The organism is Lacticaseibacillus daqingensis, from assembly GCF_003946115.1.
In the GTDB taxonomy this organism is placed as follows: Bacteria; Bacillota; Bacilli; order Lactobacillales; family Lactobacillaceae; genus Lacticaseibacillus; species Lacticaseibacillus daqingensis.
In genome coordinates, this window is sequence record NZ_RHOH01000008.1 from 1 (window position 1) to 57,671 (window position 57,671).

Annotated in this window: 52 protein-coding genes and 1 riboswitch; of the genes, 42 read left to right on the top strand and 10 right to left on the bottom strand. The window is 59.2% G+C overall.

What is annotated here, in order from left to right:
* Positions 1 to 177: 177 nt before the first annotated feature.
* Positions 178 to 360 (bottom strand): TetR/AcrR family transcriptional regulator, encoded by a 183-nt coding sequence (locus tag EKM88_RS09810; protein ID WP_125705693.1) that lies wholly within the window; start codon positions 358 to 360, stop codon positions 178 to 180.
* A 404-nt stretch (positions 361 to 764) separates the two neighbouring features.
* Between EKM88_RS09810 and EKM88_RS09815 the strand changes: the two genes are divergently transcribed.
* The 8 genes from EKM88_RS09815 (at position 765) to EKM88_RS09850 (ending at position 6,869) form a co-directional block, all read left to right on the top strand.
* The gene (locus EKM88_RS09815) at positions 765 to 1,706 is read left to right on the top strand and encodes a HEPN/Toprim-associated domain-containing protein (RefSeq protein WP_125705695.1); all 942 of its coding nucleotides are present in this window, start codon (positions 765 to 767) and stop codon (positions 1,704 to 1,706) included.
* Between the two features lie 121 nt (positions 1,707 to 1,827).
* Positions 1,828 to 2,292, top strand: coding sequence for an HIT family protein (locus EKM88_RS09820; RefSeq protein WP_125705697.1), 465 nt, complete (start codon positions 1,828 to 1,830; stop codon positions 2,290 to 2,292).
* 208 nt (positions 2,293 to 2,500) lie between these two features.
* Positions 2,501 to 3,010: a D-glycero-alpha-D-manno-heptose-1,7-bisphosphate 7-phosphatase gene (locus EKM88_RS09825; RefSeq protein ID WP_125705817.1), complete on the top strand. Its 510-nt coding sequence runs from the start codon at positions 2,501 to 2,503 to the stop codon at positions 3,008 to 3,010.
* 189 nt (positions 3,011 to 3,199) lie between these two features.
* Positions 3,200 to 4,021, top strand: coding sequence for a DUF2785 domain-containing protein (locus tag EKM88_RS09830; protein WP_125705699.1), 822 nt, complete (start codon positions 3,200 to 3,202; stop codon positions 4,019 to 4,021).
* A gap of 48 nt (positions 4,022 to 4,069) precedes the next feature.
* Positions 4,070 to 4,549, top strand: a complete 480-nt coding sequence (locus EKM88_RS09835) for a GNAT family N-acetyltransferase (RefSeq protein ID WP_125705702.1) — start codon at positions 4,070 to 4,072, stop codon at positions 4,547 to 4,549.
* A gap of 115 nt (positions 4,550 to 4,664) precedes the next feature.
* A complete protein-coding gene (locus EKM88_RS09840) occupies positions 4,665 to 5,000 on the top strand; it encodes an ArsR/SmtB family transcription factor (protein ID WP_125705819.1) in 336 nt (111 codons plus the stop codon).
* Complete coding sequence (locus EKM88_RS09845; RefSeq protein WP_125705704.1) at positions 4,997 to 5,674, top strand: type 1 glutamine amidotransferase domain-containing protein; 678 nt, start codon at positions 4,997 to 4,999, stop codon at positions 5,672 to 5,674. Before EKM88_RS09840 ends, EKM88_RS09845 begins: the two co-directional genes overlap by 4 nt.
* A gap of 166 nt (positions 5,675 to 5,840) precedes the next feature.
* Complete coding sequence (locus EKM88_RS09850; protein ID WP_191988717.1) at positions 5,841 to 6,869, top strand: NADP-dependent oxidoreductase; 1,029 nt, start codon at positions 5,841 to 5,843, stop codon at positions 6,867 to 6,869.
* Between the two features lie 70 nt (positions 6,870 to 6,939).
* Here the strand turns inward: EKM88_RS09850 and EKM88_RS09855 are convergent, their stop codons facing one another.
* Positions 6,940 to 7,974, bottom strand: a complete 1,035-nt coding sequence (locus EKM88_RS09855) for an SDR family NAD(P)-dependent oxidoreductase (protein ID WP_125705709.1) — start codon at positions 7,972 to 7,974, stop codon at positions 6,940 to 6,942.
* Between the two features lie 115 nt (positions 7,975 to 8,089).
* Here EKM88_RS09855 and EKM88_RS09860 point away from each other — a divergent pair, with 115 nt between their 5' ends.
* The 12 genes from EKM88_RS09860 (at position 8,090) to cls (ending at position 19,085) form a co-directional block, all read left to right on the top strand.
* Complete coding sequence (locus EKM88_RS09860) at positions 8,090 to 8,293, top strand: hypothetical protein (RefSeq protein ID WP_125705711.1); 204 nt, start codon at positions 8,090 to 8,092, stop codon at positions 8,291 to 8,293.
* A 286-nt stretch (positions 8,294 to 8,579) separates the two neighbouring features.
* Positions 8,580 to 9,380, top strand: a complete 801-nt coding sequence (locus EKM88_RS09865) for a GNAT family N-acetyltransferase (protein ID WP_125705713.1) — start codon at positions 8,580 to 8,582, stop codon at positions 9,378 to 9,380.
* A gap of 18 nt (positions 9,381 to 9,398) precedes the next feature.
* Complete coding sequence (locus EKM88_RS09870) at positions 9,399 to 9,872, top strand: GNAT family N-acetyltransferase (RefSeq protein WP_125705715.1); 474 nt, start codon at positions 9,399 to 9,401, stop codon at positions 9,870 to 9,872.
* Positions 9,873 to 9,937: 65 nt separating this feature from the next.
* Positions 9,938 to 10,399: a GNAT family N-acetyltransferase gene (locus tag EKM88_RS09875; RefSeq protein WP_125705717.1), complete on the top strand. Its 462-nt coding sequence runs from the start codon at positions 9,938 to 9,940 to the stop codon at positions 10,397 to 10,399.
* A gap of 55 nt (positions 10,400 to 10,454) precedes the next feature.
* Positions 10,455 to 10,946, top strand: coding sequence for a hypothetical protein (locus tag EKM88_RS09880; protein WP_125705719.1), 492 nt, complete (start codon positions 10,455 to 10,457; stop codon positions 10,944 to 10,946).
* Positions 10,947 to 11,033: 87 nt separating this feature from the next.
* Positions 11,034 to 11,702 (top strand): hypothetical protein, encoded by a 669-nt coding sequence (locus tag EKM88_RS09885; protein WP_125705721.1) that lies wholly within the window; start codon positions 11,034 to 11,036, stop codon positions 11,700 to 11,702.
* A gap of 269 nt (positions 11,703 to 11,971) precedes the next feature.
* On the top strand, positions 11,972 to 12,577 hold the full coding sequence (locus EKM88_RS09890; protein ID WP_164512072.1) for a helix-turn-helix domain-containing protein: 606 nt from the start codon (positions 11,972 to 11,974) through the stop codon (positions 12,575 to 12,577).
* 237 nt (positions 12,578 to 12,814) lie between these two features.
* Positions 12,815 to 13,672 (top strand): AAA family ATPase, encoded by an 858-nt coding sequence (locus tag EKM88_RS09895; protein WP_125705725.1) that lies wholly within the window; start codon positions 12,815 to 12,817, stop codon positions 13,670 to 13,672.
* 76 nt (positions 13,673 to 13,748) lie between these two features.
* The gene (locus EKM88_RS09900; RefSeq protein WP_125705727.1) at positions 13,749 to 14,162 is read left to right on the top strand and encodes a hypothetical protein; all 414 of its coding nucleotides are present in this window, start codon (positions 13,749 to 13,751) and stop codon (positions 14,160 to 14,162) included.
* A 225-nt stretch (positions 14,163 to 14,387) separates the two neighbouring features.
* Positions 14,388 to 16,316: an elongation factor G gene (locus EKM88_RS09905; protein ID WP_125705729.1), complete on the top strand. Its 1,929-nt coding sequence runs from the start codon at positions 14,388 to 14,390 to the stop codon at positions 16,314 to 16,316.
* Positions 16,317 to 16,374: 58 nt separating this feature from the next.
* Positions 16,375 to 17,253: a proline iminopeptidase gene (gene pepI, locus EKM88_RS09910; RefSeq protein WP_125705731.1), complete on the top strand. Its 879-nt coding sequence runs from the start codon at positions 16,375 to 16,377 to the stop codon at positions 17,251 to 17,253.
* 380 nt (positions 17,254 to 17,633) lie between these two features.
* Positions 17,634 to 19,085 carry a cardiolipin synthase gene (gene cls, locus EKM88_RS09915; RefSeq protein WP_125705733.1) on the top strand — a complete coding sequence of 484 codons (1,452 nt, stop codon included), beginning with the start codon at positions 17,634 to 17,636 and terminating at the stop codon, positions 19,083 to 19,085.
* Positions 19,086 to 19,279: 194 nt separating this feature from the next.
* Here the strand turns inward: cls and EKM88_RS09920 are convergent, their stop codons facing one another.
* Positions 19,280 to 20,545 (bottom strand): MFS transporter, encoded by a 1,266-nt coding sequence (locus EKM88_RS09920; RefSeq protein WP_125705736.1) that lies wholly within the window; start codon positions 20,543 to 20,545, stop codon positions 19,280 to 19,282.
* Between the two features lie 101 nt (positions 20,546 to 20,646).
* Here EKM88_RS09920 and EKM88_RS09925 point away from each other — a divergent pair, with 101 nt between their 5' ends.
* The 3 genes from EKM88_RS09925 (at position 20,647) to EKM88_RS09935 (ending at position 24,468) form a co-directional block, all read left to right on the top strand.
* The gene (locus EKM88_RS09925; protein ID WP_125705738.1) at positions 20,647 to 21,645 is read left to right on the top strand and encodes a helix-turn-helix domain-containing protein; all 999 of its coding nucleotides are present in this window, start codon (positions 20,647 to 20,649) and stop codon (positions 21,643 to 21,645) included.
* A 94-nt stretch (positions 21,646 to 21,739) separates the two neighbouring features.
* Positions 21,740 to 22,393 (top strand): MIP/aquaporin family protein, encoded by a 654-nt coding sequence (locus tag EKM88_RS09930; protein WP_125705740.1) that lies wholly within the window; start codon positions 21,740 to 21,742, stop codon positions 22,391 to 22,393.
* Between the two features lie 359 nt (positions 22,394 to 22,752).
* On the top strand, positions 22,753 to 24,468 hold the full coding sequence (locus EKM88_RS09935; protein ID WP_125705742.1) for a family 20 glycosylhydrolase: 1,716 nt from the start codon (positions 22,753 to 22,755) through the stop codon (positions 24,466 to 24,468).
* 70 nt (positions 24,469 to 24,538) lie between these two features.
* On the opposite strand, the gene EKM88_RS09940 is transcribed toward EKM88_RS09935, so the two are convergent.
* Complete coding sequence (locus EKM88_RS09940; RefSeq protein WP_125705744.1) at positions 24,539 to 25,456, bottom strand: aldo/keto reductase; 918 nt, start codon at positions 25,454 to 25,456, stop codon at positions 24,539 to 24,541.
* Positions 25,457 to 25,632: 176 nt separating this feature from the next.
* Between EKM88_RS09940 and EKM88_RS09945 the strand changes: the two genes are divergently transcribed.
* The 4 genes from EKM88_RS09945 to EKM88_RS09960 all read left to right on the top strand — a co-directional run bounded on the left by EKM88_RS09945 (position 25,633) and on the right by EKM88_RS09960 (position 31,368).
* Positions 25,633 to 27,162 (top strand): Ppx/GppA phosphatase family protein, encoded by a 1,530-nt coding sequence (locus EKM88_RS09945; RefSeq protein ID WP_125705746.1) that lies wholly within the window; start codon positions 25,633 to 25,635, stop codon positions 27,160 to 27,162.
* Positions 27,162 to 29,336 (top strand): RNA degradosome polyphosphate kinase, encoded by a 2,175-nt coding sequence (locus EKM88_RS09950; RefSeq protein ID WP_125705748.1) that lies wholly within the window; start codon positions 27,162 to 27,164, stop codon positions 29,334 to 29,336. The genes EKM88_RS09945 and EKM88_RS09950 overlap by 1 nt, the downstream gene beginning before the upstream one ends.
* Positions 29,336 to 30,259, top strand: a complete 924-nt coding sequence (locus EKM88_RS09955; RefSeq protein ID WP_125705750.1) for a Ppx/GppA family phosphatase — start codon at positions 29,336 to 29,338, stop codon at positions 30,257 to 30,259. Before EKM88_RS09950 ends, EKM88_RS09955 begins: the two co-directional genes overlap by 1 nt.
* A 140-nt stretch (positions 30,260 to 30,399) precedes the next feature.
* Positions 30,400 to 31,368: a DUF1002 domain-containing protein gene (locus EKM88_RS09960; RefSeq protein ID WP_125705752.1), complete on the top strand. Its 969-nt coding sequence runs from the start codon at positions 30,400 to 30,402 to the stop codon at positions 31,366 to 31,368.
* Positions 31,369 to 31,536: 168 nt separating this feature from the next.
* Here EKM88_RS09960 and EKM88_RS09965 read toward each other — a convergent pair whose 3' ends face one another.
* Complete coding sequence (locus tag EKM88_RS09965; RefSeq protein ID WP_125705754.1) at positions 31,537 to 32,520, bottom strand: LacI family DNA-binding transcriptional regulator; 984 nt, start codon at positions 32,518 to 32,520, stop codon at positions 31,537 to 31,539.
* A gap of 343 nt (positions 32,521 to 32,863) precedes the next feature.
* Here EKM88_RS09965 and EKM88_RS09970 point away from each other — a divergent pair, with 343 nt between their 5' ends.
* From EKM88_RS09970 to EKM88_RS09990, 5 genes are all read left to right on the top strand, one after another.
* Positions 32,864 to 33,670 carry a PTS mannose/fructose/sorbose/N-acetylgalactosamine transporter subunit IIC gene (locus EKM88_RS09970; protein WP_125705756.1) on the top strand — a complete coding sequence of 269 codons (807 nt, stop codon included), beginning with the start codon at positions 32,864 to 32,866 and terminating at the stop codon, positions 33,668 to 33,670.
* A complete protein-coding gene (locus EKM88_RS09975; RefSeq protein WP_125705758.1) occupies positions 33,657 to 34,481 on the top strand; it encodes a PTS system mannose/fructose/sorbose family transporter subunit IID in 825 nt (274 codons plus the stop codon). Before EKM88_RS09970 ends, EKM88_RS09975 begins: the two co-directional genes overlap by 14 nt.
* 87 nt (positions 34,482 to 34,568) lie before the next feature.
* A complete protein-coding gene (locus EKM88_RS09980; protein ID WP_125705760.1) occupies positions 34,569 to 36,041 on the top strand; it encodes an arylsulfatase in 1,473 nt (490 codons plus the stop codon).
* 8 nt (positions 36,042 to 36,049) lie between these two features.
* Entirely contained in the window at positions 36,050 to 36,826 is a 777-nt protein-coding gene (locus tag EKM88_RS09985) for a sulfite exporter TauE/SafE family protein (RefSeq protein WP_125705821.1), read from the top strand.
* 15 nt (positions 36,827 to 36,841) lie between these two features.
* Complete coding sequence (locus EKM88_RS09990) at positions 36,842 to 37,978, top strand: radical SAM/SPASM domain-containing protein (RefSeq protein ID WP_125705762.1); 1,137 nt, start codon at positions 36,842 to 36,844, stop codon at positions 37,976 to 37,978.
* Between the two features lie 237 nt (positions 37,979 to 38,215).
* On the opposite strand, the gene EKM88_RS09995 is transcribed toward EKM88_RS09990, so the two are convergent.
* Positions 38,216 to 38,746, bottom strand: a complete 531-nt coding sequence (locus EKM88_RS09995) for a dihydrofolate reductase family protein (RefSeq protein ID WP_125705764.1) — start codon at positions 38,744 to 38,746, stop codon at positions 38,216 to 38,218.
* 412 nt (positions 38,747 to 39,158) lie between these two features.
* Between EKM88_RS09995 and EKM88_RS10000 the strand changes: the two genes are divergently transcribed.
* Positions 39,159 to 39,818 (top strand): hypothetical protein, encoded by a 660-nt coding sequence (locus EKM88_RS10000; RefSeq protein ID WP_404819975.1) that lies wholly within the window; start codon positions 39,159 to 39,161, stop codon positions 39,816 to 39,818.
* Between the two features lie 256 nt (positions 39,819 to 40,074).
* Here EKM88_RS10000 and EKM88_RS10005 read toward each other — a convergent pair whose 3' ends face one another.
* Positions 40,075 to 40,707: an SMI1/KNR4 family protein gene (locus tag EKM88_RS10005; protein WP_125705768.1), complete on the bottom strand. Its 633-nt coding sequence runs from the start codon at positions 40,705 to 40,707 to the stop codon at positions 40,075 to 40,077.
* Between the two features lie 105 nt (positions 40,708 to 40,812).
* Here EKM88_RS10005 and EKM88_RS10010 point away from each other — a divergent pair, with 105 nt between their 5' ends.
* The 8 genes from EKM88_RS10010 (at position 40,813) to EKM88_RS10045 (ending at position 52,712) form a co-directional block, all read left to right on the top strand.
* Positions 40,813 to 41,595 carry a hypothetical protein gene (locus EKM88_RS10010; RefSeq protein ID WP_125705770.1) on the top strand — a complete coding sequence of 261 codons (783 nt, stop codon included), beginning with the start codon at positions 40,813 to 40,815 and terminating at the stop codon, positions 41,593 to 41,595.
* On the top strand, positions 41,592 to 42,980 hold the full coding sequence (locus EKM88_RS10015; RefSeq protein ID WP_125705772.1) for a UDP-N-acetylmuramoyl-tripeptide--D-alanyl-D-alanine ligase: 1,389 nt from the start codon (positions 41,592 to 41,594) through the stop codon (positions 42,978 to 42,980). The genes EKM88_RS10010 and EKM88_RS10015 overlap by 4 nt, the downstream gene beginning before the upstream one ends.
* A 211-nt stretch (positions 42,981 to 43,191) precedes the next feature.
* Entirely contained in the window at positions 43,192 to 44,703 is a 1,512-nt protein-coding gene (locus EKM88_RS10020) for a DEAD/DEAH box helicase (protein WP_125705774.1), read from the top strand.
* A gap of 765 nt (positions 44,704 to 45,468) precedes the next feature.
* Positions 45,469 to 45,828, top strand: a complete 360-nt coding sequence (gene acpS, locus EKM88_RS10025; RefSeq protein ID WP_125705776.1) for a holo-ACP synthase — start codon at positions 45,469 to 45,471, stop codon at positions 45,826 to 45,828.
* Positions 45,829 to 45,830: 2 nt separating this feature from the next.
* The gene (gene alr / locus EKM88_RS10030) at positions 45,831 to 46,964 is read left to right on the top strand and encodes an alanine racemase (protein ID WP_125705823.1); all 1,134 of its coding nucleotides are present in this window, start codon (positions 45,831 to 45,833) and stop codon (positions 46,962 to 46,964) included.
* Between the two features lie 384 nt (positions 46,965 to 47,348).
* Positions 47,349 to 51,980, top strand: a complete 4,632-nt coding sequence (locus EKM88_RS10035) for a mucin-binding protein (RefSeq protein WP_164512073.1) — start codon at positions 47,349 to 47,351, stop codon at positions 51,978 to 51,980.
* A gap of 113 nt (positions 51,981 to 52,093) precedes the next feature.
* The gene (locus EKM88_RS10040; RefSeq protein ID WP_125705780.1) at positions 52,094 to 52,345 is read left to right on the top strand and encodes an antitoxin; all 252 of its coding nucleotides are present in this window, start codon (positions 52,094 to 52,096) and stop codon (positions 52,343 to 52,345) included.
* A gap of 10 nt (positions 52,346 to 52,355) precedes the next feature.
* The gene (locus EKM88_RS10045; protein ID WP_125705782.1) at positions 52,356 to 52,712 is read left to right on the top strand and encodes a type II toxin-antitoxin system PemK/MazF family toxin; all 357 of its coding nucleotides are present in this window, start codon (positions 52,356 to 52,358) and stop codon (positions 52,710 to 52,712) included.
* A 63-nt stretch (positions 52,713 to 52,775) separates the two neighbouring features.
* On the opposite strand, the gene EKM88_RS10050 is transcribed toward EKM88_RS10045, so the two are convergent.
* On the bottom strand, positions 52,776 to 55,085 hold the full coding sequence (locus tag EKM88_RS10050; RefSeq protein WP_125705784.1) for a helix-turn-helix domain-containing protein: 2,310 nt from the start codon (positions 55,083 to 55,085) through the stop codon (positions 52,776 to 52,778).
* 118 nt (positions 55,086 to 55,203) lie between these two features.
* A riboswitch (PreQ1 riboswitch) is annotated at positions 55,204 to 55,249 on the top strand.
* A 6-nt stretch (positions 55,250 to 55,255) separates the two neighbouring features.
* Here EKM88_RS10050 and EKM88_RS10055 point away from each other — a divergent pair.
* A complete protein-coding gene (locus EKM88_RS10055; protein ID WP_125705786.1) occupies positions 55,256 to 55,765 on the top strand; it encodes a QueT transporter family protein in 510 nt (169 codons plus the stop codon).
* A gap of 71 nt (positions 55,766 to 55,836) precedes the next feature.
* On the opposite strand, the gene cbpA is transcribed toward EKM88_RS10055, so the two are convergent.
* Positions 55,837 to 56,502, bottom strand: a complete 666-nt coding sequence (cbpA, locus tag EKM88_RS10060) for a cyclic di-AMP binding protein CbpA (RefSeq protein ID WP_125705788.1) — start codon at positions 56,500 to 56,502, stop codon at positions 55,837 to 55,839.
* Positions 56,503 to 56,688: 186 nt separating this feature from the next.
* On the bottom strand, positions 56,689 to 57,666 hold the full coding sequence (locus EKM88_RS10065) for an L-lactate dehydrogenase (RefSeq protein WP_125705789.1): 978 nt from the start codon (positions 57,664 to 57,666) through the stop codon (positions 56,689 to 56,691).
* Positions 57,667 to 57,671 lie beyond the last annotated feature (5 nt).

Here is a 57,671-nt window from a genome sequence, read left to right on the forward strand (position 1 = left end):
CGCCGAGTGGTGTCAATTTTAGCACCGAATGGGGTAAAAAAGATCGCCGAGTTGGGCAATTCGCTTCGCCGCCTTCAGTTTTGCCACTTGTGTAGGATCAGACCTGAGTGAGTCATGGAAAAATACGTTCGAAGGCAAGGTCTTTGAGTGCTCCAGTATTCCGTTAAGCAAGTTTACTTATAGTGTCTGCAAGAGATCAGCTTTGTCCTGGTAATGCGCATAAAATGTTGTACGATTAATCTGTGCTTTATTGATGAGCTGCATGACTGTAATTTTGTCGTAGCCATCAGTGCCCATAAGCTGAATGAAGGCTTGTTGCAGTAGCTGTTCTGTGCGCTGAAATCTTGGATCGTTTGTCATAGCCGATTCACCTCGCAAGCTAATGTTGTTATCCTCAACATGTGCTTGATTAAAACAAATGGCAAGCAAGTGTTTGGTGAATGTGTCCCACAGCAATGAAGGTGAATGCACACCTCATCGAACAAATTCGGTCGCAATCGATTCCCAAATATATGATTGTAACAATGAATTAGACACGTTCGGTTCACCAAGTTGCAGGGGCGTTTTTGGCGTATCTTACGGTGTGTTATTAGGCGAAGGAAAAAGAGAGATGACTAGCTAGTCAACTAACGGGGCAGTTATCTTTCAGGTTGTAATTAGTGAGTGCACGACGAAATGTGACGTCTTTTCAATCCCGTACGGATGCGGGTGCTGGCGGCAGGATGCTTCAGCATACATTATCTGATTATTAAGAGGTAAGCAAATTGGGTACGGAAGTGAATTTAAGCGTTAACAAACTGACTATTGATTGGGGAAAGAACAACTCTTTTACGGGTCATTTTTGGCTATTCGATAATTCAAACTTTTGCCTAAGACATGATGATTGGAATTATTCGGATGGTGAGTTAGCCTTATCTATAAAACTGTCAGATGTAAAATTTCGAATGAATGTTTTGGGCTACTCCTTAATGGAATGTGAGAACCGCTTTAAGGAGTTAATTGAACGACAACCGAATGGAACGTATATCGTACTAAATTTTCAGATTTTACAGCGTATCATTTTTGAAATCAATTTACCGGTTGTTACGGATCGTTATATTTTTGAAAAGAATTACGAAAGTTTCTATGATTGGTTAGCAGATCGAATACGCGGTGATCACGAATACTCTGAATTGGAGTTAGCTAAACAAAAGCAGATTGGTGATGAATACTGGGATGACTTAGATTATTTTTTATTAGAACAGGTAGGACCATATATACTCTTACGATTGTTTTGCGAGAACGATAATAATTCTAAGATGAATTTAAACTGGTACTGTCATGAGGTTATCGAAAATGGATGGGTCAGTTTGGCTGATATTGAGTACATTGACGAGAACATGTTAAAAGTCTCTCATGATGCAATTTATGGTAGATTGCAGGAAATTGCCATTCAAGAAAGCCGAAACAACAGTACTATTGCCAGCATGGATAAATGGTTGAAATTACATGGTGCGAAAAATTATGTTACGAATTACATTAAAGTCTCTAATGGTGGCAGAACATCTCGAATTAGATATACTACACCAACATTCGTTAGAAATGTTATTCATCACCCAGAAAACAAAAATAATTCATTTTCAAAATCAAACTTGATAAACTCAATAAATACGATTATCTTGATATTAAAAAGCGTCTTACCGGATGATCACAAAGAGGCGCGTTAATGGGTCTTTCCAGTTAGATAATATCGAACTTATTTGTGCGAAAGGGCATATGTTAACCGCCGTCTCGATTGTTACGCAAGTCCGTATCATAAGTGAGGGTTGATTTGAAAGGATGACTGAAATGGCTGACAACTGCTTGATTTGCCAACGAATCAAGATGATTCAAAGCGGAACGAATCCGTATTTTGTTCGAGCGCTCTCTACTGGATATGTTGTGATTGGAGACGGCCAATATTTCAAGGGCTACACGCTGTTTTTGGCGAAGCAACATGTGACTGAATTACATCGAATGGCACCAGAAGTGAAGTTGCAGTTTTTGAAAGAAATGAGTTGGGTGTCGGAAGCTTGTGCGCTTGCGTTCAACGCTGATAAGATGAATCTCGAATTGCTGGGGAATGGGGATGCCCATGTCCACTGGCATTTGTTCCCGCGGCATCTGGATGACACGCCGAATCCAGGGCCGGTATGGTGGGTGGCGCCTGAAGTGATGTTCGCAGATGATTATGATCCAGATGCCCAGCAATTGGCGGCGTTACGCCAGCGCTTAGGTGACGCGCTTGACGATGTGGTCACTAAATATTGTTGAGGGCCACGGTTGCGCATGAGACGGTTAAGTCGAAAGGATGCCGTGTGTGACCACGACGGCTACGCAGATCGTTAAAGCCGGTTGGCATTCATGAATGGGACCGGACCGTCACTGCCGCCAAGAGGTTTACTGACGGCCTTTGTGATGGCCAAAAACAAGGGTGCATTGCATGCAGTTGCTGAAGCTTGCTAATAGTGAGGGTATTTGGATGACAATAACGACCGTGTTTTTGGACCGTGATGGAACTATTGGTGGGGATGGACACTATACTGCGGTTGAGGGGTTTGTGCCATATGCTGGAAGTGTCGAGGCGATCAATCAACTGAAATCAGTGGGCATCAAGGTTTTGGCGCTGACGAATCAGACGAAGATCGCAGCAGGCAAAATGTGTGCGACAGAACTGCGTGAGTCACTCTTAGACCTCGGCTGTGACGCGGTATTTATTTGTCCACATGCGGAGAGCGACAACTGCTTCTGTCGTAAACCACGTACGGGATTAATTGTGCAGGCACAGAGTCAATTTAGGTTTCGGTCAGATCAGGCGGTGATCATTGGCGATAGCTACCGAGCAGACATGCAATGCGCAACGAACGCAGGGATACGTGGGATTCATGTTGCAACGGGACGCGGCAACGCTGGACGTGACACAGTTGAAGGCAAGTTTATCGAACAAGTGGATCTTGCGGCTGCCGCTCGCTGGATATTAGCGCATGCGTAATCGTAGGAAGGGGGCGTTCACTTCGGCATACCAACGCTTTGACTATATCGAGACATGTCAATGAGGTTGGGATGGTTTTAATGGGTTTCGCGTGCTTTAATGAGCTTGTCGTCGCATCAATGAGCAAATCTGAACTAATCGAGTCGCGAACCGGTTTTGTTACGTTCTGATCTAACAAAAGGAGAACAGATGTCCCAACAAGCTAAGCTCGAACAGATGCTGGAACTGCCAGATCCGCTTATCTTTCAAAGTACTGACATCACATGGCTACTCGACCATGTCGGTGGTCTGGATGGGGACGTTCGGGATCACCTCACCTACTCGCTGTTGTCGCGGGGCTTCATGGCCGGCGGCTTTACGACCTGTCAAAAAGTGGCCGTGGCAACTCAGGTAGAAGCAGACAAGGGATTATGGACCGACATCGGATCTGATGGCGGAGATCAAGTGTTTCTGCGGAGCTTTTCAGCGTTGCTCGGCGCATTAATCTTGGGCGCAGATGCGCAGTCACCTTTTTTGACGGCATCGCAGCAAACGGTCTGGTTTCGGGCAGCCGTTGATTATTTGCCGCGGGAGCGTGATCGGCGCGGTTTTGTCCCTGGCCGGGGCTGGGCACATGCAATGGCGCATGGCAGTGACTTTCTGAGCGCGGCAATTCGGCATCCAGCGTTTCCAGTGACGCGCCGATCGGCTGCGATGCACGCTATTCGCGCGGTTCTTGATGCGACGCAGGCTCCGTTTCAAGATGATGAGGAAGAACGATTGGCCGTGGTGTTGCAGGGATTCACGGTCGACGCGAGCGGTTGTGAGCAGGTCGCACAACTGCTGACGGATTGTGGGGCGGCGTATTGGCAGGAATACGATCGAGAGCCGTCGAACAACCAGAATTACTACCGCATCAGCACTTTCAAGCGTGTGTGCGAGGCGCTGTATTTCTTGGCGCCAAATGTTCGGCAGGCAGCGCAGGCACAACTTGACCGATACTTCAGCGAAATGGGTTTGACGCAGCCGTAGCCCTTCGGCGGTCGCATTGATCGGCCATGGCCTGATAAGGAGCACAACATGGACATTCAGGTGAGACGTTTTGAAAACCGCGATGCCGAATCCGTTACGCGGCTGGTTGCGCGCACGTTGCGCGAATCCAATCGGCAAGATTACGCTGAGGCCTACATTGAGGCGGATGTTCGCCGGCTATCGGCGACTTTTTTCGTTGAGAAAGCCGCGCAGACACACTTCTATGTCTTTGCGCATCAGGCGCAGATTATTGGGACTGGTGCAATCGGGTCGTACTGGGGTAGTGAGACCGAGTTCAGCCTCTTTGATATCTTTGTGCGGCCAGACTATCAGGGCCAAGGAGTCGGGCGCTTGATCCTCGAAACGCTCGAAAGCGATCCCTATTTCAAGCGCGCTGAGCGGGTTGAGATCCCCGCGTCGATCACGGGACTGGCCTTCTACCGGCACATGGGCTACGACTTCAAAAACGGATTGGCCGAGCTGGACGATGAACAGCTTTATCGGCTGGAGAAGCGCAGGGGAAGCTGACGCTGCAGGGGCACTGGCGCCCAGCAGCAGGGCCGGCAGTCGCTGTGACTCGTCAAAGTTGACATTTGCCAATCTCGATGGTTTAATTGTTCAAAACAACGAACGGAGCATGCACATGGCAAATTTTGTTGCATTGAAGCAGGAGTTTGCGGCTTGTAGTGATTTTCTCGTGGCGTTAGGGGATTCGAAACGTCAGGCCATCATTATTCGGCTATTGGAAGCGGAGAAGGTTTGTGATGGGTTGCAGGTGCCGGATCTGACCGAAGCAACAGGCCTTTCTCGACCAGCTGTGTCACACCATTTGAAAGTGTTACGCGATGTGAAAATTGTTGATTACCGGAGCGAGGGAACGAAGAACTACTATTTTCTAGCGCACGACACCGAGGCGGTCGCGCAGCTACAACGCCTGTTAGCGGACGTTGCAACGGTGATGGAGGAACACAACCGATGAAGAAAGTGTTGATCGTCGAAACCAATGTCACCCGGTATCAAGGAACGCAGGACCCGACCGGCTTGTGGCTGGGAGAGGCGGCGGAGTTTGTCGATGAGATGAATCAGGCGGGGATCGCGGTTGATTACGTCAGTCCTAAAGGGGGCTTTGTCCCGCTAGATCCGCGCAGCATGAAGTATACGGATGCAGCCATCATGGCTGTTTATGAGACGCCGGACTTTGTTCAACGTGCGTTGGTTGCGACCTTGCGACCGGATCAAGTGAAGCCTGAGGATTATCGCGCGATCTACTATACGGGTGGCCACGGGGTGATGTGGGACTTTCCAGATAATCCTGAGCTGCAGCAATTGGCGCTAGCGATTTATGCTCAGGGGGGCTACGTTGCGTCCGTCTGTCACGGCATTGCGGGATTGTTGAACATCAAGGACGACCAGGGCAACTATTTGATCGCGGGCAAAACTGTCACCGGCTTCACGCGCAGTGAGGAAATGATTGCGGGTAAGCAGTCGGTGGTGCCATTCCTCAACCGAAAAGTGGCGGAAGCTCATGGGGCAAAATTCACCCAAAAGCGCTTCTACAAGACGTACGCGGTAAAGGATGGCCGGCTTTTGACGGGGCAGAATCCGTTCTCGGTCCGGGCCGTCGCAAAATTGTTGCGCAATGAACTGAAGTAAGCATCGGCAGCGTCTGAAAAGGCGCTGTTTTTGTTTGCGCGGGTGGCAGGCAATGCGAACTTGCGTTGGTTGACAACTTTAAACCAATACGCTAAAGTTGTTCGAGTTAACGGTTCTAAAAATTAAACCAATGAACAAATCGGAGGAGAACAGAATGCCCGAAACGATGAAAGCTGCCGTCATTGAGGCGTATCAGCAGCCGATGCCAACCTTGAAGCAAGTCGCGATCCCCACGCCTCGGCCCAACGATGTGCTAGTGCAGATCGTAGCCGCCAGCATCAACCCGATCGACCTGAAAACAAAAGATGGCGGGCTCAGGATGCTTTTGAAGTATGACATGCCCCTCATTATGGGCAGTGATTTTTCTGGGGTGGTCACGGCTATTGGTGAGTCGGTTTCAACCTATCATGTTGGTGATGTGGTATACGGCCGGGTACAAAAAAATCGAATCGGGACGTTCGCAGAGTTTATCGCCGTGGATCAAGGTGACATTGCGCTGAAGCCGGCAAACATGACGTTCGAGGAAGCCGCGTCAATTCCCTTGGTGGGGTTGACCAGCTATCAAGCGCTTCACGACATCATGGCGATTCGCCCCGGTCAGAAAGTGCTGATTCAAGGGGGCTCAGGGGGGATCGGCAGCATCGCGATTCAGATCGCCAAACACATGGGGGCCTATGTGGCGACCACGACATCAGCGGATCACTTTGCGCTCGTCCGGGCACTGGGCGCAGATGAGCTGATCGACTATCGCACCACCGATTTTTCCAAAGTGTTGGCTGATTACGACTTTGTGCTGGATACGCGTGGTGGCCAGACCTTGGCAGATGCGTTCAAGATCATTCGGCCAGGTGGGCAGATCGTCAGCATCGCGGGCCTGCCCAATGCACGGTTTGGCCGTGAATATGGGGTGCCTTTGTGGAAGCGGTGGGCATTTGGCGTTGCGACGCGCCAGCTGACCAAGTTGGAGAAGCAAACGGGTGCAACATACACGTTCTTATTTATGAAGCCTAGCGGTGCCGAGCTTGAAACACTTCGCCAGCTTATTGAGCACGGGGTGATTCATGCAGTCATTGACCGCGTGGTGCCCTTTGATCAAATCGAATCAGCGTTAACCTATTCCAAGTCCGGTCAAGCCGCGGGGAAAATCATTTTGAAAATGACGACGCAATTCGATCAGGTGGGGGCGCGAGAATGATCACTGAAATCCAGTGACCGAAATTCAGCGAATGGTGCTTATGGCAACCTTCGAAATGAGCCAGGCCCCTTCATCGAATGTCAAACTTGACGCCAGCCAAGTCCTCCCCGAGGGCCCAGAGCTGCTCGGCAAGCTTCGGGTCGATCGACCAGGGTCGCACGCCGAACTTTGAGTGGCTGGCGGCGGGGACCGCAGTGCCGATATTGGCGTCTTCGATGAAGACACCGCCTTTGCGAGCTAACTGGCGGCTGGTGGCGGCCCACAGGATGGGAGCGGCACCTTGACTGACGGTTTTGAAATAATCGTATTCCGATTGGCCGTGGCGACGCGCCCTCAATTTGTTGCGAAGGCTGATCACGCGGCTGAACTGGAGCTGATTCAGCACGAAGCTCGCAGCGGTTTGAACGTGGCGATTATGGGGCATAAAGCGGCCTAGGCTGGTGCCAGGGACTAGTCCTGGGTGCACGGCGAATGCGCGGACGCCGTCTTTTTGGCCGCGCTTGTCGAGCGCGACAGCAAATAAGCTGTCGGCGGCCTTGGACTGGGCGTAGGCGACATGTGAATCGTAGTCGCGGTGCTCAAAGTTGGGATCCGTGAAGTCCACGCCGTTCCAGCTTTGCGCGCGTGATGTCACCACGATGACACGCGCGGCGGGTGCCTTTTTCAACGCGGGGTAAAGGGCTTGGGTGAGCTGGAAGTGGCCGAGGTAATTGGTCGACAGCTGCGATTCGTTGCCGCGGCGATCGCGTCGCAGTGGGGCAAACATGATGCCAGCGCATTCGATCAAAATGTCCAAGTGCTCGTGATGCCGCAGCCATTCGTTGGCAAAGCTGGTGATCGAGGCGGGGGCCATTAAATCCAGGACGCCGATTTCGGTATTCGGCAGATTGCCGACTGCTTCTTGGGCTTTCTTGAGCGTCCGGGCGGGAACGGTGACGTGGGCGCCTGCTTTGACAAGGGCCTTGGTGACTTGCAACCCGATACCACTGTACCCTCCGGTCACAATGACGGTTCGGTCGTGCAAGTCGATGCCCTTCATCACTTGCTTGGCCGTTGCGGTCATGTCAAACGGGCTAGCGATCGGTTGTTGCGGTGTTGTCCCCATGGCGTCATGCTCCTTTTAACGTGACAGTTGTCACTGGTATGTGCGTATGATAGGCGCTCGTATGATCAATGGCAAGCGAATTAAGCTTAACCGTTACAATGAGGCGGGGTCTGTAATGGCTGACCTGTATCGTCAAGCACAACGAGAACTGAGCAGAGAAAGCCTGCGTGCCGCGCTGCAGGTCGGTGCGTTCCGCTTTTTCCGCGCCACGCTTGACCGCTTCGACCTCACGCAGCGGTGGGACGCCTTAAAGGCCGCTACCTACGTCCAACTCGCGCGGCAATGGTGCCGAGACAACGGCATTCAATTCACCGAATAGCGCGAGATCGTTAGAAGGACACCAAGGCACCGCGCCAGTGCCAGGACGCTAATTTAACCCGCTAGCAGGCTGCGTCCCTCGTTTGTGAGGGGAGTCACGGCCTTTTTGAGTGGCCGGTATCGTGGCGCCAGCGGGGAAAACGGGGCGTCTCGCTGAAAGCGTTGCAATGTCCGCCGCGGTTTCGCATACTGGAGGGGAACGGGAATTGGGCGCGGCGGTGAGGCAGTTGCGTTAACGGCGCGACTTCGCCGGTTGGCCGAGCGGATTTGGTTGTGAGGAGTAACGGATGACACGTGAAGAGATCGCGCACTTAATCTTTCAGCAAAATAGGACCGACGCGTATTACTCGGCGTTCGTTGAGGACACCGAGACTGGGATCGCGGGCGCCTTGGCTGACCCCGGTGTTCGAGTCGCGGCAGGCGAGGGGAACTTGGCCGTTCTGGATGAATACACCAGTGAGGGCCAAGCGTACGCCGAAATTTGGGGGCCATACCCGCTTCTCAGCGGCACTCAAGTCCCCCTTGACCAAGCGCTGGATCAGGTCTTGACCACCGTTGCGGCCGGCACCGTCTGCGCGTTTTTTATTGATGGCCGCAACCTGCTTCGGCCGTTGCTTGAAGCGAGGGGATTCACGTTTCGCCAGCAAACGATTTGGCAGATGGCTGCGTTGCCGCAACCGCGCGTGCCGATCGCGCGGTATCTTGCCCCGCCCCCCGATTGGATCGCAACGCAGATTGCCGAGTTACAGCGCCGAAATCATTTTAGCAGTTGGCACATTGCCGCGACCACGGGCCCGACGCGCCCACTGTTTGTGATTCAGGCAGACGGTCACGTCATGGGGTATGCCCAAGGCGAGCTGGGCGATGAACGCGACGGCCATCTGCTGTTCGTGGTGGTGGCCGAAGCGTATCGGCGGCGCGGACTGGCTAAGGCGCTGATGGCCGCGCTATACACCGATTTGACCAGTGCAGGGGCAACGACGGTGACACTGGTTCAAGCGGCCAGCGCCGCGTCTGCCGCGGCCGCGTATCAGGCGTGCGGCTTCACGCAACTGAGGACGGTTGTCAGCGCCAACCGAGTGAACTGACCCATTAAGGAGATGCGCATGGCGACTTATCATTTCGAGCCACTGACCCAAGCCAACGCCGTGACGATTGCAGATCGGTGGCATTATCCGGTCCCGTATGATTTTTATGATATGACGGCGGATGTTGAGGACTACGAGGAACTGATCGACCCGCAGCAGCGTGGCACGGCCTACCATCAGGCCACCGATGAAAAGGGGCAGCTTGTCGGCTTCTGGGTGTTGATGGCAACGGATGAGCCGGGAACAGTTGAGCTTGGTCTGGGACTGGCGCCAGCGCTGACCGGTGGTGGCCGTGGTGAGGATTTTCTGCAACAGATCCTGACCCATTTGCGCTGTCAGCTGGCTGAGGCCCGCGTGGTACTGGATGTCGCGGCGTTTAATGTGCGGGCCCAAAAAGTGTACGCGCGCGCCGGTTTTCGCGTGACGGGGCGGCATCAGCAGGCGACGAATGGTGGGGTTTACCCGTTCATCACCATGGCGCGGCAATTATGACGACGTTGGCCATCGTGAGTGAGGGCCGGCGTGCGGCGGCTAGGCGAAGCGAAGGAGTGGGATGGATGACAGAACAAGCGCAACCGGTGACCCTTGAGTGGCTCACGCCGCCAACCGCGGCGCAGTTGGATCAGCTCATGACCATCTGGCTGACCGCCAACGAGCAGGCGCATGATTTTGTGCCGGCGGGCTACTGGCGGGCCAATGTGGCCGCGGTGCGCGCGGCCTTGCCCGAGGCACAGCTACTGGTGGCGCGCCAGCGCGGTCGGCTCATCGGCTTTGCCGGGGTGCAAGACCACTACCTGGCGGGCCTGTTCGTCACCGCGGCGGCGCGCGGCAACGGGGTCGGGCACCAGCTGATGACCGCGCTCAAGGACCGGTATTCGGGCCTAACGCTGTCGGTGTACGACCAGAATACCGGCGCGGTGCGCTTTTATGCGCGTGAAGGCTTTGCGGTACTACAGCGTGAAGAAGACACGGCGGTGCACCAGCCGGCGCTCGTGATGGGCTGGCGGCGGGCTGATTAACGTGGGTTGGCCGGGCAAGGATGCCCGTTCGATTAGCGTTTAAGGGAGAATCGTGATGTTAATTCTATTGATCGCTATGCTGGCCATTTTCTGGTTCGCCCATTTGTGGCTAAACAAGCAAATCATTAGCGCGGTGCAAGCGCGTCAGCACGAGATGTTGCCCAAGCAAATCGCGCAGGCGCAACGCATGTTTAAGCGGCAATGGTATCGGGCTCATCCGGTTTGGCGCTGGATTCGACGCCTCGCGATCGGGATCAACGGGGTGGCGCTGGTCGCGCTGATCGGCCAAATGCTGAGCCGGGCGAGCTGGGTCGTCCTACCTGTCGCCCAGCGACCACTGGCTATTTTGACTGTGGCGGGCTTCATTATTGCGGGGCTTGGGTTGGCGGTCGTCATGTGGCACTACGATCAGATGTTGCTGGCCACGGCTCAAACCGATCTTTATACGCCGCCTCGGCTGCTGGTGCGGGCCAATTGGTGGCTATTGGTGGTCTGCCAATGCGTCTTAGTCGGCACTGCGGGGGTGACGATGCAGACGCCGAGCTAGACGCCGATTAAGGCACCAGCTAAAAACGTTGCGCGCACCATCGATCCGACGATCACCGCGGCGAAGCAGGCGGTGGCCGGTCAGCAGGTGATTGCGACAACCGCGCAAGCCACCTTCTGGCAACTGCATATTGACCGGGCGAACGCCTTGTCTTATCGCGCCGTCGAAGCGCTTTTGGGGCAGCCAAGCCGGATCCTGGCGCGGGTCAAGTCAGGCGAATTGGTTAGTGGGGTGGTCACTTGGCAGCATTTCGCTGACACGGATCAGCGACTGACGTTAGTGTTTCAAAACGGCCGCGTTGTGGCAAAGCTGTGTGATCAGATCACGGTTTCGCGCGACCCCAAGCCCAGCGTTTTTGAGGTTGATTTTGCGTTGACCAGTACGGACAACAAAGAGTTGGCCACGCGGTTTGGCGGCTACAACTGGGTGGCGGGCACGCGCGACATCATCTGGGCGCAGTTCTTCAGTGACAAATACATCCCGGTTGATAATCTCAATTATACGTTTGGCTATACCGGGCTCACGGGGAAGAAGTATGATGCGGGCAGCTTTACGTTCAATATGGCCGTTCAGTCAGCGGAGGACATCTACAGCGATCAACCTATTGCGAAACATAAAGGCGCGGTTGCGCTGATGAACGACTGGTATCGGCAAGCGGCAGAAGCGCTGACGCAGCAACTCCGTCAGGGTAACGTCAACCGGACGCAGGTGAAGCAAGGACGACAAGCACTGACGGCGCTGAAATCTGAAGACTAGCCGGTGCGATCAATGTCATCACGATATTTGAGTTGAGCGCAAAGCGACCCAAAAGCGTGGCAAGGCGTGCGCATTTTGGACCGCTTTTTTCGTCGCCGGTGCGGCAGCCGGTTCACCCATTAATGGCGGTTATTGCCCGGGTAATAGCCGCCTCAGCGCGGACTGAGCCGCCGTCGGTCTGGGGGCAACAAAATGTAGCCCGTTGTTTACTGGGAAATCAGTCGCTTATCGGGACGGCCCGTGAGAAAATGAGCGCGGAGGTGAGTGGGATGACGATCGGGCAGCGGTTAATGCAGGCACGAAAAGCACAGGGACTCACGCAGCAACAGGTGGCAACCGCCTGCAACGTTGCGCGGCAAACCGTTTCAAGCTGGGAGGCGGGGCGCACCTATCCGGACATTGAAAGTATTATCCGGCTGGCGGACTTGCTCCAGTTATCGTTAGATGAGTTGTTGCGGCCTGAGGGGGAATTGCTGCAGGTGTTGAAGCAGCGTGAAAGCCACGTTGCGGATGCCCGGCGGGGGCTCCTCGCGAACGTCGCGATGTTGCTGCTAGTAACGGCGATATACGCGGGAGAACTGTTAGCCTTGCCGGGGTTTCAACTCGGCTGGTGGACAAAGCTCCTGATGCTTGGGATCATTTTGGGCCAGGCGACCACCGCCGAATTATTACGCAAGCAGTACGTTGAGGCCAAATTGGCCACGATGGCCGCGGTTCGCCAGCAAATGGCGTGGCTGGGGTTCGGGGTGTGTTTCGTGGTTTGCGGTTTAGTGGGGCTACGATTTGGCTGGGATTGGCACTTATGGACAGCCACCCCGATTTTGTTGGGCATATCCGGGGCGAGCCTGGCGCACGAGCTACGCCGCCGCGAGTAAGTGTCCGCGATACCACGATGATGACGCCAGTCAACCGAGCGAATGCTCAGGGGGCTGGCGTTTTTGGCGGCGGTGAAGTCGGGGTGGGCGTGGCGGCGCGATTGGTCCGCGGCATTGCAAAGTGCCTGCGACTTTCGCATACTAAAGGAAGATCACGATGCGATGGTGTGGCTTGCTTGAATGCGGTGCGTGGCGGGGACGGCGCCGCAGTCAAGCAACACCGGCAAGGAGGGCACGATGCAGTACTTGGAAGATTTCACGCTGGCGACAGAAGACCAGGAATGGCAATTCTTCATGGCGCAAAAAAGTCGCGCGTACTCGGACTACTATCCGTTTCAGGTGTTCGTGCCCAAGCAGGTGCCGAAGCTGAAATTTGCGCCAATCACGATTTTTTACGGCAACAATGGGTCGGGCAAGTCGACGCTACTCAATGTGATCGCGGAGAAACTGGGACTGGCGCGCAACGCGCTGTACAACCGCTCCAGCTTCTTCGAGGATTACCTGGCGCTGTGCGATTACACGATGCACGTGCCGCTGCCCAAGCAGTCGGCCATCATCGCAAGCGACGAGGTGTTCAACTACATGCTGGACTTGCGCGCGCTGAATCAGGGCATCGATGCCAAGCGCGAGGACGTGTTCAAGGACTACCTCGACCACAAGTTTGGCAGTTTCCAGTACCATGACCTGAGCGACTACGACGAGCTGGCCAAAACGCTGGAGACCCGGCGTAAAACGCAGTCGCGCTACACGCGGGAGCATTTGCACCGGAACGTGGTCGAGCAGTCCAATGGGGAAAGCGCGCTGGCCTTTTTTTCTGAGCGCATCAAGGATAACCAGCTTTACCTGCTGGACGAACCGGAGAACTCGCTGTCGCCCAGTCGCCAGCAGGAGCTGGTGCGCCTTTTGGTGGACAGCGCCCGCTTTTTCGGCAACCAGTTCGTGATCGCTACGCACTCGCCGTTCGTGCTGGCGCTGCCGGGGGCGCGGATCTACGACTTGGACGCGGTGCCGGTCACCACGAAAAAGTGGTCGGACTTGGATGCGGTGCGGACGTACGCGGCCTTTTTTGCGGCGCACCGGCACGAGTTCGACTGAGGCCGGGTCGGGCGCGCAACCGGTTTCTTGGCGCGGTATAATGGCGTTAATTCAATGAACGGAAAGGGTGGATCGAATGACTTTAATGCAGGCACTAGACGATTCAGCACTGGCCGCACGGCTGGCGCAACTGCCGACGATCCCGGGTAATGTGGTGCGCCATGTGCCCAGTGAGCGGCTTCAGGATTTTTATGAGATGGCCGCTATCGGCATGGAAGCCGTCACGGCCGAGCGCGTGACCTTCGATGCCGCGGGACAACTGATGACCCGCACGCCGCTGGGCGCGGCGTGTCCAATCGACGGCAATCAGGCGGCTGCGGTCGCGGCGCTGGGGGCAAACTTGCTGACGCCGGCCGCCGCGGCAGGGGCCACGGGCTTTTTGCTTCAGGACGCGGACGGCGCGTGCCTGTATGTGCACGAGGCCGAATACGACACGCTGTTGCTGTGTCGCAAGACGTTCAACCAGAACGAGGATTGTCACTGTTTCTAAGCTTGTCGGGAGGCTGAGACAAAAAGCGGTTTTAGCCCAGAGTATAAGCATGACCTCCTGTAAAACCCGAACTTAGGTTTTATAGGAGGTCATGCTTATACGGCTCGGGCGTCGCTTTTTGTGTCGTGCTGTCCTGGAATAGTCGTGGTTCATTCTTGGGCCGTTAATTATGTCTCAGCCTCTTGTGTCTTTAAGCGTCACGTGGCGCGCGGAAGGGAAACTCGAATGAAGTCAATTGTGATGGGCATTGTTGCGCATGTCGATGCCGGCAAAACCACGCTGTCAGAGGCGCTGTTGTATAACGCGGGGACGGTGCGCCAGCTGGGACGGGTCGACCACGGCTCGGCTTTTTTGGACTCGGATGCGCTGGAGCGGGCGCGCGGCATCACGATCTTCTCGCATCAGGCCATGCTGACCACGCCGGACTTGCAGGTGACGCTTTTGGACACGCCGGGGCACGTCGATTTTGCGAGTCAGACGGAGCAGGTGCTCAGCGTGCTGGACTACGCGGTGCTGGTGGTGTCGGCGCCGGCGGGGGTGCAGGGGCACACGCGCACGCTGTGGCGACTGCTGGCGCGCTATCAGGTACCCACCGTGATTTTCGTCAACAAAATGGACGCGCCAGGCGTTGACCAGGCGCAGGTGCTGGCCGAGTTGCAGGCGGCGTTCGGCGATGGGGTGCTGCCGCTACCGACCGGGCCGCTGACTGATGCGGTCGCGGAGACGATCGCCTTGCAGGATGAGGCGGTACTTGAAGACTATTTGAACACGCAAGCGCTGCCCGACGCCACGGTGCAGCGGCTGATCCAGGCGCGGCGCGTGTTCCCGGTGTTTTTCGGTGCGGCGTTGAAGAACCAAGGCGTGGCGGAACTGCTGGCCGGGTTGACGCGGTGGGTCGTGACACGGCCCGCGGAAGCGACCTTGGCCGGGCGCGTGTTCAAGATCACGCACACGGCCAAGGGGGAGCGCCTGTCGTGGGTGCGCCTGACCGGCGGAACGCTGACGCCGCGCCAGCAGCTGGGCGCGGAGAAAATCGGTGAGCTGCGCGTCTATAATGGGCCCAAGGCCACGGTCGTCCCGGCCCTGACGGCAGGGATGGTGGGGGCGTTGGTCGGATTGCGCGACACAGTGGCCGGCCAGGGGCTCGGGACCACGCTTGCGCTGCCGGCGCCGGTGTTGACGCCGGTGCTCAGCTACGCGCTGGTGCCCGGTGAGGTGGATGTCCAGGCCTGCCTGCACGCGCTGCAGGAGTTGGCGGAGGAGGACCCGCAGCTGAATGTGTCTTGGTCCGCGCAGCTGCAGGAGATTCGTGTGGCGCTGATGGGGCCGATTCAGCTGGCGGTGCTGACTCAGCTTTTGGCGACGCGCTTTGGGCTTGCGGTCACCTTTGGTCCCGGCCACATCCGCTACCGGGAGACCCTCACCGCACCGGTGGAAGGGGTCGGGCACTTTGAGCCGCTACGGCATTATGCGGAGGTGCATCTGATGCTGACGCCGGCCGCAGCGGGCAGCGGGGTGCGCTGGACCAGTACCTGCGCCTATGAGGTGCTCGACCGTAACTGGCAGTCGCAGGTGCTGGCGAGCCTCGCGGCCAAGCCGCACTTGGGGGTGCTGATCGGTGCACCACTGACCGATGTGACGATCACGCTGGTCAGTGGCCGCGCCAGCATCAAGCACTCGGTGGGCGGCGACTTTCGCGAGGCCACCTGGCGTGCGGTGCGGCAGGGGTTGATGATGGCAAAAGCGGCCGGGCATGCCCAGCTGCTGGAGCCGTGGTATCAGTTCCGGCTGACGGTCGGGGCGACGCAGATCGGGCGCGCGATGACGGACATCCAGGCGATGGGCGGCCAGTTTGACGCCCCGGTCGAGGCTTCGGGGCTGACCGTTTTGACTGGCACGGCACCGGTGGCGGGGTTGCAAAACTACGCGCAGGCCGTCGGGGCGTATACGCACGGCCAAGGCACGCTTGAGTGCACAGTGGCGGGCTACCAGCCGTGCCACGATGCCGCAGCCGTGATCGAAGCCGCGGCGTATGCGCCGACCGCCGACCTGCCGAACACCCCCGACTCGGTGTTTTGCGCGCACGGCGCCGGTTATCCGGTGGCGTGGGATCAGGTGCCGGCCGCGGCGCATGTGCCCTACCAAGCCGGTTGAGTCGCGCGGCTGACAGGGGTACAATCAGCCATAAATCCATTAATTCGAGGTAATCAAAATGAAAATCCAAGAAGGCTACATGCCGTTTCATGAGTTCAAGACGTACTACCGCATTGTGGGGGAAAAAACGCCGGGCAAGGCACCGCTACTGTTGATTCACGGCGGGCCGGGGTCGTCGCACAATTATTTTGAGCTGATGGACGACTATGCGGCCACCGGGCGGCAGCTGATCATGTACGACCAGGTCGGTTGCGGGCGCTCCAGCCTGCCCGAAGACGAGCAGTGGTACGTCAAGGAAACCTGGGCGGCGGAGCTGATCGCGCTGCGCGAGTACCTCGGCTTGGATGAGCTGCACATGCTCGGCCAGTCTTGGGGTGGGATGCTGGAGATGTACTATTTGACCCAGTTCGATCCGCAAGGCATCAAGTCCGTCATGATCGATGGGTCGCCGGCTTCCATCAAGCTCTGGACGCAGGAGCAGCACCGCTTGATCTCGTATCTGAGCTACGAGGACCGCGCGGCGATCGCGGAAGCCGAGCGCACCGGCGACTTCACTGGCGCGCAGTACTTGGCGGCCAACGAGCGCTACATGGCGCGCTACTGCTGGGATGCCCCGACTGCGGAGTCGCCGGAGTGCCTGCGCCGCCCCACCAACGGCCAGCGCGCCAGCCGCATCGCGGAAGGCCCGAACGAGTTTACGGAAAACGGCACGATCTCGGACTTCGAAGTGACCGCGGACCTGCACAAGATCCACGTGCCGGTGCTGGTCACCAACGGCACCGACGACCTGTGCACGCCGCTGATCGCCAAGGCGGTGGCCGACCACATTCCCAACGCCAAGTGGCACCTATTCGCCAACTCGCGGCACCTGGCGCTGTTGGATCAGCACGATGAATTCATCTCGGTGCTGGACGGGTGGCTGAACGCGAACGACTAGGAACCTGAGCGGCCTAGGCAGCCCAACCCTCATAACCGCGCCACTGCGCTCGTCGTCGAGCTCCGTGGCGCATGAGGATGCGGTCTAAGCCATCCCGCCACTCGCGCCTAAGTGCGGGCGTTTTCCGGGGACTTTTGACTGCGTGTTCTCGGCCACGCGCGTCCCGACTCGCTTACTACTTTCCGCGCTTCGTCGAGCTACGCAAAGCAACGCAGGTGCATCTAGCTACGCCAAGTCACTCGGGGCCAAGGACGCCCCAAGCGCCTTGGCTTGCTCTGACTGTTCGAACGCAGTGAGTTACAGGCAGACATACGTTAGGAAGGCTAGCTGACCTACTAAATGCGCTTTGCTTCGCTCTGGTTTCGAAAGGAGTTGAATCAATGGACTGGGCGACAATCAAAACCATCATCACCGTCATCTACGTGCTGAACGTAGCCGGGGCGATCCTCACGGTGTTTCGTGAGAAGCGCGACATTGCCGCGACTTGGGCGTGGCTGTTGGTCCTGAACTTTGCGCCGCTGATCGGCTTTGTGGCGTATTACTTCTTCGGCCGCAAGCTGTCGCGCCGGCAGTTGGATAAGATCCGGGTGCAGCCGCACGCGGACTTATCGGCGGTGCTGGCGGCGCAGCAGGCCCAACTGCCGGCGGCCAGCCCCACGGACACGCAGGTGCAATCGACGGTCAAAAGCATGATCCGCGAGTTCCAGAACACGGATCAGAGCTTCGTGACGCTGAACAACCAGACGGCGCTGTTCACCGATGGCACCGCGCTGTTTCGCGACATGCAAAAAGAGATCATGCAGGCCGAGCACAACGTTTTCGTGGAGTTCTACACGTTTTACGATGACCAGCTGGGCAACGCGATGCGCGACACGCTGATAGCCAAGGCGCAGGAAGGCGTGACCGTGCGCGTGCTGTACGATGCGTGGGGGTCGCTGGGCACCAAGGGGACGTTTTTCGACCCGCTGCGCGAGGCCGGCGCGTTGGTGGAACCGTTCCTGGGCATCCGCTCGCGCTTTGATTTCCGCCTGAACTTCCGCAACCACCGCAAGATCGTGGCGATCGATGGCTGGACCGGCTACATCGGCGGGTTCAACATCGGGGACCAGTACGTCGGGCGCAGCAAAAAGTTCGGACCGTGGCGCGACACGCACCTGAAGGTTGAAGGCGACGCGGTGCTGGCGCTGCAGCAGCAGTTCATCCGCGACTGGGACGCCACGGTCACGGCGCACCCGCTGGACATTAACCAGACGCATTTTCCCAAAACAGCCGGCGGGCTGGGCAGCACGATGATGCAGATCGTCGCCAGTGGGCCGCACGACGACCTGGAGCAGATCAAACTCGGGTACCTCAAGCTGATCAACGCGGCGCGCGAAACGCTGGTGATCCAGACCCCTTACCTGATCCCCGATGATAGTGTGCTGACGGCGCTGCGCGGGGCGATCCACTCGGGCGTGGATGTGCGCATCATGATCCCGCACATGCCCGACCACCCCTTCGTCTACCGCGCCAGCCAGTACTACGCGCGCGGCCTGGCGCAGGATGGGGCTAAGATCTACTTCTATGAGGCTGGCTTCCTGCACGCGAAGGCGATCGTGGCGGACAGCGCGATCGCCTCGGTGGGCTCGGCTAACCTCGATTTTCGCAGCTTCAAGCTGAACTTCGAGGCCAACGCCTTCCTGTACGACCGGGTGGTGGCCACGCGGCTGCAGAAGCTGTTCCTGAAGGACCTTGACCACGCACGCCTGGTGACGGCGGCGGACTTTGCCAAAATGTCGCGGTGGCTGCGCTTCAAGCAGACCTTCTCGCGGCTGATCTCACCGATCCTGTGACGCCTTGGGCAAACACGGCTGAGACATAATTAACGGCCCAAGAATGAACCACGACTATTCCAGGACAGTACGACACAAAAAGCGACGCCCGAGCCGTATAAGCATGGCCTCCTATAAAACCTAAATTCGGGTTTTACAGGAGGCCATGCTTATACTCTGGGCTAAAACCGCTTTTTGTCTCAGCCTCTTTGGCGTTAGGCGGGTGTCTTCGCATCTAAGTTCGGCTCCGGCACCCGGCGGTCGACGATCGCGGTGGCGAGCATCAGCACGGCGGCCCCGCCAGCGAAGGCGTACCACGCGACGGTCGGCACGAGGAAGTTCGCGAGGCCCAAGAACAGGGCTTGGCCGATGGGGGCACCGATCATCGCGAGCATGCTGATGAGGCCGGCCACCTTGGCCAACTGCGCTTGGGGCACGAGCTGCATCATCATGGCCGAGATGCGCGGGTTGACCTTGCCCATCAGGTAGCCGAACAGCGGCATCAAAACGAGGATGAGCACGCGCGAACCCGACCAGATGAAGGCCGCGCCGCATGCCACCAGCAGGCCGGCACCGCCCACCATCAGCTTCATCAGGGGCACTTTTTGCAGGCCGTCGTGGGCGAATAGGGACCCGGCGATCAGCCCGAGTGAGGTGCTGATGTTGAGCATTGCGACGGTGGTGCCGAAGTTGCCGAAGTACAGTTGCGGGGCGTGCAGCAGGGAGACGTTCATCAGAGCACTGATGGACGCGCCGAACAGGTTGAACGCTGTGGCGATCCAGATGGTGGCGAACAGGAAGTGATTCGCGGCCAAAAAGCGCAACGCATCCGGAATGCTTCGGTGCATCGGGATCCGCGGGCCGGGGGTCGGCGTAGCGGTCGGCTGGGCGGCCACCAACACACGGCGTTGGTGCAGCAGCACGAAGGCCGCGGCGGCAAAGGTCAGCGCGTTGAGGAGACCGAACAGCGCGTAGTTATGGTGCAAGAGGACGATCACGGTGGCGCCGAGCCCTTGGAAGATGATCTGAACGGTAGTGTGGCTGGCCGTGTTGAATCCCATCGCGGCGTTCAGCTCGCTGGCGGGGATCAGCCGCTGCAGCAGCGGCAGCTCCAAGCCGTTGGCGTACTGGCCGCAGACGTCGGACAGGATGTTGATGAGCAGCAGGCCGAGAAACAGAGGCAGGCTGTGCGGCATTGCGATCGCGACGGCCAAAACGCCGAACAGCGCAGCTTGGATCAGGCGCGTGGCGATCATGCCGCGTACCTTAGCTCGCGTTTCGTCGGCCCAGTAGCCCGTGATCAATTGCAACAAGCTAGGGATCAGCCCGGCCATTGAAGCCAGTGAAACGGCCAGCTGGCTGAACGGCATCTGGGCGGCGTAGATGATGAAGACGATGTTGTACAGGGAATCGCCGATGCCGCTGAGGACGGCGGCGTTCAGGGTGGCGCGGTAGCCACGGTTGGTCAAGTATTCGTGCATGAAGCTCACGGCTTTCTCATGAATTTGTAACTTCAGTGTAGGCGGTGTAGACTACAGGCAAGTCAAAATTTGAGCATACGCAAAAAAATCGGAGGCCAACCATGACAGACGGCACACTATTTCGCCAGCTTAGGCGCGCGCGGCACCTGACGCTGCAGCAGGTCGCGGATGCGCAGGTGTCCGCGGCTGCGATCAGTCGGTTCGAGCGCGGCCAATTGACGCTGACGGCGCCGCGCTTCGCCCATGTCTTGGCGCGCATCGAGGTGTCGCTGGAGGAGTTCATGTTCCTGCGCGCCACCGCCAGCGGCGCCTGGCAGGCCCAAGCCAACGACCACTTCAACAGCCAAGACGATCCACACTTTAGCGCGGTGGTGCGCGAAATGGGGGCGCTGACCGCCCAAGGGCCGGTGGCTGCGGCCAAGATCCAGGCGTACGACCAAGAGATCGCGCGCTACCGCCATCCGGCAGGGGGCGGGCGGCCGACGCGGCGCGCCCAGTTTGCCGCGCTGTTGATCGAGGTGTTTCAGCGCATTCTCTGGATGAACGCCAAGGAGGGCGCGGCCGCGGAGGCGCGGCCGTCTGTGGCCGAGTTCATGGTCGCGCTCAACGATCGGGTGCGCCCCGTGGTGCGCTACCTTTATCAGGTGGAGCAGTGGGGATACTTTGAGCTCTCGACCTTCGCGATGTTCCACACGTTCATCGACAATGAGACCGAGCACGCGCTGTTGCACCTGGCGATGACGCGCTCCGCGCAGTATGCAGGTTTTGCCAGTGTTCAAGAAATGCGCCTGGATCTGCTATTTGGGGCCTTCAGCGATTTCGTCAACGCGCGCCAGCTGCCATGGGCGAAGGACGCGCTGGCCACGGCGGCCAAGCAGATCACGGCCACCGGGGACCTGACGCACGCGAACCACCTGCTGTTTTGCCGCGGGTGGGTGCAGATCATCGAAGACGATGTGGCCGGCGGGACGCAGACGTGTCAGCAGGCCATCAGCATCGAACGCCTGCTTGGGGTGCAGGGCGACCACCACTACGTTGACGTGTTGAAGCTGATTCTGCGCAACCGCGAGCGGCCCAACGAGGCGGCGTTCTTCATGTAACCAGGGGCAGTTGCATTGTTTACAACTCAAATTGTGGTATCCTAGAAGTGTAGAATATTGCAATGATTTGAAAAATTATTTGGAGGGTTCAGACATGCAAAAATTATTTGCGGAGTTCATGGGCACCTTTCTGCTGGTCTTTCTCGGCAGTGGCGCCGTCTTGTTTGCGAAGGGGGATGTGCTGACCATCGCCATTGGCTTTGGGTTGGCGATCACCATTTCTGCTTACGCGTTCGGCGGCATCTCGGGTGGTCACTTCAACCCCGCGGTCACGACCGCGATGGTCATCAACGGGCGCACGCCGCTGGTTGACGGCCTGATGTACATCGTGGCCCAGATCATCGGTGCGATCGCCGCCAGTGGTGCGGTGCGCGTGGTGGTTGACGGCTTGAAGCTGCCCGTGACCCAGATGGCCCAAACCGATTTTCCTAAGCTCAGCGTGGGCGTCGCCTTCTTCGTTGAAGCGCTGGCGACCTTCCTGTTCCTCATGGTGATCCTGGCCGTGACAGCGGACCGTTTTGGCAACGCTCAGTTCGCCGGGTTGGCCATCGGGGTGGCGCTGATGCTCCTGATCATCTTCTCTGTGAACCTGACCGGGGCGTCCTTGAACCCAGCACGCTCCATCGGCCCTGCGCTGTTTGCCGGGGGTTCCGCGCTGTCGCACCTGTGGTTGTACATCGTCGCCCCGGAAGTTGGCGCGATCGTGGCGGCCTTTGCCGGGCGCTTCCTGCTGGGCACTGAAGACTAAGCTTAAGGATGACCGACCGGCTCGCGCCAATTGCGCGGGCCGGTTTTTTGGTGCGGCCACCGGGTAATTCCGTGAAACAAATGAGCTGAACGGTTTCATCAGACTGAAAACCGGGGGTTGGACCAGCGGCGGAAAACGTGCCGTTGTGGCGCACGACCACCGCAACTTGAGCGGCCTAGGCCATTACTTTAGACGGTTGAAAGAATGAGAAGACGCTGACGGTGGTGTGGTTGGCCTTGAGGTGGCGCCGTGGCATCGCTTACACTGAGGGCGTTGGCGATGCGGGTGCACACGGTCGCCGCCCCTAGGCTCTGAACCTGTGGACCGCAACCGGTCCAGGCACGGAAAGGAAGAACGCGATGAAAACACTGAAAAAGCTTCTGGTCGGATTGGCGACCGCGGCGGTCACGCTCATTGGCGCGGCAAGTCTACCAGCGCAACCGGTGGCCGCGGCCACCGGCATGCGCAGCATCATTTCCATTGATGCGGGACGCAAGTACTTCTCACTCGCACAGCTCAAGCAAGTGGTGGATCAGGCGGAGCGATCCGGTTACACGGACCTGCAGCTGATGCTGAGCAACGACGCGCTGCGCTTCATGCTGGATGATATGAGCGTCACCGCCAATGGGCAGACGTACGCAAGTGATGCGGTGAAGCAGGCGCTTGAGGCCGGGAACAAGACCTACTACGCCGACCCGAACGGGGACCATCTGACGCAAGCGGAGATGGATGACCTGTTGGCCTACGCCAAGGCACGGCACATCAACGTGGTGCCAACGATCAATAGCCCCGGCCACATGGATGCCATTCTTGAGGCGATGGCTGCGCTGGGCATCGCCAACCCGTCATTTGATGGCTCCAAGCGCACCGTTGACCTGAACAATGCGGCGGCGGTGGCGTTTACCCAGGCGTTGCTTGAGAAGTACGTGACGTATTTTGCCGGGCACACGGACTTGTTCAACTTTGGCTGTGACGAATATGCCAACGATGTCGACACCGGTGGCTGGGCCAAGCTCCAGCAGTCCGGGACGTATGCGAAGTTCGTCACCTACGTCAACGACCTGGCCGCGATGGCAAAAAAAGCCGGGATGCGGCCGGTCGTGTTCAACGATGGGATTTACTACAACAGCGATCAGTCCTTTGGCACCTTTGATTCATCCCTGATCATCTCGTACTGGACGTCCGGCTGGTGGGGCTACGATGTGGCCAAGCCAGACTTCTTCGTCGATAACGGCTACACGCTGTTGAACACCAACGATGCGTGGTACTACGTGATCGGGCGTGAAACGCCAGAAGACGGGGGCTATCCATTCCAAAATGCGCTGGCGAACCTCGACAAAAAGGCGTTCACCACCGTGACGGGCACCGATAAGACGCTACCAATCATGGGGAGCACCCAGGCCATCTGGGCAGATGATCCGGCGAATCCCTTAGACATGGCCAAGGTGATGCAGCTGATGCGCGGCTTTGGCGCGGCCTACCGTGATGAGATGGATCCGTTAGCGGACTACGCCGCACTGGATGCGGCTGAGGCCACGGTCCCGGCAGACCTGAGTCGCTACACAGAGGCCTCCGTTGCCGCACTGAACGCGACACTGGGTCAGCGCGAGCTGCACCTGCGGGCCAGCCAGCAGGCCCAAGTTGATGGCCAAGCGCAGGCCCTGGCTGCGGCGGTCAAGGGGCTGGCGCTTCGATTGGCCGATTACACGCAGGTGGATGCCGCCATCGCGCGGGCCGATGCGCTGACGGCGACGGATTACACGAACTTTGCCGCGGTGACCGCCGCCGTGAAGGCCGTGAAGCGCGAGCTGCCGATCACGGCGCAGGCGCAAGTTGACGCGATGGCCGCGGCCATTCAGGCGGCACTTGACGCGCTGGTGAAGGTCACCACGCCAACGACCCCAAGCATCAAGCCGACGCCGGCCCCGAAGCCGGGCGCAACAGCAACGCATCCCACCACGACCGGTGGCAAGTTGCCCCAAACCGGCAATGCCACGCAGCTTGGCCTGGCCCTGGGCGGGCTAGTGCTGATCGCTGGGGTGGGGGTCGCGCTGATCAAGCGTCGCCACGCCTAACCTGACCACACAAAAAACGCTTCGTCCCCCTGACGATCAGGCGGTGACGAAGCGTTTTTGCGTGCACAGGTTACGGCAAGTCGTTGCCGGCGGCGAGGTACAGGTCGTACCACTCCTGCGCTTCCAAGCGAATGTTGCCGGCTTCGGCAATGTCTGCGAGGCGCTTGGCGTTGGTGGTGCCGGCGATCACCTGAGTGCCCGGCAGGCGGGTCAGCCAGGCGCTGGCGATCGCGCTCTTGTTGGTGTGGTACTGGGCGGCCAGCTTGTCCAGCGCGGCGTTCAGTTCAGGGAACTTCGGGTTGTCGATGAAGACACCCTCGAAGAAACCGTACTGGTACGGGCTCCAGGCCTGGACCGTCATGTTGTGCAGCCGGCTGTACTCGAGGATGCCACCGTCGTGGTCGAAGGAGCGATCATCGGTCATGTTCACGTGGATGCCGGCGTCGATCATGCCGGTGTGCATGAGGGACAGCTGCAGCTGGTTGGCCACCAGCGGTTGGCTGACGGCGGACTTGAGTAGCTCGATCTGGCCCGGGTTGACGTTGGACACCCCGAAGTTGCGGACCTTGCCGGCGTTTTGCAGCGCGTTGAAGGCGTCCGCCACTTGGTCAGGCTCCAGCAGTGCATCCGGCCGGTGCAGCAGCAGGACGTCGAGGTAGTCGAGACCCAGCCGCTTCAGGCTGCCGTCAACGCTTTCGATGATGTGCGCCTTGGAAAAATCGTAGCGCTTGCCCGGCACGATGCCGACCTTGCTTTGAACGAGCACGTCCTCGCGCTTGAAGCTCGCGTTCTTGAGCGCGGCGCCAAACAGCGTCTCGGCTTCCCCGCCGGCGTAGATGTCGGCGTTGTCGAAGAAGTTGATGCCACTGGTGTAGGCGGTGTCCAGCAGCGCGGTGGCTTGCGCCAAGTCGAGCTTGGTGATGCGCATCACGCCCAGCGCGACGGCTGAGACTTGCAGGCCACTTGGGCCGAGGTTGATTTTCTTCACAAGTTCACTCCCTTTTGTGCCCATGCGGGCTCAGTTAAGCTCAGCGTAGCACACTGCGGGCCAAAAACAAAACAGCGCTTTCCGCACCGGTGAATATGGTCCCGGACCCTCCGTGGGGTGGGCCTGCGTGGTATGATTAACCTGAAAAACTAGGGGGCACAAAAAGGAGGCAGCACATGGCAGTCGCAGAACAGGGATTCGTTGTCATCGGCGCGCAAAGCGTGTCGTTCAGCATCACGAACCTCCGCACAATGGCGGTGGTGGAGCGCGGTCAGTACCCGGTGGCGGTGGGGGAAGACATTTTTGCGACCCACCAGATCGAGGCGGACACGGTGGATGCCTTGGTGCAGGCGCTGGAGGCCATCCGGCGGGTGCTGGCGGATTACGGCGTGCGGCACGTCGAGATCGTCGGCAGCCACAGCTTCTATGAGGCCAAAAACGCGCAGTTCGTCCGCGACCAGATCCTCAGCCGCACCGGCTGGATGCTGTCACCGCTGACGCTGTCACAGGAATCGTTTTACCGCACGCAGGCGGTGCTGGCGAAGTTCCCGCACTTCGAGCAGGTGACCCAAACCGGGACGCTGCTCATCGACATCTCCAGCGGCTCGGTGGAGCTGACGGCCTTTGTCGGCGGGGAGTTCGGCTTCTCGCGCAACCTGTCGATCGGGCCACTGCGGGTGTTTGAGGTGATGAGCGACCTGCAGCGCAGCGTGCCCAACTATGTCGAGGTGATGCGCGATTACATCGACTCGCGGCTGGTCGACTTCATGCGCCTGCTGCCACGCGATGTGCACTACCCGAACATGGTGCTGATGGGGTCGGCGCTGTCGCTGTTTGAAACGCTGATCCCGACCGGCGAGCGCACGGTGGAAACGGACAACGAGGGGCTCGACCTGATCTACCACGAGGTCACACACGCCTCCGACCAGTACCTGAGCGACCACTACGACCTGACCCCGACGCAGGTGGCGCAGGTGCTGCCAACGGTGCTGTTGGTGTACCGGCTGGTCAAAACGCTGAACTCCGAGCGCCTGTGGATCTCCAACCTCAAGCTACTGGACGGGCTGGAGATCAACGGCGCGGTGGCCGCCGGCAGCAAGGCGGTCACCATCGACCCGACCAAGGAGATCCTGATCTCAGCCCAAAACCTGGCGGATCGCTACCAGGTGGATGTGGCGCACCGCGACTCCACCGTCACGTTCGCGCTACAGCTGTTCGACCGCTTGCGCCGCCTGCACGGGCTGGGCAAGCGCGAGCGGCTGCTGCTGCAGATCGCGGCGACGGTCAACGACATCGGCAGCTACGTGGACACGCACAAGCACTACGAGCACTCGGATTACATTATTCAGGCCAGCGAGCTGATGGGGCTGACGGCCGCCGAGCAGCGCATGGTGGCGACCATTGCGCGCTACCACTCCAGTGACACGCCGCAAACCGACCTGTCGGACCTCAACGAGATGAACTCGCGGCGCCGGCTGGTGATCGCCAAGCTCTCCGCCTTGCTGCGGGTCGCCGACTCCTTGGATGCCTCCCGTCAGCAAAAAGTGGCGGCGATCCGCGTCTCACTGCTGCCGGACAAAGTGCTGCTGACCGCGACGGCCAACGACGACGTGGAGCTGGAGCGCTGGACGCTGCGGCGCAAGGGGCAATTTTTCGCGGCAGTGTTCGGGCTGCCGATCGAACTGAAAGGAAGGACGCGCATCTGATGGCAAAACCGCTCGATTATACCAACCCCAAGTACTACACGAACCGGGAGCTGTCCTGGCTCGCCTTCAACGACCGCGTGCTGGAAGAGGCGCGCGACCACAGCAACCCGCTGCTGGAGCGCGTGCGCTTTTTGGGCATCACCCAGAGCAACCTGGACGAGTTCTTCAACGTGCGGGTGGCCTCGTTGCGCAAAATGGTCGCGGTGGCCTACCAGACCCCGGACGCGGCGGGAATGACGCCGGCGGCCCAGCTGCGCGCGATCGCCAAGGCGGCGCACGCGATGGTGGACAAGCAGTACACCACCTGGTCGCGGTCGCTGGTGCCCAAGCTCGCCAGCCTCGCCATCCAGCTCAAGGACTTTGATGCACTTACAGGTAAGCAGCGCGAGTTCGTGTCCGATTACTTCCATCAGGAGCTTTACCCTGTGCTGACCCCGATGGGCGTGGACCCGACGCGGCCGTTTCCGTTCTTGGGCAACAACTCGCTGAACCTGGCGATCCGCCTGCAGCGTCCGGATGAGGAAGACGATGCCAAGGCGCGCGGGTTTGCGATGGTGCAGGTGCCAAGCGTGTTCCCGCGCGTGCTGCGCCTGCCCGCCGCGGCCAACGACTTCATCCTGCTGGAGGACGTCATCGAGGCCTATGTCGGTGAGCTGTTTGTCGGCGCCGAGATCCAGGAAACCGCGCTGTTTCGCGTCACCCGCGACATGGACTTGGACGTGGCCGAAGAGGACGCCTCCGACCTGATGAAGGAGATCCAGTCGCAGCTCAAGAAGCGCCAGCGCGGCAAGGTGATGCGGCTGGAAATCGACGCGGGGATGAGCAAGTACCTGCGCAAGCGGCTGGAAAAAGGGCTGGACGTGCGCGACGACGCGGACATCTACGAGATCAAGGGGCCCATTGACCTGAACGTGATGAGCAAGCTGGTCAAGGCGGTGCGCAACCACAGCGAGCTGTTGTACGCGCCGTTCACGCCGTACCTGAACACCCAGCTGATGAACGAGAACATTTTCCACGCCATTCGCGCTCATGACATCCTGATGCAGCATCCGTACGACTCGTTCGCGCCAGTGGTGGAATTCATCCGCCAGGCCGCCGTTGACCCACAGGTGCTGGCGGTCAAGATGACGCTGTACCGCGTCTCCTCCAAGTCGCCGATCATCCGCTACCTCAAGAAGGCGGCGGAAAACGGTAAGCAGGTGACCGTGCTGGTCGAGCTCAAGGCGCGCTTTGATGAAGAAAACAACGTGCACTGGGCGCAGGAGCTGGAGCGCGCCGGCTGCCACGTGATCTACGGGCTGGTCGGGCTCAAGACCCACAGCAAGCTCGCGCTGGTGGTGCGCCGCGAGGAAACTGGCATTCGCCGCTACATGCACATGGCGACCGGGAACTACAACGATGTGACTGCCAACTTCTACACCGACCTCGGGCTGTTCACGGCCAATGCCGAAATGGGCGCGGACGCCTCGAACATTTTTAACATGCTCTCCGGCTTCTCCGAGCCCGCCTACTTCAACAAGCTGGTGATCGCGCCGTTGGGCATCCGGGATTTCTTGGTGGAGCGCATCAAAGAAGAGATCGCGCACGCCAAGGCCGGGCGCAAGGCGCTGATCCGCATGAAGATGAACTCACTGTCCGACGCCAACATGATTGCTGAGCTGTACAAGGCGGCCGCGGCCGGCGTCAAAATTGAGCTGATCGTGCGCGGTATCACCGACCTCAAGGTGGGCCTGCCCGGCGTCTCCGAGAACATTGCGGTGCACTCGATCGTCGGCCGCTACCTGGAGCATAGCCGCATCTACTACTTCTACGCCGGCGGGGAGGAGCACCTGTACCTGAGCTCTGCCGATCTGATGAAGCGCAACCTGTCGCGGCGCGTGGAGCTGCTGTTCCCGATCTTGCAGCCGGACATTCACGCGCGCGTCTGTGCGATTTTCCAGACGCTGTGGGATGACAACGTGAAGACGCGCGTGCTGATGCCGGATGACACATGGGAGCGCATCGACTTGCGGGGCCAAACCAAGCTGAACGCCCAGGCCACCTTCATGGCCCAGGCGCACGCGCACACCCTGAGCGATGCCGCGCAGGTGGACCAGGCCGAACAAGTGGACGACCCGCAGCACACCCGGCGGTTCACGCCGATGGTGGCGCCGGACAATGAGGAGGACGACTGATGTATTATGGGGTCATTGACCTGGGCTCTAACTCCGCGCGCCTGAGCATCTGGGCGCTGGACGCGGACGGGGCCCCGCGCCAAGTGTTGAAGCTCAAAGAAATGGTGCGCCTGTCGGAGGGGATGGGGGCCGAGCGTTTGCTGCGCGAGCCTGCCATCGCCCGCACCGTGGCGGCGCTGGGTCGCTTCGTGCAGGCGGCGCGCGCCTTTGACGACGTGCACCTGGAGGCGTTTGCCACCGCGGCGACGCGCCAGGCCCAGAACCAAAAGGCCTTCCTGCGCCGCGTCAAGGAAGCGACCGGCCTGGCCATCACGGTGATCGAAGGCACGTGCGAGGCGGAGCTCGACTACCTCGGGGTGATCAACACACTGCCGATCCAAAACGCGCTGATCATCGACACCGGTGGCGCCTCCACCGAGCTGGTGCTGGTGCAAAACCGCAAGCTGCAGCACCGCATCTCGCTGCCGGTCGGCTCGGTGAACCTGAGCGAGCGCTACCTGAACCGCGACCGGATCACCGCCGCCGAGCTGTTCAACCTGATCTCCGAGTTCAACCGCGTGCTCAATTCCATCTGGTGGCTGCGAAAGGCCTTGAACCTGCCGCTGGTGGCGCTGGGCGGCTCCAACCGCACGCTGGCCAAGATCCAGCGGCGCAAGGAGCAGGTGGTCAACTTCGAGGACATTCACGGCTATCGCATGCCGACCCTGGCGGCCAACACCATTTTTGCCGACATCCTGACCCGCGACCTGGAAGGGCGCAAGGCGATCCCCGGCCTGTCCAAAGAGCGCGCCGATATCATTGTCGGCGGCCTGATCCCGGTCATCACGATGATCCGCTACCTGGACTCCGACCGCCTGACTTTTTCCCAAAACGGGTTGCGTGAAGGCGCACTGTACGCTTACCTCAACGCGCAGGCGCTGTAAGCCCAAAGGTTTCGTTAAAAAGCACCCGGCCGTCACGCACTGGCGGCCGGGTTTGCTACACTATGGGAAACGAACGGTCAAATCTGACGCGCGCGCCGCTGCCTTGTCCATGCAGCCCGGCCCGCAAAAAGGAGCCCACCATGAAAAAAACGCTATTGGCACTATTCGCCGCGGCCGCCACGCTGCTCGGCCTCGCCGCCACGCCCGTGCACGCCGACACCTGGCAGCCGGTCGCGACGCTCGGCACAAGCCTGACGGCAACGCAGAAAAGCGGCACCCTGGCGACGCTGGAAAACGCAGCCGGCGTCACCGATGTTGCAGAGCTGACCGTCACCGGCGACACCCTGGTCAAGTACCTGAACCCGGCCGGCTCGACCTTCACCAGCCAAAGCGGGGTCTGGTCCTCGGCCCTGGTGCAAAAAACCGATAACGGGGGTATCAACGTGAAGATCGTGCCGTACAACGGCACCAACAACATCACGACCATCACCGCCGACCAGTACCGCAACGCGGCGCTGACCGCCGGGGTCACCAACGCCAACCTCTTCATCACAAGCGCTGTGCGCATCGACGGCTCCGGGGCGATGGCCGGGGTTTACGCCGCCTTTGCCCAAAACGGGGAAACGCTGAATACCGCCCAGATCACCGCCGCCCAAGACGAGGTCAACACCCTGTCCGGCATCACCAGCGCCAACAAGGACAAGGATGGCTACACCGATAAGCAGCTCAACAACGCCGTCGCTGGCATGAAGAAGGACATGGCAAGCCAAAGCAATTCCGGCGAGCAGACCTTGTCCCAGAACCAGATCGGCAACATCGTTGATTCCCAGCTCGGCTCGAACAACCTGACCAACATCATCACCAACAACCAGCGCACCCAGATCGTCAACCTGCTGGTGAAGATCCAGGACTCCGGCGCCTTGAAGTCCAGCGACTTCAAGGCCCAGGCGCAAAAGCTTGCGACCAGCATCCAAAATAGTGCCAAGAGCCTGTTCAGCAAGCTGTCCAGCCTGAACACTGAAGAGAACCGCAACTTCCTGCAGAAGGTGGGCAACAGCATCGCCAACTTCTTCCAGGCGCTGTTCGACTGGGTGCAAAGCCTGTTCTAAGCGAGACGGCAACCAAAAGCGGTTGTGCCCAGCGTATCAGCACCCGCACCCACAAAGGGGCCACACGCCTGCCAGTTGGCAGAAGCGTGCGGCCCCCTTTTCGTTCGATTCTGGAATCAGTGTGCGACAGCCTTGCGCCGCGAAGGCTGTCGCGGCCTCCCTCTGGGATTAACGGGTGCTGTCCCGCAGCATCAGCCGGTTGCTGGTGACCAGCTTGACCGGCTGAATGATCGTGCCCGCCATTAGTGCCTGCAGCAGCATGACGCCGGTGGTGCCCATCTGGCGGGTGGCCAGGTGGACCGTGCTCAGGCTCGGCACGGTGTAATTGGAGACGTCTAGGTCGCCGAAGCCGATCAGTTGCACCCGCTCCGGCACGGCAATGTGGTGGGCGTTGAGCGCCTTGAGCGCGCCGATGGCCATCGTGTCGCTGACCACGAAGAAGGCGTCCGGCAGCGCGTTGCCGAGCGTTTCGATGGCGGTGGTCATCTGATCGAAGCCGCTGGCGATGCTGAAGTCGCCGGTGAAAATCAGTTGCTCGTCCAGCGCCGATCGCGCCTGCATGAAGGCGCGGTAGGATCGGGCGCGCGGGTCTACCTTTTCGGGGTGGTGTGTGGACTGCCCGGTGAGCAGGCCGATGCGCTGGGCGCCATGGGCCTGTAGGTGCGCCAGAAGCTCCCATACCGCGTTGTCATAGTCGGCCACCACGCAGCTGAGCCCGGCCTTCAGCGTGTCTTGGTTGATCACGACCAGCGGCTTGTTCAAGGCGGCGAGCTTGCTTAGGTCGGCGTCACTGTAACGGCCGATGGCGATCAGCCCGTCGACCTTGCCGGCGTCCGGTAGGCCCTCGTTAAAAACGGTGGGCACCACCGTGTAGTTGGCGGCCTTCAGCGCAGTTTCCGCCCCCCACGACAAGGCGTGGAAGTACAGGTCGGTCATCCCCAGCTCCTTGGTGTACCAGCTGGTCAGGGCCACTGTCCCAATTTGTTCGCCGGTTTTGGGGCTGCTGGTTTCGTAGTGCATCGCCTCGGCGGTCGCCATGATGCGCTCGCGCGTCTCCGGGCTGACCGACAAGGTGGTGTCGCCGTTGAGCACGCGGGAAACGGTGGCCCCGGAAACGCCGGCGCTTTTTGCAATCTCACGAATAGTGGCCATGTTCAAACCTCGTTTACTATGTTGTGTTTGTTTTACTAAATAAAATCGAACTGTTCCGTTTGGGCATCATGCCCCGTGCTTTCATTATACGCCAACTCAGCGCTTGCGGGGAAGGAACCGAATGCGCGACCTGGCGCAGTTGGCTGCCGTGGGTCCAGGCAGAGATGCTCAGCCCCCGGCCGCTTTCCCCATGGCGACGCACGATCAAAAAATTTCGCATTTTGTTTACGAAACAAGTTGACGTTTAGTAAATACGGCGGTATAACTAACGGTGGTGAGAGCGGATTCACGCGCGCATCGGTAAATGACCTTATTTCCCTTGTTTTGAAGGAGGATGAATCATATGACAGCGGATCTTTCAATGATCCAGATCACGCTTTTGACCTTGCTGGCCGCGGCGTGCGGGATCGACCCTTACATATCCGGTTTGCAGTTAAGTAAACCCGCCATTGCCGGCTTCCTGGCTGGCCTGCTGATGGGCGACATTCAGACTGGGCTGGTGGTCGGGTCCACCTTGCAACTGATGGTGCTGGGCGTCGGCACGTTCGGGGGTGCCTCGATCCCTGATTTTGCCACCGGGGCGATCATCGGGACGGCACTGGGCGTTGTAAGCGGCAAAGGCATTCAGTTCGCCATCGGGATCTCCGTTCCAGTTGGCCTGCTGATGGTGCAGTTGGACGTCTTCGCCCGTTTCTGCGGGGTTTACTTCGTTCACCGCGTCGACAAGCACATTGCCAACATGGAGTTCCAGAAGATCAACCGAGAGGCTTGGCTGAGCCTGATCCCGATCGGCCTGTCCCGCGCCATTCCGGTGGGCATCTCCCTGATCTTTGGGAACCAGGTGGTGAACGCCGTGCTGAAGTACGCGCCGGACTGGTTGATGGGCGGGCTGAAGTTGGCCGGTGCCGTGCTGCCAGTGGTCGGGATCGCGATCCTGTTGCACTACCTGCCGGTGAACAAGTTCATGGCCTTCCTGATCGTCGGTTACCTGCTGGCCGCGTACATGAAGATCCCAATGATGGGGATCGCCCTGTTCGGCCTGGTTTGCGCGATGGTGCACTTTAACGGCCTGACGGAAAAGCAAAAGGCGACCCCAGCGGTTGCCGTCAGCGCATCAAGCGAGGGGGAGATCACAGATGATGAACTCTAGTGAACATAAGCAACTGACTGACAAAGACCTGCGCCGCGTCAACCTGCGCTACATGTTCGGGGGCCAGCTCGGCTGGAACTACGAACGGATGATGAACGTCGCGTACGTGCACGCTATTTTGCCGGCAATGTCCGCAATGTACGGCGAGGACCCGGAAGTGCTGCGCGACATGCTGCAGATGGAAATGCAGTTTTACAACACCAGCCCGTTTTTGTCCGCCATCATCACCGGGATCGACCTCTCCCTCCAAAACGAAAGCGGCACGCAGTCCAAAGACGCCGTGGCCGCGATCAAAACCGGCCTGATGGGACCGTTCGCCGCGGTGGGTGACTCGCTGTTCGGCGCCGTGATCCCGACCATCTTCGGCTCCTTGGCCGCGTACATGGGCATCAAGGGCAACCCGGTCGGCGTGCTGCTGTGGCTGCTGGCCGCGGTGGTGATCCTCGGCCTGCGCTACTTTGAACTCCCACTCGCATACCGCGAAGGCAAGAAGCTGGTCTCCAATGTCGGCAACCTGCTGAACAACCTGACCGACGCCGCGACCCTGATGGGCGTGCTGGTCATCGGGGGCCTGATCCCGACCGTGGTGAAGGTGGTCGTGCCGTTCAAGCTGACCATCGGGAAGAAGGCCCTGTCGATCCAAACCGACATGCTGGACCAGATCCTGCCGGCCATCGTGCCGATCGCCTTGGTGGCCTTGGCCTACTGGCTACTCGGGCGCAAGCACCTGAACTCCACGCGGGTGATCTGGATCTTCCTGCTGGGGTCGATCGTGTTGTACAGTCTCAAGTTACTGGCCGTTGGCGCATAGGCCAAGGCGTGAGGAGTTTGGCAGCAGGGCTGGCGCACAAGTGCCAAGCCCTGTTGCCCGTTAATCAATGAGGAGGCGACTAACCGCATGACAGCATCTCAAAAGCCCAACGTCATCATGATCGTGGTCGACCAGATGCGGGCCGAAGCGTTGTCGATCAACGATGATCACCACTTTGCCAGCACCCCGACGCTCGATATGATGGCAAGCGAGGGCTACAATTTCGAAAACGCCTACTCACCCGTGCCGAGCTGTGTCCCTGCGCGCGCGGCGTTGCTGACGGGAATGGACCAAGAAACCAGCGGCCGCGTCGGCTACGAGGACGAGGTACCGTGGCACTTCACCCACACCCTGCCGCAGACCTTCAAGGACTTCGGCTACCAAACAGAGTGTATCGGGAAGATGCACGTGTACCCGGCCCGCAAGCGCCTGGGGTACGACCACGTGCTGCTACACGATGGCTACCTGCATGCCGACCGTAAGTACGCCAAGCCGTACGGCAGTCAGTTCGAGTACACCGATGACTACCTCGATTTTCTGAAGGGGAAGCTCGGCCACGATGCGGACATCATCGATGATGGCGTCAACTGCAACTCGTGGGAGGCCCGCCCGTGGCCGCACGCCGAGGCCCTGCACCCGACCAACTGGGTGGTCAGCGAATCCATCAAGTTCCTGCAACGCCGCGACCCCACCGTCCCGTTTTTCCTGAAGATGTCCTTTGAAAAGCCGCACGCACCGCTTGACCCGCCGCAGTACTACTTCGATATGTACATGGACCGGCTCCCCAAGGACCTCGACTTGCACATCGGGGACTGGGAGACGCTGCAGGACGCGGTGCCGGGCATCTACGCGCTGCGCGGCAAGCTGAAGCCGGACGATGAGCGCCGCATGGTGGCCGCCTACCTGGGGTTGATCACGCACATCGATCACCAGATCAGCCGCTTTTTGACCGCGCTCAAGGAGTTCGGCCACGATAAGGACACCCTCATCTGGTTCGTGTCCGACCACGGCGACCAGCTCGGGGAGCATTACCTGTTCCGCAAAGCCTACCCGTACCAGGGCAGCATTCACATTCCGTCGTTCATCTACGACCCGGGCAACCTGATCGCCGGTCATGAGCACAAGATCAAGCAACTGGTGAAGCTGCAAGACATCTTCCCATCGCTGGTGGACCTGGCCCTTGGCGAACACGTGGCGGTGGATGGCCGCAGTGTCAAGCAGTTGCTGTTCGGCGAGTACGGCGGCTGGCGCCACGAGTTCCACGGGGAACACAGCCTCGGGGAAGACTCCAGTCAGTACCTGCTGACGGATCAGTACAAGTTCATCTGGTTCCCGGTACGCGACACGTACCAACTGTTTGACATGCAGGCTGATCCGAACGAGCAGCACAACCTGATCGCCGATTCGGCCTACCAGTCGGTCATCACAGGCCTGACCGCTAAGCTTGTGGACACGTTGCGCACCCGGCCCGAGGGCTTTGTGCAAGACGGTAAGCTGACGGCGGTGCCAGTATCGGCCATCGTCGCAACGCTGCCCAGCGCGCCAGGAGCCAACGCGTGACGCTGATGATGAAGGGGCTTCTCTATGTGGTCGTCATCGTGTGTGCCAACACCATCGGGGCGATCTCCGGCATGGGCGGCGGGGTGATCATCAAACCGGCGCTGCAGCTGTTTGACCTGGACCCAGTGGTGCTGATCAACTTCTACTCAAGCGTGGCGGTGTTCACCATGGCCATCAGCGCGACGACCAAGCAGCTGCGCGCGCACAACCATATCGACCTGAGCACGGCCGCGTGGCTGTCGCTGGGCTCGGTGGCCGGCGGGGCGTTGGGCGATTATAGCTTCGCTCGCTTCAATGCAGTGGTGGGGGATGCGGTCAGCGTCGTTTGCCAAATGGTGCTCGTCATCTTGTCCTTGCTCCTCTCGCTGTGGCTCGCCAGTGGCCACGTGGCGGCCCTGAACCGCCGCGGGTGGCCGCTGATGCTTTTGGCTGGGTTGGCCCTGGGTTGGCTGGCCACGGTGCTGGGCATCGGTGGGGGCCCGATCAATATCGCCTGTTTCCTGTTCGTGTTCGGGCTCGGGATTCGCCAGGCGACGATCTACTCGATCATCACCATCTTCTTCAGCCAAGGCGCGAAGTTGATCCAGGCGCTGCTTTCCGGCAGCGTCACCCAGGTGTCCGGGCCGCTGATCGGGGGCATCATCCTTGCCGCGCTCGTGGGTGGCTGGCTTGGTGCCAACATCAGCAACAAGGTGCCGGAGAAACACATTTTACTGTTGTACAACCTGGTCATCTGGGGCGTCTTATTGCTGGACGTCGCCAATCTGATCGGGGTCTTGATTTGATTCTGGAGGCGCCGCATGGGCAAACACATCTCGATTTTGATCAAACCGGCCAGCTCACTGTGTAACTTGCGGTGCAAGTACTGCTTTTACGCTAACATCAGCTCCCTGCGCGAGGTGAAGTCGTACGGCCGGATGAAACCGGCCACGACCACTGCGCTGATCGCCAACGTGTTTGCCGACCTTGAGGACGGGGACGAGCTGACCATCGCCTTTCAGGGCGGGGAGCCGACCATGGCTGGCCAGCGCTACTTCGAGGATTTTCTCGCCAAGGTGGCGCAGCAGCCCAAGCAGGTCTTGGTCCACTACGCGCTACAAACCAATGGTATGGTCATCAACGACTCGTGGTGTCAGATGCTCAAGGCGCATGACTTTCTCGTCGGGTTATCCATCGACGGCACCCCGATCTACCATGACCTCAACCGCGTAGATGTGCGCGGCCGGGGCACCTTTCACCGGGTGATGTGCACCAAGGCGCTGTTCGACCAGTACGGCATCGCCTACAACGTGCTGTGCGTGCTGACGAACCCGCTGGCCAAGCACGCCAAGAAGGTCTTCGACTTTTTCCACCAAAACCACGTGCAGTACGTTCAGTTCATTCCGTGCCTGGATGATATGGACGCCACCAGCCGCAGTGAGTTCGCGCTGACGCCGGAGCGCTTCGCCAGCTTTTACGCCACGTACTTCAAACTGTGGTGGGCGCAACTGCAGCGCGGCGAGTACCAAAGCGTCAAGCTCTTCGATGATGTGGTCAATCAGTTCAAGTACCGCCGGCGCACCGCGTGTGGGCTGGACGGGCACTGCCAGATCCAGTACGTCATCGAGGCGGACGGCTCGGTATACCCGTGTGACTTCTTCGCGCTGGACCAGTACCGGATGGGGTACATCCAAGAGCAGACGCTGCGCGAGCTGTTCAGCCAACCGATGGCCTTTGACTGGGTGCAGCCGCGCGCCGCACTGCCGGCCTACTGTGACACCTGCCCGTTCAAGCAGGCCTGTTGTGGTGGTTGCAAGCGGATGAAAGACGCGATGTACGTCACGCCCGCCGGCGACTTTTGCGGCTATCGCCAGCTGCTGACCCAGCTGGTGCCCAAAATCGATGAAATTGTGGCAACCGCCGCGCAGGCGCACCTGGTTGCCGCGGCTCAGGGCTGAGTCCCGCGCCGCACTCGGCCAGACGGTGCCGGGTCCCGGCGCCACTTGGCCACCATGCCAAAGCCGCGCGCACTGTGCAGCTCCCCCCACAGCGCGGCTTTAAACCAGAACACGGCCCCGCAAGATTCGCTGGAATCTTGCGGGGCCGTGTTTGGTTGACGGATCCGGGGGGCCTCGTCAAGCGCATTTCTGCGCTGAGACGACTAGCTCAGTCCGGTGCTTTTGGCGTTGGCGCCGTTACTTCTGGACGGCGTAGGTCAGCGTCACGAACTGGTCGTGCTGCGTGGCGTTGGTCAGGCGCAGCGGCACATCGGTCAGGTTGCTGGCGACCAAGCCGATGCCGTCGCCCAAGAGGACCGGGGCGATGGTGATGATCAGCGTGTCGATCAGGTTCTCCTTCAGCAAGTCGGTGAAGATGTCCGCCCCGCCGACCAGCCAGATGTCCTGGCCCTCTTTGGCCTTGAGCTTGCGCACGAAGCTCGGGATGTTGCCGGCCACCACCGTGGTGGGGTCGTCCGTATCGTGCAGCGTGGTGGAGAAGACGTAGCTTTCTTTGTCCTGATACGGGTAGGTGCCCGCCTTTTGGAGCGTGCGCTGGTACGTTTTGCGCCCCATCAGAACCGTGTCGATGCTTTGGTAAAAGTCCTGGTACGCTGCATCGGCCGCGCTGGAACTCAGCTTACTCAGGAAGTTGGTCGACCCATCGCGCTCGGCGATGAAGCCGTCCAGGCTTTCTGACAAATAGAGGATCACTTTCCGTTCAGTCATTCTGCCACCTCATTTCACTTGATACGTTAATTGTATCACAAAAAGAAAGCGCTCACAGGTTGATCACGTAAAAGTCGCTGCGGCGGCAGACCGGTACCACAAGGGCGCAGTGTGCCGGAGGGTAAATTCGAGCCCACAAATTTTGTGAAAATACCGCTCATACGCGCACAAAAACAAAAATCAATTTACGAATCCTGAACCCCGTTTATTGATTTTTCAGTATACAATATAAACATATTAAGGCAATGGTAATCGGCCTTATGCTTACACATTAACTTACACTCCCAAAAAAGTTCCCCCAAACTTTTCCACCAGCGATGGTGGTTTTTTTTTGCCTTCCTTGCGCCGCCGCGGGCAGCCCGGTAGACTGAAGGAGAGGGCAGGCACCACGCTTGCCAGAAGGGAGCGGATGATGACACGATTACTGAAGCTTGGGGTTGCGCTGAACGTTGTGGGCGGGTGTGTGTACCTGGCAGTGTGCCTGCCAGCCTTGTGGGCGGGGCATCCGATTTATCCCGGTCAGGCGATGCTGGCGGGTCAGGTCGTCGCGGGCATGCTGCTGGCGCTGGCGCCGATGGGGATCGAGCGGATCGGTCACTTTCGGTTTCCGCTACTGTTAAAAGTGATCTTTGAGTGCTTCATTCTTTTGGCGGTGCTTATGGGCACCGGCATGCAGTATTACAATGTGCCATACTGGGATAAATTTTTGCACCTGTTCTCTGCCGCGCTGCTCGCCGGACTTGGGTTGGCCATCTTTGGCGCCTTGACTCCGAAGATGACCCTGCAGCGCACCAGCCCGCTACTGCTGGCGCTGTTCGCGCTCAGCTTTGGCGTGTTGCTCGGCGTGTGTTGGGAGTTTTACGAATTTACCGGCGACGGCCTGCTGGGGCTGAATATGCAACGCTACATGAGCGGTCATACGCTACTTGCCGGGCGCGCTGCTTTGATGGACACCATGGGCGACCTGTTCGCCGATGTCGGGGGCTCACTACTGTTGGCCGGCTGGACGTTCGTCGGGGTGCGCAAGGACCGCGCCTGGCTGGACACCTTTATGTTTCAACCCTGGGAATAGCGGCCGCGGCCGAGTGGTAAAATGAGGCTGAGACATAATTAACGGCCCAAGAATGAATCACGACTATTTCGGGCCAGTACGACACAAGAAGCGGCGCCCTTTCTAACGCATGTCTACTCGTAACTCACTACGTTAGAACGAGCAGAGCAAGCCGTATCATCAAGGCCTCCTGCAAAAAACCTAAGCTTGGGTTTTACAGGAGGCCTTAATTATACTCTGGGCTAAAACCGCTTTTTGTCTCAGCCTCATTCTCGGTTCACGCCATGGCGGCCAGCTGTGCGCGCTGGGCGGCGGTCAGCCCTGGACGCAGGAAGTCTTGGATAAAGGTTAGTTCGGCCTGCGCGCCGGCCGCGCGGGCAGGGTCGGCATCGTGACGCAGCACGCCAAGCCATGTCAGCCAGTCAGCTGGTTGCGTGGTGCGCGCCCACTCGAACAGGCCCGGGAGGCTCGCGGCGTCGGCCACCAGCCAGGCACTGGCTTGCTGCTGGGCGGTACTGAAGTCATCCAGAATCGGCGGACGCCACGTTAGCCGGGCCATGAAGGTGGTGAAGTCGGGGGCCACAGGCAGCCACTGGTCGACCTCGGTGTCAACGTAGCGAATTGAGGGCGGTGTGGTAGCGTAGTCGAAGCAAAAGAACTGGGGCCCATCGATGGCAAAGGGTACTAGGGTCGGCGTGAGCGGCGGTTGGGCCACGCCTGGGCCCGGCGCCAGTAGCGCGAAAATGGGGGCACCGTCTAGGGCAAAGCTGGTTGGCTCAGGGGTCGGGCAGAACCACCGGCGACACCACTGGCCCGTCGCTAGGGTGGTCAGGTATTCGGCAGGACACCGCGGGTCATCGGTGAGCGTGGGACGGTCAAGGGGCGGCACGGCAGTGGGCCAGGGCAGCATGAGCAGCGCTTCTTTCTGTGAGTTTGCCTCAATCCTAACACGTTCCTCAGCATCCGCGGATAAAAAGTCGTATAATCAGCGTAGTATGCCAAAAGGAGCAAGACGTTGCGTAACACAATGATCTATGTGCACTACGAACCGCTAGCGCATTTATTCTTAACGGCGGGCCTGTCTGCAAGTGATGTGCTGGCCGCTAGTAAGGCGCCGTTTCGCCACCTGCTGTTGCTGCCGCCGGTGTCCGACACTGCGTTTATTGACCCGCACACCGGGTTCAACGAGATCAGTGGGGCGGAGGCCGTCACCGCTTTTTTGCGGAGCAAGCAGGCGCGTGACCGCGCGTGGCTCGACTACAAGCACGGGAGTTACCTGCGCGAGCTGACGCCCAACGAGATCGCCGAGCTCCTGTACTTGGGGCACGCCAAAACGCATATCCAGCCACCGTATTACTACAAGTTGCAAAACCAAGTGGTGTACCTGCCGCTGGCCAACGACATGGTGACCCTGTATGTGCGCAAGCTCGACTTGTTCAGCCAGACGCTGTCGGCTGCGATCGTGCGCCACCTGCGCCTGGCCGCCAACGACCAGCCGTTTTGGCTGCGGCTACGTCAGCTACACGTGCCGGCGGTGCCGAATGCGGTCATCGCGGCGCTGTACCCCGAGTTCGAGGAGGGGCTGATGCTCGACTTCTCGCGCGGGGTGTTTAGCCGTGACCAAGTGAAGATCCCGCTGGCGCACAACCTGCGGCGGTTCATGCCCGAACAGGCGCTGGGCCCTGAACAGGTGGTGCGGCGCGGTGATTTAGTGTTGGTGCGGGCAACGGGGCAATGGCGCGTGAACTGGCGGACGCCGGCAGAGCAGGCGCATGATAAAGGAGTGTTCGAAGAATGAAGATGAAGCTGAGTGAAATCGCGCGCGTGGTGGGGGCCACGTGCCCCGTCGCTGAGGCGGCGTGCCCAACGGTGACCGGGGTGGCCTTTGACACCCGGGAACTGCAACCAGGGGAGCTGTTTGTGCCGCTGGTGGATGCGCGCGATGGTCACGACTTTATCCCTAATGCCGCAGCGGCCGGGGCCGCGGCAACCCTCGTTGCGGCGGATCATACGCCGCTGACGACAACGATCCCCCAGCTGGTGGTGGCCGACCCCCTGCAGGCGCTGCAGGATTTGGCCCGCTACTACCTGATGATGAAGGTGAACCCGAAGGTCGTCGCGATCACTGGGAGCAACGGTAAGACGACCACCAAGGACATGACCGCGGCGGTGCTTGCAACGCAGTACCATGTGTGGAAAACCAAGGACAACTTCAACAACGAAATTGGCGTTCCCATGACGATCCTGGCGATGGACACCAATACCGAGGTGTTGGTGGTCGAGATGGGAATGGATCGCCCCGACCAGCTACGAGAAAAAAGCCTGCTGTGTGAGCCCGACATCGCGGTGATCACCATGATCGGTGAGGCGCACATCGAGTTCTTCAAAACGCGTGCCAAAATCGCCGATGCGAAAATGGAGATCACGGATGGGCTGCGTTCGGACGGCCTGTTCATTTACAACGGGGACGAGCCGCTTTTGCGCGAACGCGCCAAGGCGGTATCCCAAGCGCAAAAGACGTTTGGCCTGGACCCCGACAACCAGCTTTTCGCCCGGGACATTGAAACCTTCGAGGACCACACCGACTTTTCCCTGTCGCGCTGGCCGGACCTGCGCTTCACGATTCCGGTCATGGGGGAGTACAACGTGGCCAATGCCCTGGCGGCGATCCTGGTCGGGCGCCGGTTTCACATCAAGCCCGAGGCGATCCAGGCGGCCTTGGCCGGCTTTAAGATCACCAAGAACCGCACCCAGTGGGTGATCGGGGATGCGGGCGAGCAGATCCTGAGCGACGTGTACAATGCGAACCCGACCGCGATGAAGGCGGTTTTGGCTGACTTTAGCGACTTTCCGTGCACCGGGCGGCGCATCGCCGTGCTCGGGGACATGCTGGAACTGGGCGATGCCAGCGCTGCGCTGCACGCTAGCGTGGCGGAGGCCTTGGATCCGGCCAAGGTGCAGGAAGTCTACCTGTACGGGGATGAAATCGCCGCGCTGCAAGCGGCCCTGATGGACAAATACGCCCCAGAGCACGTGCACTACTACCCTAAAGCTGCGCAGAACCAGCTGACGCAGGCCCTGCTCGATGGGGTCGGCCATTCGGACATGGTGATGCTCAAGGCCAGCCACGGCCTGCACCTGGAGCGGGTGCTGGATGCGCTGCTGGCCGGCGCGCGCGCCTAAGTGCCACTCAAGCCGGCAATTGCCGGCTTTTTATGTGAGTGGCAGCTGGGAAGTTTGTGTTCACTTCCAATCAATGGTAAGATAGTTAGGACACTTTTCAGAAAATAGCCGTGGTTGACCGGGACATTAGGTTTCTTTCTTGGTCTTGGGCGGCTTTTTGTAAGACCCGGAGTGCTGGCAGGGCCAGCACAGATTCTAAGGAGGAACCTTTTTGAAGTTTAATGAACTCGGATTAGCCCCAGAACTGCTGTCAACGATCGAACGGTCCGGCTTCGAGGAAGCCACCCCGATCCAGGCGCAAACGATTCCGTTGATGCTGCAAGGCAAAGACGTCATCGGCCAGGCACAGACTGGGACCGGGAAGACCGCGGCTTTTGGCCTGCCGATCCTGCAAATGATCGACACCACCGACCGCAATGTTCAGGCACTGGTGATTTCGCCAACGCGTGAACTCGCTGTGCAAACGCAAGAAGAGCTGTACAAGCTCGGCGCGGATAAGCACGTGAAGGTCCAGGCCGTTTACGGGGGTGCCGATATTCGCCGCCAGATCCGCGGCCTCGCCGACCACCCACAGATCGTGGTGGGGACCCCTGGTCGACTGTTGGATCACCTGAACCGCCACACGCTGAAGCTCGCGAACCTGAAGACCCTGGTGCTGGACGAAGCCGACGAAATGCTCGACATGGGCTTCATTGAAGACATCGAAAACATCGTGAAGTCCGCACCGGAAACGCGCCAGACCCTGCTGTTTTCCGCCACGATGCCGGCCCCAATCATGCGCCTGACCGATACCTTCATGCACGAACCCGTGACTGTGAAGATCAAGTCCAAGGAGCTGACCGCCGATACCGTTGACCAGTACTACGTGCGCTCCAAGGACTTCGAGAAGTTCGACATCATGACGCGCCTCTTCGACGTTCAGTCGCCTGAGCTGACCCTGATTTTTGGCCGGACCAAGCGTCGCGTTGATGAGCTGACCCGCGGCTTGAAGGCCCGCGGCTACCGTGCCGAAGGGATTCACGGCGACCTGACTCAGCAAAAGCGCATGAGCGTATTGCGTCAGTTCAAGGCCGGCGAACTCGACTTCCTGGTGGCGACCGACGTGGCGGCCCGTGGGTTGGACATCTCTGGGGTCACCCATGTGTACAACTATGACATTCCGCAGGATCCCGATTCCTACGTGCACCGTATCGGGCGGACCGGCCGTGCCGGTAAGTCCGGGGTCTCCGTGACCTTCGTGACCCCTAACGAAGTCGGTTACCTGCGCACCATCGAGGACCTGACCAAGAAGCGGATGATGCCGCTCAAGCCACCGACAGCCAAGGAAGCCTTCCTGGGCCAGGTCTCCACTGGGCTTGAAACCATCAAGGCGCAGATCGAAGCCGATGACTTTGACAAGTACGAACCGATGGCAGAAGGCCTGCTGGAGCAGTTCACGCCGCTTCAGCTGGTGTCCGCCTACCTCAAGGCCGTCAGCCCAGACGATGCCGCGACCGTGCCGGTCAAGATCACGCCGGAACGCCCGTTGCCACACCGCGGCGGTTACGCCCGCAACAACGGTGGGCACGGCAATGGCGGTTACCGCGGTGGCGATCGTCGCAGCAACGACCGTCGCGGCGGCAACCGTGAAGGGAAGCGCCAGTTCGACAAGAGCCGCCGTTACTCCGAGAAGCGCTCCGAGCGTTCCAACGCCAAGACGAGCTTCAAGAAGCACAAAGACTAAGCGTGACGTTAATCGCGCCGGCCACCTCACATTTGAGGGAGTCGGCGCGATTTTTGATGCGCTGTGAAAATGTCTGCGGACTTGCTCGTGGATGCCGGTCCGGCTGGCCTTGAACCGTCGCGCATGGCTTGGCCGCGGGGCGTACCCGGCAGATTCAGCGCGCACAAAAGCCACCGTCGCTTGCGCTTCGGTGGCCGGTGCGTTCGGTTACGTCCTTGTGTGGCCAAGCCCGCTTGCAGGTGGGCCGCGTTCGGTGCTGGTGGGCGGTGGGTTAAGGGCCGGTCCCTCATGCCGCCGCGCCCCGTTACCGGTGGCGGTTGTCCTGGTGTTGCAAGTGTGCCTGACTGTCCTCCGCTTATACCCTGATGTCCGACGATGGCGCTGTCGGGGCGAAAAGCATGTGCACGCGCCGGGGTGGCGTCGCCAAAGGAGCTTGGCGCGGAAATCGCCTGACCAACCGAGGGAGCCCGTCGATGCCTCGACGTCTCGATGATCCGCTAAGTCTTAGAGCCAGAGCGTACCACCAAACCGATTTTTCGTCAAAAAAATCGGCAATTTTGAGATTAAAAAACGGTCGCGAATGACGCAGACATTATTACATCAGATTTTTTTCGCTATTCGGTAACAGCCCAAGCCCAAAAACTATTTCACTTAAGAGGCGCTTGAGTCACTCACACATTAAGATGATCGATTTTCAAGTCAGAACGGCCCAACGTGAAGGGAAAGACGGCTATAATGAAAGAACATTGAACGGGAGGACCACACATGATCAAGGGATTGGGCATCGACATCACAGAGCTTGCGCGGATCGAGGCGGCACAGAACAAGAACGCCCATTTTGCGCAAAAAGTGCTGACCGAAGCGGAGTTGGCGCAGTACCAGGCGCTGAGCGGCCGGCGGGCGGTGGAGTATCTGGCGGGTCGCTTCTCCGTGAAGGAAGCCTACGCCAAGGCGTACGGCACCGGACTGGGGACCGTGGCACTGCAGGATGTGGAGACACTCACGCAGGCCGGCGGGCAGCCCGTGATCACGCGGCATCCGTTTGCTGGCCGGGCGTTGGTGTCCATTTCCCACACGGCGACGCTGGTGATGACAGAAGTGATTTTGGAGGCAGACAACGCATGACAATGGTGACGGCAACGTTGCGCCCAACCCGGGTGCGCGTGAATGAAACAGCAATTTTTGAGAACGTTCAGCACGCCTTGGCGCAGCTTAAGGAGGAAACCGCTCTGTTTGCCGTGGTGAAGGCGGACGGGTACGGTCACGGGTTGCTGCGGGTGGCGCGTGTTGCGCAAAAAGCGGGCGCCAGCGGCTTTTGTGTGGCGGTGCTGGATGAAGCTTTGGCCCTGCGCCAAGCCGGCTTTACCGCCCCGATCCTGGTGCTGGGCATCATCGAGCCCGCGTATGCGGCCATCGCGGCGGCCAACCACGTGGCCGTCCCGGTGGGTAGCGCCGCGTGGCTCGACGAAGCGTTGCCGCACCTTCAAGACCCTGCGTTGCCACCGCTGCGCGTGCACTTGGCGATGGACACTGGGATGGGCCGCATCGGCTTTCGCGATGTGGCGGCGCTCAAGGCGGCGTGCGCCGTTGCCGTGGCGAACCCGCAGGCCTTTGAAATCGAGGGGCTGTTCACCCATTTTGCCACTGCTGATGAGCCGGACACCACGTACTTCAAGTTGCAGGTCGCGCGCTTTCAGGCCTTTCTGGCGGCACTGCCGACCAAGCCGCGCTACGTGCATGTGGCCAACTCCGCGACGAGCCTCTGGCACCAGGCCTGCAACGGCAACGTGATTCGCTTCGGCGTCGCCATGTATGGGTTGAACCCGTCCGGTCGGGCGATCGAGGCGACGCCATACCCCCTGAAGCCGGCGATGAGCCTGGTGTCCACGCTGAGTTTTGTGAAGCAGATCGAGGCTGGCGAGGCCGTGTCCTACGGCGCTACCTACCACGCCGCTGAGGCGGAGTGGATCGGAACCGTGCCAATGGGGTACGCCGACGGCTGGCTCCGCCGCCTCCAAGGGTTCCATGTGTTGGTGGACGGCCAGTTCTGTGAAATCGTTGGCCGCGTCTGCATGGATCAGTTCATGATTCGCCTGCCGCACGCCTACCCAACCGGAACGGCGGTGGTCCTGGTTGGCCAAAGTGGGGACCAAACCATCACGCTGCAGGACGTGGCGGATTACAGTCAGACGATTCACTACGAAATTGCCTGTGGACTGGCTGCGCGGCTACCGCGGGAGTCGGTGGCACCAGTTAAGTGATGGCATAAATTGCGAGAAGAAGCGGGTAATACGCTTCTTTTTATTTTGCGTCAAAAACGAGTCCAAGATGATCGCTTATCTCCCAAAAAACACGAGGTAACGCGGCGGTCAGGATTAAACGACGCTTAATATTCTATGAGAATAATGAATATTAAGATGTTATTATCAAACTGGATTGTTTTCATAATTGAATAATAATTCGAAAATCGGTGATTTATTGCAAAAATATCTCTCGAATGTTGACGGTGAATTGCTTTGCGAACTGATTATACTGAATCTACAACGATGAAGCCGTGGCTGATGCTGTCAATCGGATTGATCGGCCCCGTTTTTTGGATGGACACATGGCGTTCTTTTTCGCGACTGCGTATAGGAGGCAGTGCTATGAACGAGAAATATCACCATCAACGTCAACGAGTTATGCAAGCCGCGGTTGAAGAACGGCGGCACTATAAGCTCTATCGGAGTCGGCGGGGCTGGCTAGTTGCTGGGCTCGCCACCCTCGCGTTTGGCGTGGGCCTCGTCACGCAACCGCTGGGGGTGAAAGCGGCGGAGGCGGATGCAATCGGGACGGGCCAGCCGGCAGAGACCGCGCTAGTACCGGACGTTGCGGCACCTGGCGAGGCGCCAGATTCTGGCGCGATCAGTCCGTCAGAGGCACCAAAAGCACTAGAAGCACCAGAAGCGTCAGAATCACCAGTACTGGCTGACGCAGCAGCCGAGCTGTCGCCGGCTGCCGATGTAACTACAGAGACGGCCGCGGTGCCAGTTGTTGTCAACGCGCCGGCAGCTGATCCGGTGCCGCCCCGGGCTTCCGCGGTGACAGTCGAGGCCAAGGATGTCACGAATGAGGGGATCAAGGGTAGCCCAGAGTACGAAGCACTGGTGAATGTGACCGGGCCGACTTTGGATGGGTACATCAACTCCAATGTTATTCAGACGCCTGCAATCATTACCAAGGACGGCAGTATTGCCTACTTGATGGGGACTAACGAAGAACGTACGGATGAAATGCTGGCGAACTTGACTGAGCGGATTGCCAATGAAAATTCGCTGGTGACTGATACGATGCAGTATACCATCACGGCGACCAATACCCGCCAAATCGATGGCCGGACCAGCCTGACCAGCCAATCGATCGTGACAGTGACCCTGCCAGGTCAATCCTTCAGCTACACCGTCGGCAGTACTCCGATTGCGCTCCAACTGCATGCCTACGCGCTAGGCGATGATAACAAAATGTACACTGCGGCGAACACCTCGCAGGATTATTACACGCTCACCACACTGGCGCGCAATGACGGGTTCTGGCGTCAATACTCCATTGATTCCAATTTTGGTCCATTTACGACCAACCAGACACTGGAGCAAAGCCTCGCCACGAGTGATTACTCGCATCAAGTGGCGGGTACGACCATTGATCCGGCGCATATCACTGGGTACGTGATCAGCCTGTATGACGATATGACGTTTAATTATGATGGCCCAGATGTGTTTCAGACGCGGCCATACGTGAACTTTGTGATGAACGTGCTCCCGTTCATCCACATTGCGTTGGCGCCAACGGTGACGGGCAATGACGCGACGACACACCTCATGACTGGGACTGGAACGGCAGTGGGGAATACGATCACGGTCATCACCGCAGATGGGAGCCAGACCGCCACGACCACAGTGGGCGCGGACGGGAGTTGGTCGGTGGATACCGCGGCGTTTACCACGGATGAATTGGTTGTCATCGAGCATAACGACCTTGGGGATACCCCCGGCCTCATCATTCCCACCCAGACGTTGACGGCGCACGAAACGATTGTGTTTCTCAATGCGTTGACGGGAGAAAAGGTGGCTGCGGATGAGCACAAAGAGCTGGCGCTGAGTCGTGATGCCACCGTGACGGTGGCAGATCCTGCAGCGTTACAAACCGCGCTGGCCGCGTACGCGACAGACAATGACGCCACTAAACTGTTGGGCCTGTTCACGGTGGTACCAGGGGAATGGGTCGATGCCAACACGCCCGCAAACAAGGATTTCCCGGCGATTGCCCAAAGTGATCTGCCAACGATCGCGGGATTTGTCAAGCAGGGTCGTGACGTGCCGGCGCAGGCATTTGAAGTCAACCCGGCCACCAATCATACGGTGACGGCGACGGCGTATTATTACCCGGAGAGCTTGACGGTCGACCCCGGAAAGCTGACGGATGATCCCACCACCAATACGGTTTCGCCAAAGAATGACGGCGATGAAGTTTCCAAAATCGATCCGGGGCCAGAGGTGCCGCTTTACCCGGCGGGCGTCGCCGTGAAGGATCTGACCACAACGATCACGCGCACCATTCACTACGTTGATCAAACCGGGCAAACCGTTGCACCAGATCGCGTTGTGACGCTGGGGTACACGCGGACGGCCACCCTAGATCTGACTGACCTGACCAATTTGACGGTGACCGGGTATGGCGCATGGACGCTGACCACCGTGGCGGGGCAGCCCGCGCCAGCCGGTCAAACCGGGTTTGCCGCAGTGGTGAATCCGCCGGTGCCGGATTACTTCACCATGAAGCTGGAATACCCTGAGGAAGTGGTGACGCCGGAGATGTTGAACGCAACGCCGGTGTTGCCGTTGAGCGGCACCGTTGTCTACTACCCGGTTCGCGTGGTGGTGCCGCCAACCGACCCGAAGGAAGCTGAGACGTTGATCTACCCAGATCCGGAGGGGCCAAAGTACCCGACCGGGGTGACGTATACCGACCTGAACGAAAGCGTCACGCAAACCATTCGCTACGTTGACGTTGAGACTAATCAGGCACTGGCGGAGCCGCTGGTGACAACACTGGCCTTTGGGCGTGTGGCGACGATCGATTTCACGAATTACCACCGCGATGGGAAGCCGGCAGTGACCTACGCCAATTGGCTGCCAGAGACAACGGCCACGTTCGCCGAGCAACCTGCGAAAACTTTTGAAAATAAGTTTACGCGCGATCCCACCCAGGCTGCGCAGACAGTAACCGCAACGACCGGGCCGATCGACTTCACGTTCCGCTATGAAGTCGCGACCGTGGTGGTGCCGCCGGAAGGCCCGTACATTGAGGGGATCAAGGCTGAAGACCTCAATGAAGCGGTGACGCAGACGATTCATTACGTGGACGTGGTGACGAATGAGGCGCTGGCACCTGATCGAATCACGACACTGACGTTCAAGCGCTCAGCGTTGGTCGACTATGAGCACCTGGACGCAGCAGGTAAGCCGACCATTACGTACCGAGACTGGGCGGCAGACACAACGGACACGTTTGATGCGCAGGCACCGCTTGCCTTCGACAACCTGTTTACGCGCGACCTAGCCCTGGACGCAAAGGTGGTGACGGCCACTGATACGGACAGCGACCACACGTTCCGCTATGCGATCGCAACCGTGGTGGTACCGCCGGAAGGCCCGTACATTGAGGGCATCAAGGCTGACGACCTCAATGAGGCGGTGACGCAGACGATTCATTACGTGGACGTGGTGACGAATGAGGCGCTGGCACCTGATCGAATCACGACACTGACGTTCAAGCGCTCAGCGTTGGTCGACTATGAGCACCTGGACGCAGCAGGTAAGCCGACCATTACGTACCGAGACTGGGCGGCAGACACAACGGACACGTTTGATGCGCAGGCACCGCTTGCCTTCGACAACCTGTTTACGCGCGACCTAGCCCTGGACGCAAAGGTGGTGACGGCCACTGATACGGACAGCGACCACACGTTCCGCTATGCGATCGCAACCGTGGTGGTACCGCCGGAAGGCCCGTACATTGAGGGCATCAAGGCTGACGACCTCAATGCAACGGTGACGCAGACGATTCATTACGTGGACGTGGCGACGAATAAGGCGCTGGCACCTGATCGAATCACGACACTGACATTTAAGCGCTCAGCGTTGGTCGACTATGAGCACCTGGATGCGGCAGGTAAGCCGACCATTACGTACCGAGACTGGGTGCCGGACACCACGGACACGTTTGAGGCGCAGGCACCTTTAGTATTCGATAACCTGTTTACGCGCGACCTCGCCCTGGATGCAAAGGTGGTGACGGCCACTGATACGGACAGCGACTACACGTTCCACTATGCGGTCGCAACGGTGGTGGTGCCACCAGACGGACCGTTTACGGATGAAGTTGTGCACGCGGACCTGAACCGGACGATCACGGAAACGGTGCACTACGTTGACGCAAAAACCGGCGCAGCACTCGCGCCAGATACCGTACTTTCGCTGGACTTTACGCGCATTGCCACGGTGGACTATGAGCATCTGACGGCCGGCAACCCGACGGTGACCTATACGGCCTGGCAAGCAAAAACGACCGACACGTTTGATGTGCAGGGCCCCTTAGTATTCGACAACCTGTTCACGCGCGACCCAGCCCTGGATGCGCAGACGGTGACGGCATTGAGTACCCCAATTGACTACACCTTCCGCTACAGTATCGCAGTCGTGGTGGTCCCACCGGAGGGCCCGTACATTGAGGGGCTGACAAAAGCTGATTTGAATGAGACCGTGACGCGAACGATTCAGTTTGTCGATCGGGCAACGGGACAGCTGCTACGGGCCTCGCAGGTCGACCAGCTGACCTTTACCCGAACGGCGCGGGTGGATTATGAACACCTAACGGCGGCAGGGCAGCCGACGATTACCTTCAGTGATTGGCGTCCGGCAACGACGACCACCTTTGCGGCCCAGGCCACACCGGCAATTGCAGGCTACACCGCGGGGCAGAATGAAGTTGCGGCCGCTGAGGTTGAAGCGACCGATGCGGATCTCACACTGACGGTGCCGTACGACCGGCAACCGGAGACGCCGAAGCCGGCAGAGACGCCAGCCCCGGCGCAGGGGCCAGCCCTTGGTGGTCAGCGCGCGCTACCGCAAACGGGTGAGTCACCGACCCGCGCGATGGGCCTAGCAGGCGCGCTGACGCTGGCAATCGTTGGCTTCTTCAGCCTAATCGGTTTGGCGAAACGGAAGCAAACCCACTGATCCCACCCGTTACCCCGAAAGCTGACGCTTTCGGGGTATTTTGATGGCCGCGTTCTGCTTGCCTTTGCTCACGGGTGTGATAGGATAGAGAAAATATCGCTGGAGGGATCATCATGGCGCAGGAAATACACGTACTGCCGCTGGAGCCGCAGCTACAGGCGCAATTGGATCAGTATTGCCAGGCCCACGCGGTGACAGCCGAGCAGGTTGCCGTGATCGCGTTGCGCAGCTTTTTGGCGCAGGATAACCAAGGGGTGGCCGAGATGATCGGCGGTTACCTCGATATGGGGGCGCTCAACGCGGCCATCTGCCGCGAATTCACCGCGTGCGAAAGCGAAGCCTACGCCCACATGCTGACGAGATAGGAGGCGGCGCATGGCCGAAGGAATTAAGCGTGGCGATGTGTATTTTGCCGATCTATCGCCGGTAGTGGGCTCCGAGCAGGGCGGGTTGCGGCCCGTGCTGGTGATTCAAAACGACGTGGGGAACCGGTTCTCTCCAACCGTCATTGTGGCGGCGATCACCTCGCGTATCGCGAAGCCGAAGATGAAAACCCATGTGGGCCTGAGTGGCGTCCAAGACGGCATTGAGCGCGATTCGGTGGTGCTGCTGGAGCAGATCCGCACCATCGACAAGCAGCGCCTGATGGACAAGGTCACGGCGCTGTCACCGGCCAAAATGGCAGCCGTCGACACGGCCTTGGCCGTGTCGGTGGGCCTGCGCCCGGTGTGAGTACATACAACAAAAAATGCACGGCGGCCAAAAGTGGCTGCCGTGCATTTTTGATGCGGTGGGTTAGCGCCCGCCGGCGAGCAGGCTCGCGATATTGTTGAGGGCATCGGTGACGATCTGCATCGCATCAGGGTCGATGTCAAACTCCGGCAACGATTCGTCCGTGTAGTGGAGGAAGCTCGTCGCCCGGGCGCACATATCGTACCAGTTTTGGAACGGCAGCTTGTTGATGCCGCCGTTGACGCTGGATGGCACGATCTGCAATAGCTGTGTGATGACCAGCTTGGCCTGGGTGAAGGTTTCATCCGGCACCTGCGTCATGGTGGCCGCCTTGGTCGCCAGGTTGAACATGCGCAGCGCGGCGTTCAGCACAGGGTTCTTGTACGTTGTCGCACGAACAGCGGTTGGGCGCTCGTCCAGCAAGTCTTTTTGCAACCCGACCATCGCAAACAGGGTGGTTTGATCGCCCAGCTGGCTGCCGATGTCGGCCAGGCGCTGAATGCCACTGGTAGCCATCTGCGCCTTGGTGAAGAACACGGCGGCGTGGCTGACAAAATCGCTGTACTGAACACCGATCGTGTCCTTGGAGTCGGCGGTGCGGAAGAAGAAGGCGACGTCATGCGAGGTTTGCGCCTTGACGTATGCGTGCAGCATCCGCGCGGCCATGCCAAGCTGTTGGGTGTCGATTTCACTCCGGTTGTCCAGCGTCACGCGGACCTTGGCGGGCAGGGCGGTTTGCGCGTCGATAATGCGCAAGATCGCGGCCACGTAAGGGTACATGATGCCAAAACTCAGTGAGAAGTTCCCGGCGTCACTCAGCGGGGAGTGCACCGCGTAAACCTGCACGGCGTCATTGTGGGCGCGGCCGAGCATCGTGCTGATCTGGGCGCTGGACTTACCGCGCGCCTTGACCTCATCGCCGGGCTGCCAGCCAAACGGGTACAGCGTGTTGGTGAAGCCGTCCAGCGCCTGCGCGTTGTTCGGGTCGATCACCGTGGCCCCGATGGACATGTTGCGCTGGTAGTCGGAACCACCGCTGAAGGATTCATCCATAAAAATCTGAATCGTCTGGCGGCCTTGTTTAGGGGCAACAGGCACCACGCCGATCGGCTTTGCCACCGGCATGGCTGCCGGCGCTGACAGCGTCACGCTGGCAGGCTGAACGGTGGTCGTGGTGGTCGCTTGCGCGGCTTGTGGGGCCGGCGTTGCACCGGATTGATTTTGCGGTTTGGCTTGCTGGTCCGGCTTAGGCGCCGGCTGGCTTGGCTTAGCTTGCGGCGCCGGGGCTTGGGTGGACTGGTTTGGCTGCTGGGGTTGTGGTACCGCCTTTTTGGCCGACTGGCGTGGTTGCTTGGGCTGTGGTGCCGCCTTTGCAGCTGGCTGGTTTTGCTTGGTCTGCTGGTCCGCCTTTGGGGTGGACTGGTTTGGCTGCTTGGCCTGCTGGTCCGCTTTTTGCGCGTCCTGGCGCGGCTTCGTCTGCCGTTCAGCCTTGGAGGCGGACTGGTTTTGCTTGGTCTGCTGATCCGCCTTTTGGGTGGGTTGGTTCTGCTTGGCCTGTTGCGCCGCCTTTGGGGCCGCCTGAGGCTGTTGCTTCGCCTGTCGTCCTGGCTTGACCGCGGGCTGAGTCTGTTTCGGCTGTTGTTCGGCCTTCGGTGCGGCCTGATTCTGCTGCTTGGCTGGCGCGGCCTTTGCTGGCCGTTGGTTGGTCTGATTTGCCGGCTGGCTCACTTTTTCGTTCAGCTGGGCCGGCTGATCCGCGGCCTTGGCCTGCGAGTCCGTCTTGGTGCGCCGCTTGTTTGGCTTGGCCTGCTGGTCCGCCTTGGCGGCCTGGCGCATTGCCTTTGCGGCCTGCTCGGTCGAGTTGTTCGCTTGACGCGGCGCTTTAGCCGACGTTTCGGCGGCCTGGTTGGCCTTTTTGCCGGTCGGTTGCGCTTTCGTTGGGGTGTCCGCCTTGGTGGCCTGCTTGCCACGTGTGTTCGCCGCAGGTTCTACCGGGGTCGCTTGGGCCTGGCGGGGCTGCCGCTTGTTTGGGGTCTTGGCTGCGTCGCTGGTCTGCCGGCTGTTGCGGCGGCGGTTTGCTTTCGGCGCGTCGGCGGGTTCAGCGGCGGCCTTTTGGCGCTTGGCCTCGGCTTGGTCCTGCTGGGTCACGGCCGCTTCGGAATCAAAAATGGTGAAGCTGTGTGGCTCGGTGGTTGTGGCGTGTTCATCGATGAACCGGTTGATCTTGAACATGATGGGCCGGCTCATCGGGGTGTCCTTGAGCACCTTACGCATGCTGGACGGGGAGATCCCGATCAGCTTGGCGGCCTGCGTCAGACTCAGGTGCTCCGTTGTCATGATCTGCTTGAGCCGGTACGCGATTGCTTCTGTCATCCATATACCTCTTTCTATTGTGTTTACGCTGTCTGCTCTAAGCGTACACCATTTGCGCAGGCTTGGGCAGGGGTTTCTGAAATCTGCTGGACAAGCCGCACGGTTCGTGCCACACTGAAGCAACGTGGTTCGAAAGCCATCCCACGATAAAAAACTAGGAGGCATTATTAATGAGTCAAAAAAGTCGACCGTGGGTGATCAACGCCCTTGTGGTGGCCCTTTACGTGGTGCTGTCGATCCTCAGCGGCATCTTCAACCTGGCCAGTGGGCCAATTCAGTTCCGCCTGTCGGAGTCACTGAACCATCTGGTGGCGTTCAACCGCAAATACCTGATCGGGGTGACCCTCGGCGTGGTGTTGTACAATGCGCTGTTTTCACCGATGGGCTGGGTGGACGTTGTCTTCGGTGGGGGGCAGACCCTGATCGGGCTCGGGCTGGTCGCGTGGCTCGGTCCCAAGCTGCCAGCCCTTTGGCAACGCTTGGCGTTGACCACGGTGTCGATGTCCCTGACGATGATCATCATCGCGTGGGAAATCGTCTGGACGGGGCACCTCGGCGCCAACATGTTGCTGCCAACGTTTGCAACGCTGCTCCCGTCTGAGGCCGTGATGCTTCTGATCGCGGCGCCAATCATGATACTGGCAGACCGCGCCGTGCATTTTGACCGGCGCATGCAATAATGTGATGCGACCAAAAAGGGCCGCTGGGGTCGTTTCCAACTTCTGGAGACGACCACCAGCGGCCCTTTGGCTTACAACTCTTCGTCGACGCGAATCGGTTGACCGCTTTGGAGGTCATCGATCTCAACGACCCGGAAGCTCTTCTTCTCGAGCTTGGCAACGACTTCGTTGAGGGTCGCCTCATCGGTACCCGCCGGCAGGGTGAACAGGGTGCGGCGCACGAACTCATCCCGCTTAGCATCCAAGGTGATGCACCCGGAGATGGAGACGTACTTGGCAAGGATCTTGCTCATCTGGGCCAAATCACCGCGCTGACCGGTGGACATCACGGTCAGCACGTAGGAGCCGACGTCGATGTTCCAAGATTCAGACAGCATGGCCAGGAGCTTGCTGTGGGTCAGAATGCCATAAAAGTTCGCGCTTTCGTCGAGCACGGCGATGTACGGCAGATCCTTGATGTTGAAGAAGACTTTGAAGAACGGGGCGTTGACCGGAATGGTCTTGGTGGCGTTCTTCAGCAGGTAGGTGACCGGTAGGCTCATGTCGCCGCCTTGGGACTTGTGGCGATAGATGTGCATCTTGTAGATGTTCCCGCGGAAAATCTGGCCGCTTTCGTCCACGATCGGCACACAGCGGAAGCCGGAGTCCTCGAGGACCTTGAGGGCATCCTCGAGGGTCACGGTTTCCTTGACGGTGGTCAGGAATTCTTTCTTGAGTACGAGTGATTTGATTAGCATAATGATCCCCCATCTAGTGAAACTGGAATTATTAAATCTTTCTCATTTAGGTTCATGATACCACATTCAGGGTCATGCACAAGCATGACAGCCGCTAGTATCCGGTAACATGAGGCCAAGATGAGAATCACCGTTTTAGGGCAAGAAAAAAACCGCGCCAAGCGCGGTTTTTTTCAGTAAAGGAGATTACTGACGCGTTTCGATGTCGTTCTTGGCAAAGGCGTCGTCGATGATCTTCTTCAGTTGGGTCGCAGACTTGTCCATGGATTCCTGTTCGTGGTCGGTCAAAGGAATTTCCAGAATGTTCTGGATCCCGTTGGCGTTGATCACGGCTGGGGAGCCGATGTAGATGTCGTGCTGGCCGTATTGGCCGTCCATGTAAACGGACAGTGGCAGAACGGCGTTTTCGTCGTCCAGGATGGCCTTGGAGATGCGGGCCAGGGCGGTCGCGATCCCGTAGAAGGTGGCACCCTTCAGCTTGATGATTTCGTAAGCCGCGTCACGGACATTTTCGAACATCTCGACCAGCTTGCTTTCGTCGATTTCTGGGTGAGACTTGACCCATTCAGAAATCTTGATGCCCCCGATGTTGGCGTGGGACCAAACAGGGAATTCGGTATCACCGTGTTCACCCATGATGTAGGCGTGGACGGAACGCGCATCGACGCCGACCATCTCAGCGATGGACTGACGGAAGCGGGCGGTGTCCAAGGAGGTCCCGGAACCGACAACGCGGTTCTTCGGGAAGCCGGAAAGCTTCCAGGTCGCGTAGGTCAGAATGTCAACTGGGTTCGCCGCAACCAGGAAGATGCCGTTGAAGCCGGACTCAACGATCGGGTCAACGATGGACTTCAAGATCTTCAGGTTCTTGTTCACCAGGTCAAGACGGGTCTCGCCAGGCTTCTGCGGTGCGCCAGCGGTGATGACAACAAGGTCAGCATCCTTTGCGTCGCTGTATTCAGCGGAGTAGATCGTCTTAGGAGACGTGAATGGCAGCGCGTTGCTTAAGTCGATCGCGTCACCCTTCGTCTTGTCTTTGAAAATGTCAACGATCCCGATTTCCTGAGCGATGCCTTGCAATACCATTGCGTATGCATAGCTAGAACCAACGGCACCATCACCAACCAGAATTACTTTTTGGTGATCCTTGTTTGCGTTTGCCACGGTGA

Coding starts and splice junctions, on each gene's coding strand:
- EKM88_RS09810 (WP_125705693.1), bottom strand. CDS start 360: ATGACAAACGATCCAAGATTTCAGCGCACAGAACAGCTACTGCAACAA.
- EKM88_RS09820 (WP_125705697.1), top strand. CDS start 1,828: ATGGCTGACAACTGCTTGATTTGCCAACGAATCAAGATGATTCAAAGC.
- EKM88_RS09825 (WP_125705817.1), top strand. CDS start 2,501: ATGACAATAACGACCGTGTTTTTGGACCGTGATGGAACTATTGGTGGG.
- EKM88_RS09830 (WP_125705699.1), top strand. CDS start 3,200: ATGTCCCAACAAGCTAAGCTCGAACAGATGCTGGAACTGCCAGATCCG.
- EKM88_RS09835 (WP_125705702.1), top strand. CDS start 4,070: ATGGACATTCAGGTGAGACGTTTTGAAAACCGCGATGCCGAATCCGTT.
- EKM88_RS09840 (WP_125705819.1), top strand. CDS start 4,665: ATGGCAAATTTTGTTGCATTGAAGCAGGAGTTTGCGGCTTGTAGTGAT.
- EKM88_RS09845 (WP_125705704.1), top strand. CDS start 4,997: ATGAAGAAAGTGTTGATCGTCGAAACCAATGTCACCCGGTATCAAGGA.
- EKM88_RS09850 (WP_191988717.1), top strand. CDS start 5,841: ATGAAAGCTGCCGTCATTGAGGCGTATCAGCAGCCGATGCCAACCTTG.
- EKM88_RS09855 (WP_125705709.1), bottom strand. CDS start 7,974: ATGGGGACAACACCGCAACAACCGATCGCTAGCCCGTTTGACATGACC.
- EKM88_RS09860 (WP_125705711.1), top strand. CDS start 8,090: ATGGCTGACCTGTATCGTCAAGCACAACGAGAACTGAGCAGAGAAAGC.
- EKM88_RS09865 (WP_125705713.1), top strand. CDS start 8,580: ATGACACGTGAAGAGATCGCGCACTTAATCTTTCAGCAAAATAGGACC.
- EKM88_RS09870 (WP_125705715.1), top strand. CDS start 9,399: ATGGCGACTTATCATTTCGAGCCACTGACCCAAGCCAACGCCGTGACG.
- EKM88_RS09875 (WP_125705717.1), top strand. CDS start 9,938: ATGACAGAACAAGCGCAACCGGTGACCCTTGAGTGGCTCACGCCGCCA.
- EKM88_RS09880 (WP_125705719.1), top strand. CDS start 10,455: ATGTTAATTCTATTGATCGCTATGCTGGCCATTTTCTGGTTCGCCCAT.
- EKM88_RS09890 (WP_164512072.1), top strand. CDS start 11,972: ATGACGATCGGGCAGCGGTTAATGCAGGCACGAAAAGCACAGGGACTC.
- EKM88_RS09895 (WP_125705725.1), top strand. CDS start 12,815: ATGCAGTACTTGGAAGATTTCACGCTGGCGACAGAAGACCAGGAATGG.
- EKM88_RS09900 (WP_125705727.1), top strand. CDS start 13,749: ATGACTTTAATGCAGGCACTAGACGATTCAGCACTGGCCGCACGGCTG.
- EKM88_RS09905 (WP_125705729.1), top strand. CDS start 14,388: ATGAAGTCAATTGTGATGGGCATTGTTGCGCATGTCGATGCCGGCAAA.
- pepI (WP_125705731.1), top strand. CDS start 16,375: ATGAAAATCCAAGAAGGCTACATGCCGTTTCATGAGTTCAAGACGTAC.
- cls (WP_125705733.1), top strand. CDS start 17,634: ATGGACTGGGCGACAATCAAAACCATCATCACCGTCATCTACGTGCTG.
- EKM88_RS09920 (WP_125705736.1), bottom strand. CDS start 20,545: ATGCACGAATACTTGACCAACCGTGGCTACCGCGCCACCCTGAACGCC.
- EKM88_RS09925 (WP_125705738.1), top strand. CDS start 20,647: ATGACAGACGGCACACTATTTCGCCAGCTTAGGCGCGCGCGGCACCTG.
- EKM88_RS09930 (WP_125705740.1), top strand. CDS start 21,740: ATGCAAAAATTATTTGCGGAGTTCATGGGCACCTTTCTGCTGGTCTTT.
- EKM88_RS09935 (WP_125705742.1), top strand. CDS start 22,753: ATGAAAACACTGAAAAAGCTTCTGGTCGGATTGGCGACCGCGGCGGTC.
- EKM88_RS09945 (WP_125705746.1), top strand. CDS start 25,633: ATGGCAGTCGCAGAACAGGGATTCGTTGTCATCGGCGCGCAAAGCGTG.
- EKM88_RS09950 (WP_125705748.1), top strand. CDS start 27,162: ATGGCAAAACCGCTCGATTATACCAACCCCAAGTACTACACGAACCGG.
- EKM88_RS09955 (WP_125705750.1), top strand. CDS start 29,336: ATGTATTATGGGGTCATTGACCTGGGCTCTAACTCCGCGCGCCTGAGC.
- EKM88_RS09960 (WP_125705752.1), top strand. CDS start 30,400: ATGAAAAAAACGCTATTGGCACTATTCGCCGCGGCCGCCACGCTGCTC.
- EKM88_RS09965 (WP_125705754.1), bottom strand. CDS start 32,520: ATGGCCACTATTCGTGAGATTGCAAAAAGCGCCGGCGTTTCCGGGGCC.
- EKM88_RS09970 (WP_125705756.1), top strand. CDS start 32,864: ATGACAGCGGATCTTTCAATGATCCAGATCACGCTTTTGACCTTGCTG.
- EKM88_RS09975 (WP_125705758.1), top strand. CDS start 33,657: ATGATGAACTCTAGTGAACATAAGCAACTGACTGACAAAGACCTGCGC.
- EKM88_RS09980 (WP_125705760.1), top strand. CDS start 34,569: ATGACAGCATCTCAAAAGCCCAACGTCATCATGATCGTGGTCGACCAG.
- EKM88_RS09985 (WP_125705821.1), top strand. CDS start 36,050: ATGAAGGGGCTTCTCTATGTGGTCGTCATCGTGTGTGCCAACACCATC.
- EKM88_RS09990 (WP_125705762.1), top strand. CDS start 36,842: ATGGGCAAACACATCTCGATTTTGATCAAACCGGCCAGCTCACTGTGT.
- EKM88_RS09995 (WP_125705764.1), bottom strand. CDS start 38,746: ATGACTGAACGGAAAGTGATCCTCTATTTGTCAGAAAGCCTGGACGGC.
- EKM88_RS10000 (WP_404819975.1), top strand. CDS start 39,159: ATGACACGATTACTGAAGCTTGGGGTTGCGCTGAACGTTGTGGGCGGG.
- EKM88_RS10005 (WP_125705768.1), bottom strand. CDS start 40,707: ATGCTGCCCTGGCCCACTGCCGTGCCGCCCCTTGACCGTCCCACGCTC.
- EKM88_RS10015 (WP_125705772.1), top strand. CDS start 41,592: ATGAAGATGAAGCTGAGTGAAATCGCGCGCGTGGTGGGGGCCACGTGC.
- acpS (WP_125705776.1), top strand. CDS start 45,469: ATGATCAAGGGATTGGGCATCGACATCACAGAGCTTGCGCGGATCGAG.
- alr (WP_125705823.1), top strand. CDS start 45,831: ATGGTGACGGCAACGTTGCGCCCAACCCGGGTGCGCGTGAATGAAACA.
- EKM88_RS10035 (WP_164512073.1), top strand. CDS start 47,349: ATGAACGAGAAATATCACCATCAACGTCAACGAGTTATGCAAGCCGCG.
- EKM88_RS10040 (WP_125705780.1), top strand. CDS start 52,094: ATGGCGCAGGAAATACACGTACTGCCGCTGGAGCCGCAGCTACAGGCG.
- EKM88_RS10045 (WP_125705782.1), top strand. CDS start 52,356: ATGGCCGAAGGAATTAAGCGTGGCGATGTGTATTTTGCCGATCTATCG.
- EKM88_RS10050 (WP_125705784.1), bottom strand. CDS start 55,085: ATGACAGAAGCAATCGCGTACCGGCTCAAGCAGATCATGACAACGGAG.
- EKM88_RS10055 (WP_125705786.1), top strand. CDS start 55,256: ATGAGTCAAAAAAGTCGACCGTGGGTGATCAACGCCCTTGTGGTGGCC.
- cbpA (WP_125705788.1), bottom strand. CDS start 56,502: ATGCTAATCAAATCACTCGTACTCAAGAAAGAATTCCTGACCACCGTC.